The organism is Actinoplanes awajinensis subsp. mycoplanecinus, assembly GCF_001509495.1.
GTDB classification, from domain to species: Bacteria; Actinomycetota; Actinomycetes; order Mycobacteriales; family Micromonosporaceae; genus Actinoplanes; species Actinoplanes palleronii.
In genome coordinates this window covers 1-55,895 of the sequence record NZ_LLZH01000302.1, presented here as the reverse complement: position 1 = coordinate 55,895, position 55,895 = coordinate 1, and the positions used below count along the sequence as shown (strand labels likewise).

The following is a 55,895-nucleotide window of genomic DNA, read 5'->3' as shown; positions in this document are numbered from 1 at the left end:
GACCGCGCGGCACGCTCCGGTGGCCCGCGCGGCGTGCACCGGCGGGCCGTGCGGCGCGCACCGGACCGTGTGGCCCGGACCGGGCCGCGCGGGGCGGTCAGCCGGTGCTCAAGGCCTCGCTCGGGGGCAGGCGGCCTGCTCGCAGCGCCGGATACAGACCCGCCGCCGCTCCGATCGCGATCGATGAGCCCACGCCCGCCGCGATCCCCGTCGTGGGCAGGACCAGCGGCCAGCCCTGCGCGCCCGCATAGACCACCGTCGCCGCCACGCCCAGGGCCGCACCGGCCAGGCCGCCCAGAGCCGACAGCGCGACCGCCTCGGTCAGGAACTGCAGCAGGATCTGCCGGCGGCGAGCGCCCAGCGCGCGGCGCAGACCGATCTCCGCCCGGCGCTCCAGCACCGAGATGATCATCGTGTTGGCCACACCGACGCCGCCGACCAGCAGAGACACCGCGCCCAATCCGATCAGCAGGCTGCCGAAGGTGTTCTTCGCGGCCAGTTGTGCGGTGAGGGCGTCCGACGGGCGGCTGACGTTGACCGCCGACGGGTCCTGCGGATTGGCCGTCCGGGCGAGCACGTCGCGCACCGCGCCCACCGCCTCGGTGACCGCCCGCGTATAGATCTTGGTGGGGTGCCCGTCGAAACCGAGCCGGCTGGTGGCGACGTCCCAGCCGACGAGCGCCGCCGTATTGATCTCCGGGGTGAGGTCGAGCGGCGCCAGGATGCCGAGCACGGTGAACCACTGGCCGGCGATGAAGACCTGGCGGCCCGGCTCGTCGACGCCGAGCAACCGGGCCGCGGTCGCGCCCAGCACCACGGCCGGGTACCGCCCGGTCGCCGGGCTGAGCCAGGCGCCGGCCGACAGCTTGCCGCCGAGGGTCGGCAGCAGGTCGAGGCGGCCCGCGAGCACCTCGATGCCCTTGGTCTCCCGCGGATCGATCTTGTCGGTGCGCCGGACCGTCGCACCGGTCACGCTGCCGGTGGCGCTGGCCGACAGCACCGGCCCGATCCGCCCGACCATGTCGACGGCGGCGTCCGGCAGCGGAGTGTTCTTGCCGAACAGGTTCTGGCCCGGCGTGACGGTGAGCAGGTTCGTGCCCAGGCTGGCGATCTTGTCGAGCAGCCGGGCCTGGCTGGCGGCGCCGATACCGAGCACCGCGACCATGGCGGCGATGCCGATCGCGATGCCCAGCGCGGACAGCACGGCCCGCATCGGCCGGCCACGCAACCCGAGCAGTCCGACTCCGATCAGGTCAGCGGCACGCAGCCGGGCGGACCGCGGCAGCGGGGGAGTGCTCATGCCGAGCCCGCCGCAGAGATCTCGCCGTCCAGGATCTCCACCTGCCGGTCGAAGGAGCGGGCGATCCCCGCATCGTGGGTGATCACCGCGATCGTGGTGCCGTCCCGGTGCAGTTCGTGCAGCAGCTGCACGACGGTCTCGCCGGAGCGCGAGTCGAGCGCGCCGGTCGGCTCGTCGGCGAGCACGATCGCCGGCCGGGCCACCAGCGCCCGGGCGATCGCGACGCGCTGCCGCTCCCCGCCGGACAGCTCCGCCGGGCGGTGGTCACGGCGGTGTCCGAGACCGACCCGGTCCAGGGCGGCGGCCGCCTCGCGCAGCCGCGCCCGCCGGGGCAGGCCGTGATAGAACAGCCCGTTCGCGACGTTCTGCACGGCCGTCAGGTGCGCGGTGAGGTAGCACTGCTGGAACACGAAACCGATCCAGCTCGCCCGCACGGCGGACAGTTGCCGGTCGTCGAGGGCGGCGACGTCGTGGCCGAGGATCCGTACCGTGCCGCGGGTGGGCCGGTCCAGGGTGCCCATCAGCTGCAGCATCGTCGACTTGCCGGAGCCGGAGGGCCCGACGATCGCGGTGAGCTCGTCCGGGACGATCCGCAGCGAGACGTCACGCAGCGCGCAGACGCCACCCGGGTACTCCTTGGTGACCCGGTCCAGGTCGATCACCGGTGGGGAAGTGGTCATGCCGCGGGCACCGTCACCTTCGTACCGTCGGAAAGTCCTTCGCCCTTGATCTCGACCTGGCCGTTGGCGAACGCGCCGAGCGTGACCCCGACGATGCGCTGAGCGCCGCCGTCGGCGACGACCTGAACCCCGAAACCACCTTCAGCCAGGGCGAGCAGCGCACCGACCGGCACCGCGAGGACCTTTTTGTGTACGGCGCCGCGCAGACCCACGGTGACCGGAGCGCCGTCCAGCGCGCCGGTCGTCGCCGGGTCGTCGAGCGCGACGGTGACCGGCAGGGTCGGCGGATCGTCCGGGCTGTCCTCGTCCGGTGCCTGGGCCGTGGTGCCGACCGCGGTGATCCGCCCACGGGCGGTGCTCCCGTCCGGCAGGCCGACGGTGACCTTCGCGCCCTTGACGGCCAGCCCGGACTTGGTGGCCGGCAGGTCGACAGCCACCTGCTTGCGGGTGCCGGTCGCGGTGACCACGTCGCCGGTCGCCGGGGCGCCGAGCCGGGCCTTGACCTCGGCGACCCGGATCGCGCCGGGCAGCACCACGACGTCACCGGTCGGGACCCGGCCGGTGCGCGGCACGTGACGGGCCTTCTGCCACTTGCGGACGGCCGCGGCGGTCGCGTCGGTGAAGTCGTCGTCGACGGTCAGCCCGTCGCCGTAACCGAGTTTGTCGAGGTTCTGTTCGAGGATGCGCACGTCGGGCCCGTCCGGCACGCCGCGGTGCAGCTCGCGCCAGAACGGCAGCCGGCCGTAGAACAGCGGGACCGGCTGGTTCGCGGCGTCGTAGACGTGCTGGCCACGGGTGATCGTGTCGCCCGGCTGCGGCAGCCACGTGACGATCGCGTTTGTTGCCGAGCCGACCGTCGTGGTGCCGGCGTAGCCGAGCACGCCGTCGACCTGCTCGGTCTGCACCAGGTCGGTGCGGGTCACCGTGGCGGTCGGCGCCGGGGTGACCGCGCCGTCCGGGTCGTCGTGCGCCCGGCCGGTGACGAGCAGGATCCCGGCGGTGGAACCGGCCACCAGCGTCGCCGCGACCGCGATCCCGAGTGTGGTGCGGGCCTTCACCGGCTGCCGTCCATCGGGACCTTCTGCGTGCACTTCTGGAACGCGGCCATGAACTGTGGCGTCTGCTGCGGCAGTGACATCGGCTTGCCGGGCACCGGGTCGGGCCAGTCGACACCCTCGTCCCGCATGCACGCGGCGAACTTGCGCCGGTTCTCCTGCTGCGCCGGGTCGTCCGGGTCGGCCCCGGTGCTACCGCCCGCCCCGCTGCCGTACTGCTGGCACTTCTTCAGCGCCGCGTCCAGGGCCGCCCCGCCGTCCGGCAGGGTCACCTGGCCGGTGCCCGGCGCCGGGTCCTTGACGTCGACGCCGTTGTCCCGCAGGCACGCGGCGAACTTCGCAGGGTCGTCGGTGGCCGCCGCACTCGCCGTGGGTGTCGCGCCGGTGCCGCCGCCGGCGCTGGCCACGCCGTCGTCCGACCGTCCGCCGCACCCGGTCAGCATCCCGAGGCTCAACGCCAGCCCGAGCGTCGCCGTTCCGATCCATCTGCGCATGGTCACTCCCTGTGTCGCCGGCGACCGGCGAGCGCCGGTCATGACCGGAATTTCTACGCAGCGGGGCGTTTCACGGCCGTTTCATCGATACGGACGGTGCGTTGTTATGCCGGTGAAACACGGCCGGGGCTACCGTCGTCGCCATGCGCGTGCTGGTGGTGGAGGACGAACAGACCCTGGCCAGATACCTTGCCCAGGGTCTGCGGGAGCGGGCCATGTCGGTCGACGTGGCCCACGACGGCGACACCGCCCTGGACAAGCTGATCACCGACTGTTACGACGTGGTGGTGCTCGACCGGGACCTGCCCGGGGTGCACGGTGACGAGGTGTGCCGCCGGATCATCGCGGACGGCGGGCGCGCCCGGGTGCTGATGCTGACCGCGATGGCCGACGTCGGCGACCGGGTCACCGGGCTGCGGTTGGGCGCCGACGACTACCTCGGCAAGCCGTTCGACTTCGAGGAGCTCGTCGCGCGGCTGGAGGCGCTGGGCCGCCGCTCGCAGCCGGCCCGGCCGCCGGTGCTGCGCCACGACGACATCGCCCTGGACCCGGCGCAGCGTCAGGTCTCCCGGGCGGGCCGGCTCGTACCGTTGTCGAACAAGGAATTCGGGGTCCTGGCAGCGCTGTTGGCCGCAGGCGGCGCCGTGGTCAGCACCGAGGAGCTCTTGCGTACGGTCTGGGACGAGCACGCCGACCCGTTCACCAACGCGGTGCGGATGACGATGCACCGGCTGCGCGCCAAGCTCGGCGAGCCGTCCGTGATCGACACCCTGCCGGGGGTCGGCTACCGGCTGACGGCGCCGGCATGCTGACCCGGCTCACCCTGCGCTGGCGGCTCACGCTGCTGCACACCGGCGTGTTCCTGGTCGTCGGCGCGCTGGTCGTCACGATGGTCTACCTGCAGAACCGCATCGTGATCACCCGGGTCGGCGAGGTGCCGGCCACCGGCGTCGGTCCGGTGCAGGGCGGCCGGACCGAACCCGGCGCGGTCGACCTGCTCGACGCGATCTCGCTGCAGCGCGACGACGCGATCGGCACCATCCTGCTCCAGTGGATCAGTGCGCTGGTGATCATGACGGTGCTGGTCGGGCTGCTGGCCTGGTGGGTGACCGGCCGGGTGCTGAACCGGGTGCACGCGATCACCTCGCAGGCCCGCCGGATCTCCACCGACAACCTGCACGAGCGGATCGCGATGGCCGGACCTGACGACGAGCTCCGGGAACTCGCCGACACCCTCGACGACCTGCTCACCCGGCTGGACGGTGCGTTCAGCGCGCAGTCGAGGTTCATCGCCAACGCGTCGCACGAGCTGCGCACGCCCCTGGCGGTGGCCCGTACCACGCTGCAGGTCGGGCTGGCCAGCACGGATCCGGAGCGGGTCCAGGTCGTCCGGGAGGATCTGCTGCGCAACAACGAGCGCTGCATCGCGCTGATCAACGGCCTGCTCACTCTGGCCCGCGGCGAGCAGGGTGGTCACCGCCCCGCTCCGGTGGCCCTCGATGAGGTGGTGGACGAGGCGGTCGGTGAAGCGGTGGCCGGGGCGGCGCCGAAGGTGCTCGTCGACCGGCTCGAGCCCTGCGTGGTCGCCGGTGATCAGGTGCTGCTCGCCCAGCTGGTGCGCAACCTGCTGGACAACGCGGTCCGCTACAACGTGCCCGGCGGCGAGGTTCTCGTCCGGCTGACCGGAAACGGACATCTGACGATCACCAACACCGGCCCGGTGGTCGGCCCTGAGGACGCCGAGCGGCTGTTCGAGCCGTTCTACCGCGGCGCGGGCCGGACCGGGGAGGGCGCCGGGCTGGGCCTGTCGATCGTGCGGGCCATCGCCGCCTCGCACGGCGGCCGCGCGACCGCACGGCCCCTGACCGGCGGCGGGCTGGCCGTCGAGGTCCACCTGCCCGCGCGGGTCGCCGTGAGCTGAGGCGCCCCGGCACCTGGTCGCGTCGGGCCCGAGTTGAGGTGCGCCGGCATCTGGTCGCATCGGGCCGTGAGCGGCAGAGCCCGCGTCCGGTCAGAGGGCGAACAGCAGGGCCGCGCTGATCAGCACGGCCACCGCGGTGGCGAAGTGGATGCCGAACGCGACCGCCTTCGTACCGCCGTTGCGCAGCACGATCACCGTGTCACCGAGCGGGGCGAGCGTCACCACGAGCATGAACCAGGCCGACGCCGTGGCGCCCCCGAAGGCGAGCAGGGCCAGGCCGACCAGGCCGTAGGTGAGGTCGCGGACGCCCTTGACGCTCAGGTACGCGCCGGCCGGGGCGGGCACGCCGTAGCCGGCCGCGGCGGGTTCCGGCTGCAGCAGGAATCGGACGCCGATGACGATGATGAACAGGTCGAGGACGATGGCCAGGCCGTACGCGAAAGGGGTCATGATGGTGTCTTCCTTCGTGAAAATCTAGCGTTGCTAGCTATGCTGCCGACGCTAACATAGCAATGGCAGGGATGCTAGCGGTGCTAGGATCGGGGCATGAGCGGGCAGGAACGCAGGGAGCGCGAACGCGCGATCCGGGAGCAGTTGATCGTCACCGTGGCCAGGGAGCTGGCCGAGGCGGAGGGCTGGGAGGCGGTGACCACCCGGCGGCTGGCCGAGCGGGTGGAGTACAGCCAGCCGGTGCTCTACAGCCACTTCAAGAACAAGGACGCGATCATGGCGGCGGTCGCCGTCGAGGGGTTCGCCGAGCTGGCCGCGCAGATGCGCACCGCCCGGGCCGCCGCTGCGGATCCGCGGCAGGCGATCGCGGAGGCCTATCTGGCGTTCGCGGCCGCCCGGCCCGCCCTCTACGACGCGATGTTCAGCCAGGCGGTGAGCCTGCCGTTCGCCACACCGGAGGCACCGCTCGCGCTGCACGCCGGCTTCGACGAGTTGCGCGTCGTGGTGCGGCCGGTGCCGGCCGGGGTGGACGAGGGCCTGCTGACCGAGGTGCTCTGGGCCGGCCTGCACGGCCTGGTGACGCTGACCCGCGGCGGACGGCTACCGGCCGGGGAGCAGGAGCGCCGTCTGGCGCTGCTGCTGAGCCTGCTGCCCTGACGGCCGGGAGCGGGGCGCCGGGCCTGCTGCCGTGATGGCCGGCCGTCGGGTGCTGGGTTTGCTGTCTAAAGGCCGGCGAGGCGCTGGGCCTGACCGGCGTGCACGTCGCTGACCCACTCCCAGCCGGGCTTCGCGGCCGGGCCGATCCGCGGGTCGTCGGGGGTCTGCCCGGCCTGCAGTGCGAGCACGTATGCCCGGTCCAGTGCGATCCGGGCCCGCACCTGACCGGCACCGCCGACCGAGCCGTGCCCCGGGACGACCACCATGGCGTCGCCGGCCACCGCCTCCAGCAGGCGCAGCGCGGCCAGGTAGTCCTCGACCGGGTCGGCACCGTCGAAGTCGAGCATCGGGACCAGCACGTCGGAGAGCATGTCACCGGCGACCAGGACTCCGCGGTCCTCGAGGAGCAGCGCGGCATGCCCGGGCGCGTGCCCCTGGTGCTCCACGATCCGGACCGGCGGGCCGTCCCACGGCACCCGCTCAGCGTCGGCCGGCAGCGCGGTGATCAGGCCGTATTCGTCCAGCGACATGTGCTCGGCGATGCCGGTCTCGGCCAGGTGCTCGATGATCTTGGTTTTGATGTCCGGGTCGGACAGCTGCTCCTGCACGGCCACGGCGCAGCGGGCTGTGCCGTAGCGCGGGGCCGGTCCGAGCCGGGCGTGCCAGAGCAGGTGATCCCAGTCCGGGTGCGTCGAGAAACCGGCCACCACGGCCTGATCGGATGCGGACAGGTCGTCGGCGAGGCAGGCCAGCTCGTGGTCCTGCAACCCGGCGTCGATCAGCAGCACGCCGTCGGCACCGTGCACGACGACGGCGTTGCTCTGGAGGAACTCGCTCTGGTGGATCAGCACACCGTCGGCGACCTGCGTCAACACGGGCGGCCTCCCTTCGGCGACCACCATACCCAGACGGACGCTCCGGGGCGGCGGCACGACGGCCACCACCCCGGAGACGTCGATCAGAGGGAGAGCGTCCAGGTGTCGATGCGCCCGGTGTCGGCCGAGGCGGCGTCCTGGACCCGGAGCGTCCAGGTGCCCTGTGCGGTCTCGCCGGACAGGTTCACCGTGTACGTCTGGTTGATGTTGTCGGTGCTGCCCCCGGCCCGGTTGTGCAGGACGTAGGCGGTGCCGTCCGGTGCGACCAGGCTGACCACCAGGTCACCGATGTAGGTGTGCACGATGTGCACCTCGACCGTGCTGGTCGCCGACGGGGCGGTCAGGCAGTCGGGGAGTTCGAGCGTGCTCGTCACCGTGGTGTTGTCCGGGATGGCCACGTCGGTGCCGTTGCTCGCCGAGCAGCCGGCCGCGCTGTTGACGGTGACGGTGAGCGCCGCCGTCCGGGTGATCGACGCGGCGGTGGCGGTGATGGTGACCGGTGCGCTGCTGCGCCCCGCGGCGGCGGCCGCGGTGACCGTGACCGTGGTGGACTCACCGGCGGTGACGGTGGCCGGCTCGAACGCGACGGTGACGCCGGCCGGGGTGCTGCCGGCGCTGAACGTCACCTCCTCGGCCTCGCCGTTGATCAGCGCGGTGGACGCGGTCAGCGTGGCCGAGGTGCCCGGGTCGATCGCCGTGGTCGGCGCGGACAGGGTGACGGTGAAGTCGTTGCCGGTCGAGCAGTAGTCGTCGCCGGACACGTTCACCGCGGTCCACGCGGCCTGGACCGCCTTGTACTCGGTGCCGCAGAAGCCGTACAGGTCGGCGGTCGCCGACAGCGTGTAGCCGCGTGCCGCGGTGTAGGTGGTGCTGGAGACGAAGTAGCTGTCCAGGGCGCGGAACCAGATCGCCGACGCCTTGTCCCGGCCGATCCCGGCGACCGGGGAGGCCGACCCGCACAGCGGCGAGGTCCCGTACGCGGTGGCGCCACTGCCCTCGGCCAGGTCGAAGAAGAAGTGGTTGGCGACGCCGGACGAGTAGTGCACGTCGACGTTCTTGGTGGTGGTCGACCAGCAGCCGTGCGAGGAACCGTCCAGGGTGGGGTTGTACATGTACCGCAGCGGCGCCCCGGTGCCCCGGATATCGATCTTCTCGCCGATGTCGTAGTCACCCGGGTCGACGGTGGTGTTCGCGTAGAACTCCACCATGCTGCCGAAGATGTCGCTCGTCGCCTCGTTCAGGCCGCCCGACTCGCCGGAGTAGGTGAGCCCGCCCGGCACCACGTTCTCGGTGACGCCGTGCGACATCTCGTGCCCGGCCACGTCCAGTGCCACCAGCGGCTTCGCATTGCCGGATCCGTCACCGTACGTCATCTGGGCGCCGTCCCAGAACGCGTTCACGTAGGCGCTGCCGTAGTGCACCCGCGACGGCACACCGGTCCCGTTGCCGAAGATGCCGTTGCGGCCGTGCACGTTCTTGAAGTAGTCGAACGTGGTCGCCGCGCCGAAGTGCGCGTCGACACCGGCCGAGGCCCGGTCGGAGTTGAGACCGGTGCCCCAGACGTTGTCCGCGTCGGTGAAGGTGGCGCAGGTGCCCGAGGTCCGGTTGCCCATGTCGCAGGTGGTGCCGCCGCCGCGTACCGGGTCGGTGAGCAGGTAACCGGTGTCGGCTTGGGTGGACTCGATCGCCACCTCGCCGGTGTAGAGGCCGGTGCCGGTGCCCGCGACGCGCTCGATCTCGTCGTACGATCCGGTGACCTCGCCGGTCCGCGCGTCGGTGAGCACGTGCAGGCGCGACGGGGTCTGCCCGTCGGCGAGCCAGCCGCTCACCACGGTCTCCCAGGACAACACGCCGGTGCCCCGGCTCGCGTCGACGAACAGCTCCGGCGCGCCGGTGCCGGTGACCCTGCCGGTGAACGCCGCGGTGGCCGCCTTGCGGGCCTTGGCGGCGGTGACCTTCGGGGCGGTGCTGAGCGTCAGCGGGGTGGCCAGGCCGACCGAACTGCCGGTGTACGTGCCCTTGGCGTCGGTGCGGATGATCAGGTCACCGCCGTAGACGCGCAGCCCGTCATAGGTGCGGGTGTAGCGGACGGTGCCGCGCCCGGCGGCGTCGGTCTTGCTGCTGTAGACGTGGTAGGCGTCGTCGGACGAGGCCCGGATGGCGTTCGGATGCTGGGCGAGCGCCCGGTCGGCCGCTGCCACCAGCGACGCGCCGGGGGAGACGGGCGGTGCGGCCGACGCGGTCGTGGCGGTCGCCGCCAGCCCTCCGCCGGCCAGCGCGATGACGCCGGCCAGCGCAAATGCTTTTCTCACTAACTTCCTCCCGCGAACTGAGGGACAAACATCTACTGATGTCTATCCTTCTATATAAGGCGGGCCGGATAGCAAAATACATGTGTAAATTTCATGTTCCGAAACGGACAGCCGACCGCGGGGGTGATCCGGGACGCCACCGGGTGCATCCGGGGAGCGACGACGCCCCCGGCAACCGGCCGGCAACCCCGGCGGTTGCTTCCCGCTGCCGCCCCTCAGTGGAGCCCGGTTCGGCCCGATGTCCCGGGCGTGATCCTCTCTGCTCTGCGCACCGCGCTCGCTGTCGCCGGCATCGTCCTGGCCGGTGCCTCGCCGGTGTCCGCCCAGGACGTGCCGGCGCCGTCACCACTGCGGATCATGCCGCTGGGTGACTCGATCACGATGGGCATCGGGTCGGCGTCGTTGAGCTCGTACCGGGTCGACCTGCAGCGCCGGCTCACCGCCGCGGGCCTGGACGTCGACTTCGTCGGCTCGCAGCACGACGGCGTCCCCGCGACCGCTGACCTCGACCACGAGGGCCACTCCGGCTGGACGATCGCGAAGATCGCCGCGCAGGTCGACGGCTGGCTGGCCACCTCCCGGCCGGACGCGGTGCTCCTGCAGATCGGCACCAACGACCTGCGTACCGAGGCCGGCGCGGCGGGCGCGACCTACCGGCTCTCCGCCCTGATCGACCGGATCACCGCGGCGGCGCCGGAGGCCGAGGTCTTCGTCGCGAAGATCACCGGCACCAGGTCCGCCGCGGCCGCCGCCCAGCAGAAGCGCACCGACACCTTCAACGCCCAGGTGCCCGGCATCGTGGCCGCCAAGAGCGCCCGGGTGCACCTGGTCGACCAGAGCACCGTCACCGGCATCGACATCCGCGACGGCCTGCACCCCAACGACGCGGGCTTCGCCAAGATGTCCTGGAACTGGTTCCGCGCGATGGTCCCGGTCCTCGGCCTCAAGACCGACAACACCACCACCCTTTCACCGTACGCGGTGAGCCACGCCAGGTTCTGCCACCTGGTCGACGGCACCCCGGGCCCGGGGTGGAGCGCGTACTACGACTGCCGCTGGTACTGGAAGCACCTCGCCGCCCCCGGCCGGGCAGCCAAGGCCTGGACCTGGCAGACCAGGCGCGGCGTGACCGAGACCCGCCGCGTCCGCGTCCACGGCCGCTGGGTGACCCGCACCGCCAGCGTCAGCAAGTGGGTGTCCTTCGACCCGAACCGCCACGATCGCTGACCGCACCGGCCCTCTATCATCGTTGATCATGATTGCCTCCGTGTGGCGCCTGCTCACCCGTCAGATCCTCACCAACCCGGCGCAGGACGACACGGCGCTGCGGGAGGCGTGCGAGCAGGCCCGGTACGGCTCGGACACCGAACCGGCCCGTCGCGCGCTGGCCGGCACCCGGGGTGATCACGCCCGCCGGGCCCGCTACGTCCGGGTGCTCGCCGCGTCGACCGCCGGAGGGCTGGGCTCCCGCGCCGACAAGACGACCGGCCCGGTCGACACCGAGGCCGCCTGGGCCGACACGTGGGCGGCCCGGAACCCCGCCGACCCGGAGGCACAGCTGGTCCGCGCCCGGTCCCTGCTGGAGCGGGCCTGGGAGGTGCGCGGCGGCGGCTGGGCCTCGACCGTGCGACGGGACCAGTGGGCCGAGTTCGCCCGGCTCGCCGACCTGGCGGACCAGGCCAACGACCGCGCCATGGCGCTCGCGCCGGACGACCCCACGCCCTGGGTGACCCGGCTGCGGACGCAGATCGCACGCAGCGCGCCACGGGAGAGCGTCGACGAGACCTGGCGCGAGCTGACCCGCCGTGACCCGTGGCACTGGGAGGGCCACCAGCTGCGGCTGACCCACAGCTGCCGCAAGTGGAGCGGCTCGCACGAGCAGATGTACGGCTTCGCCCGCTCCGTCACCGCCACCGCGCCGACCGGCTCGCCGCTGCACGTGCTGCCGATCCGCGCCGCCGCTGAGTGGGCGCTGTGGGAGGAGGACCGTGCCGCACCGCGCCGTACCGCCGCCGAGGTCGAGGAGCAGTGGCGGCAGGACCCGGTGATGCAGTCCGACCTGGACACCGCGCTGTCCCGCTGGTTCCACCAGCCGGGCGCCCGGCACCCCGACTGGTACGACGACCTGAACCACCTGGCGTACGGGCTGGCCCGCTCCGGCCGGGACGCCGACGCCGCACCGGTCTTCGCGGCGATCGGCAAGTTCATGACCACCACACCCTGGGGCTGGTGGGGCGCAGGCCCCAACGACGTGGCGTTCGTCCGGGCCCGGGCCCGCGCCCGCCGCGCCGGCTGAGAAGCGGCCGGGTCAGTCGGCCTGGACGCGGTTGCGGCCGGCCCGCTTCGCCTCGTAGAGGCGCTGGTCGGCGACGTTCAGGCCGGCCGTGATGTCCGCCGGGCCGGCGATCTCGGCGACGCCGAAGCTGATCGTCACCCGCAGCCCGTCGGCGATCTGCTCCCACGGATACCCGGCCACCCGTGCCCGCAGCAGGTCGCACGCGGCGCGCGCCTCGGCCACGTCCGTGCCGGCCAGCGCGACCAGGAACTCCTCGCCGCCGAACCGGGCGACCAGGTCGGTCTCCCGGACCCCGTCCAGGAACACCCCGGCGATCCGGCGCAGCACCTCGTCGCCGACCAGGTGCCCGTACCTGTCGTTGACCTGCTTGAACAGGTCCACGTCGGCGACCGCCACGCACAGCCGGCCGGGGGCGGCCGCGAGCACCGGCAACCGCTGGTCGACGGTCCGGCGGTTGGGCAGCCCGGTCAGCGCGTCCTCGGTGGCCTGCCGCCGCCAGACCAGGTTCGCCGCGGCCAGCTCCACGCTGTGGGTGCGCTGCAGCTCCGCCTCCAGGCGCGCGTTTTCGGCCTCCAGCCGGGCGTTGTCCAGCTCGAAGTGGTGCGCGGCCATCCGGGCCCGGGCGGCCGCCACCTGGTTGTGGATGCCCCGCTCCAGGTCGTGGAAGTCGCGATAGCTGTGCAACGCCGCCTGGAAGTCGCCGACCTGCTCGTACGCGTCGGACAGCTCCCGCAGGATCTCCATGGCCATCGGCTTCTCACCGTCGTGGCGGGCCCGTTCCAGCGCGACCAGCAGCCCCTCGACGGCGGTGGCCGGTTCGCCGTTCATCAGCCGCACCCGGGCCTGGTGCTGCAGCGCCGCCGACTCCAGCGAGCGGTACCCGGCCCGCACCGCGATCAGCCGGGACTGCTCGATGTGCTCGGCGGCCCCGGCGACGTCACCGGCCAGGGCGAGCAGCACCCCGTAGTTGTCCAGGCTCAGCGACTCGCGGAACGGGTGCCGCGCGGCGCGGGCCAGCCGCAGCGCCTCGCCCACCCAGCCGAGCGCGTCGGTCAGCATCTGCTGGGCGCGCTCGTGCTCGCCGTCGCGGCGCAACCGGGGCACCTCGTACGTCGCGTTGTCGCCGATGTTGTTGAGGATGCAGAAGCGCGCCTCGTCGTCCATGCCGGCGGCCATGGTCAGCGCCTGCGACAGGTACGTGTTGCTCAGCTCGTGGTCGCCCATGCTGCCGTGCACCACGCCGGTGCGGTTGTGCACCCAGTAGAGCAGGTCCCGGTCGCCGAGCGCCTGGGCGATCTCCCGGGCCCGGGCCAGCGCCTCGAGGGCCTCCTCGTGCATGCCCAGGTCGCGCAGGGGCATCGCCTCGAGGGTGAGGATCTCGCAGATGGTGGCGTCGGCGCCGATCGTCTCCAGCGCGGCGACCGCGGTCCGGCAGGCGGTGATCGCCTCCTCCTGGCGGCCGATCCGCAGCAGCTGATTGGCCAGCGAGCGCAGCGCGTCGGCCTGCCGCGGGACGTCGCCGATCGACGCGGCCAGCTCGGCGGCCTGCTGCGCCGACTCGCAGCCGGCCCGGTAGTCACCGGCGAGGCGCATCTGCTCGGCGCGGGCGATCAGCCGCCCGATCGTCTCCACGGCAGCCGCCTGCGACGCGGGCCGGTCCACTAGCTGGCTGACGGACACACCGTTCCCCCTCCTGCCGCCGGCGGGGTCACCAGCTGCCGGTCGAACTGGGAGGTTCATCGGTGGGCGCCCTTCGGTCCTGAGGGAAACCGGAGGCTCACGGTAGATCACTGCCCGGTCCGGAGTGAAGCGGCCTGCTCGCGGACCGCGGTCAGGAACGCGGTGAGCGCCGGCACCTGCCGCCCGGCCCGGGTGACGACGACCAGCCGCCGCCCGACCCGGGTCTCGGCCACGTCGCGCACTGCCAGGGCCGGATCGTCAGGTGGCAGGGTCAGGCTCGGCAGCAGCGCCACCGCCCCGGTGCTGCGGACCAGCTCCAGCTGTACCTCCGCGTCGTAGGCCAGGTGCCGCAGGTCCGGCTCGTACCCGCCGAGTGCCCGGCAGGTGCCGATCAGCGCCTGGTAGTGGCCGGTGCCCTTGCTGGAGGTGGCCCACACGGCGTCGCGCAGCGCGGCGATCGGAACCGGTCCGCCCGGCGCGGCCAGGGGATGCGCGGCCGGCAGGACCAGGCGCAGCGGTTCCTCGTACACCGCCTCGAACCGCAGCCCGCCCGGACGGGGTCGCGGGTGACCGTCGTACTCGTCGCCGACGACCAGATCGGCCGCGCCGAGCCGCAGCTCCGGCAGCGCCTGCTCGAGTTCGAGCTCGAGCACCTCCACGCGGACCCGCGGATGGGCGGCCATCGTCCGGGCCACCGCCGGGACCAGCAGCCGCCGCGCCGCCGACTGCAGGCCACCGGCCCGCACCGTGCCGCGCACCTCGTCGTGCAGCGCGGCCAGATCCGCGCTCGCCGCCTCGGCGGTCGCCAGCAGCACCCGCGCGTGCCGGGCCAGCACCCGCCCGGCGTCGGTCAGCCGCACCCCGCGCCCGGACTTCTCCAGCAGCGTCGCGCCGGCCTCCCGCTCGAGCACGGCCAGCTGCTGCGAGACCGCGGACGGGCTGTACCCGAGCGCGGCCGCGACCGCACCGAGCGTGCCCCGCTCCTCGAACTCCCGCAGGAACCGCAACCGCCGCAGATCGAACTCGACCATGCACAAATCCTAACCAGTCAGGTCCACGAATCATCACTGGACCTGAACAGTCGGCGGCCTGATGCTCGAGTCATGGGTCCTCTGCTCCTGGTGCTCTCCGCGGCGTGCTTCGGCGCGATGGCGATCTTCGGCAAGCTCGCGTTCGCGGCCGGCGTCACCCCGGGCACGCTGTTGCTGGTGCGGTTCGCGCTGGCCGCGGCGATCCTCACCGCGATCGTCCTGCTCCGCAGGCCGGCCATGCCGGTCCGGATGTCCGCGCGCACCGTGCTGACCGCCTTCGGTCTGGGAGCTTTCGGGTACGCGCTGCAGGCCGGCCTGTACTTCGCGGCGTTGCAACGGATGGACGCCACCCTGCTGGCGCTGATCTTCTACGTCTATCCGCTGCTGGTGACGGTCGGCGCGGTGCTGCTCGGCCGGGACCTGCTGACACCGCGCCGGGTGGCCGCGCTGCTGGTCGCCTCGGCCGGCACGCTGCTGGTGCTGCTCGGGGCCGGCGCGGTGAGCTTCGACGTGCTCGGTGCGGTGCTGGCCTTCGGCTGCGCGCTCACCTACACCGCGTACATCCTGGTCTCCGACACGGTGGTGCGCCGGTTGCCGGCCTCGGTGCTGTCCGCGCTGGTGATGACCGGCGCGACGCTCGGCCAGGCGGTCTACGCCCCGCTCGCCGGTGGGGTCGACCTCGGGTTCGGCGCGGCCGGTTGGTTCTGGCTGGTCTGCGTCGCGCTGGTCTCGACCGTGCTGGCGATGGTCGCGTTCCTGGCCGGGCTGCGCCGCACCGGCCCGTCGACGGCGGCGATCCTGTCCACCTTCGAGCCGGTGGTCACGGCCGCGCTGGCCGGGTTGGTGCTGCACGAGACGCTGACCCCGGTGCAGTACGGCGGCGGGCTGCTGGTGCTCACCGCCGCGGTGGTCCTGCAGCTGCGCCCGGTCACGGCCCGCCGCGCTCTTGTTCGTACCAAAGTGGTGGTCTGAAACGGACCACCTTCCTGGCCCGGGCGGATCAACCGGGACGGCGCGCCAACAGTGGCCCGATGACCGTGGTGCCGGGACCGAGCCGGCCGCCCGGACCGGGCCGCTGCGTGGTGTTGTCGACGGTCAGCGGCTGGTGGCAGTGTGCGCAAACGGTCACCGCGGTGGTGTCGTGGCCGCAGTCGAGGTGCCGGATCCGGACCGGCGGGCCGTCGTGGCCATACCAGCGGTCGCCCCAGTTCATCAGCGCCATCAGCACCGGGAACAGCTCCTTGCCCTTCGCGGTCGGCACGTAGTGCTCGCGCGGCGGGTGCTCCTGGTAGCGCTCGCGGGCCAGCACGTCCTCCTCGACCAGGCGGGACAGCCGGGCGGTCAGCACCTTGCGGGAGATCGGCAGGTCAGCGGCGAGATCGTCGAACCGGGTGATGCCGACCAGCACGTCCCGCATGATCAGCGCCGTCCAGGCGTCGGCGAACAGGTCGGTGGCCCGCGCGATCGAGCAGGCGACGTCGGTGAGCCGGACACGGGTCATGGGCCGAGCCTAGTGCGAGTAGGGTTCCCTTAGGGAACTCAACGGGGGGGGCGCGCCATGGTTGGTCCACGGATCGAGCTCGACACTCGCTCCACCGACGCCATCGACGGGCGGCACCTGCGCGCCGTCGCGTTCCAGCAGGTCCGGCTGCGCTATGTGGAGAAGATCCCGGGCCTGGTCCGGCCGGGCGCCCGCACCCTGGTGATCGGCGGCGGCCGCGGCGTCCTGCCGGCCGGTCTCGCCGCGCGCGGCCTCGACGTCACCAGCGCCGACCCGTCCCCGGTGGCGACCGAGCTGGCCACCGCGGCCGTTCCCGGCGTCACGTTCGTGACCGCGCCGGCGGTGCAGCTGCCGTTTCCGGACACGGCGTTCGACGTCGTCTACTGCGCGGACACCTTCGAGATCGCGACGGATCTGGATGCGGTGGTCCGGGAGGCGGCCCGGGTGCTGCGCCCGGGCGGTTTCCTGGTGTACGACACGGTCAACCGCACCGTGCCCGGCCGGGCGGTCTACCTCGGAGCGTTCCAGGGCATCGGGTTCACCCGGATCATGCCGCCCGGCCGGTATGCGGCGGCCCGCCTGCGCCCACCGGCCGAGGTCGGCGCGGCACTGGCCGCGCACGGGCTGCGGAGCGAGGACGTGTGCGGCTTCAAACCGGCGAGCATCGGCCGCCTGGTGAGCGCGGTCCTGCGGCGCCGGCGCGGGCAGCTGACCGACGAGGAGGTCGGCCCGCTGACCGGTTTCGTCCTGGACCCGGACGGTCCGCCGCTGGTGACGTACCTCGGCTGGGCGTCGCGGCCCGCAGCGACCTGACGCCGCCCGAGGTCACCGGGGCAGGATGCGGTTCAGGTGGTGGTCCAGGACTCGGAGCACGTCGGCGCGGGTGCGGCGGCGGTGCAGCAGGTCGAGACCGAGGCCGCTGATGCCGCCGACGAGCAGGTCCGCCTCGGCGGCCGGGTCGATCGCGGGTGGTGCGCCGGCCGCCGTGATCAGGGTGGCGACCAGGTCCTCCAGGGGTTGTCCCGCGTGCAGGAAGACCGCGGCCAGCGCCGGGTCGGTGAGACTCCACGCGTAGTAGGCGGCCATCACGCGCAGGGTGGTGCGGCGCCGGTCGTCGAGCGGAAGCAGCTCCTCGAGGACGGCGCGGAGCAGCACGCGCGGGTCGGACGCGTCGCGCAGGGCCGCGAACCGGTCGCGGGCCCGCTGGTCGTTGTCGCGGTGCAGCGTCTGCAGCGCGGTGACCAGCAGCTGGTGCTTGCCGGGGAAGTGGTACTGCACCACCCGCGGGGTCACGCCCGCCTCGGCGGCGATCTCCCGGACGGTGGCCATCCGCAGGCCGCGCTCGGCGGCGATCCGCCAGACCGCCTCGACGATCTGGCGTCGGCGACCGGCCGGTTCGGGCGCGGTGGGCGCGGGGAGCGGCGGGTTCTTGCGGGACCGGTAGGCCCGGGCCTGACAGGCGCGGGAGCAGTAGAGCGGCCGGCGGCCGCGCTCGGGTGGCCGCAGCGGTCCACGGCAGACCCGGCACTTCATTTCGTCACGCATGATCTCCGACCGTCCGCGCGATGGGTGTGACGTTACGTCGTGTGATGCCTTGTAAGCCTCGAATCTACCTGCTTCCGTGGATACGTTCGTATCGCAAAGGAGGCAAGAGTGAACGAAGCCTGGTACCGGCTCGCCATGATGCTCACGCTGTTCGTGGGCCTCTGGGAGGGCCCGCTGGCGATCATCTTCCGGGTGTTCACCGACAAGGCGCCGCACGTGCTGGTGGCGGCGAACTATCTGCCCGCTCCGTGGTGCTACGTCGTGGCGGTCGCGGCGGCGGGTGCCGCGTTCGCGCTGATCGCCGTCCTCCAGATCCGGCGCGAGAAGCTGATGTCCGCGGCCTGACCGATCACGGACGCTCGCCGACGGTCCAGCCGAGGGATGTCAGCTCCCGCAGGATCATCGAGCGCCGGAACGTCCAGAACACGGTGGCCTCGTGGTTGTCGCTGACCTCGAACCGCAGGCCCGGCTGAGCGCGGGCGCCCAGTCGACCGGGGTGATCGACAGGACGGTGGTGCGGGTGACCACGAACGGGTCGATCAGCAGCCCGGAGAGCGTCAGTTGTTCGGTGGTCGCCCGCAGCCCGGCGCCCGGCCACCTCTCGCCCAGGAAGCCGGGACGGATCCGGACCAGGGCGCCTCCACCCGGCGATCGAAGATCCACAAGCCACCGCGGGTGCTGAATCCGTCGCCGTCCACCACCTGAACATGTCCACCGTGGGCAAGGGCGGTTTCCCGGTGTTCTGTCGGAGGGTCCCGCCCAGGGTGACCGGCGAGGTCGTTGGAGGACCGGGCGCGGACGAGGAGGACGAGGATCGGGTGCGCTGGGTGCTGATCCGCTGGTGGGGTGGGGCCGCTCCGGTCCGGCATGAGCCCGCCGCAGGTGGCGGCCGCACTGGACGGCGAAGAGCCGGCCGTCCGCCGCGGACGGTTCCCGCTGCCGCTCCACGGCGAGGCCGCCCGGGCAGGCGACGTCGTGATCAGCGGGGCTCGGTTCGGTGCGGAGGACTGGGACGAGTGCCGCTGACCGCCGGTGACGGTGGTGCGAGCCTGACGTAGCGGCCCGGGGTGGTGCCGAGGGCGGCGGTGAAAGCGGTGATGAAACCGCTCGGGTTGGCCCAGCCGCAGGCGTGCGCGACCCGGGTCGTGTCGTGGCCCTCGGCGAGCAGGACGAGGGCGTGACAGATGCGCAGCTGGGTGCGCCATTCGTAGAAGGTCATGCCGAACTCGTCGTGGAACAGGCGGCTGAGCGTGCGGGCGCCCGCGCCGACCCGCCGGCCGAGTGCGGTCAGGGTGCTGGTGTCGGCGGGGTCGTCGTCCAGGATGCCGGCGACGGCGCGCAGCCGGTCGTCGAGCGGTTCGGGCAGGTGCAGCGGCTGCTCGGGGGCCTGGCGGAGTTCGTCGACCAGCACCCGGTGCAGGCGGGCTCGCGCGCCGCGGTCGAAGCGCCGGGTGCTGGTCAGCGCGAGGATGACTTCGCGGGCCAGGCCCGCTGTGCAGAAAACCACGGGGTACGAGGGCAGCGGCCGGGTCAGTGACGCCGGCAGGAAGACGATGCGCATGTCGGTGGTGCCGTGCGCGCGGTGATGATGGGTGGACCCGTCCGGGATCCAGGCGGCCCGGTTGCCCGGCACGATCCAGGTGCCCCGCTCGGTGTGCACGGACAGGACGCCGCTGACCGCGTACACCAGGTGCCCGCGCGGGTGGGAGTGTGCCGTGCTGGTGGCGCCGGCGGGCCAGAGGTGCACGCCGCCGGACGGCCAGATCCGGGATTGGCGGGCTACGGGCATGACTCGGCATTCTATCGGTGGGCGGCCGTGCCGCGAGGTGCCGACGATTCAGGGCATGAGAGCGACGATGCGAGCAGCTGTCTGTGTGCGGGCCGGTGGACCCGACGTCCTGGAGATCCGGGAGGTGCCGCTTCCGGTCGTACGAAAAGGATGGTCTTTGATCCGGGTGATGGCGGCGGGCCTGAACCGGTCGGAGCTGCGGACCCGGCAAGGGCACTCGCCGGGGGTGCGGTTCCCACGGGTGCTGGGGATCGAATGTGTGGGCGTGGTCGCGGGCTCGACCGATCCGGCCCTGCCGGAGGGCACGACCGTCGCGGCGGTGATGGGCGAGATGGGCCGTGCGTTCGACGGCGGTTATGCCGAGTACACGCTGCTGCCCGACGCGCTGCTCATGCCGGTGCGCACCACGCTGCCCTGGCCTACCCTCGCGGCGCTGCCGGAGACGTACCTGACCGCGCAGGGTGCCGTCGATGCGCTGCGGATCGGCCCGGGTGCCCGGCTGGTGATCCGCGGCGGCACCTCGTCGGTCGGTATGGCCGCCGCGTCGATCGCGCGCGCTCACGGCGTCGAGGTCGCGGCGACGACGCGCCGGCCCGAGAAGGCCGCGGGGCTGCGGTCGGCCGGTGTCGGCCACGTCGTGCTCGACGACGGTGGCCCGCTGCGTCTTCCGTGGCCGGAGCGGCCGAGCCACGTGCTGGACCTGGTCGGGGCGGACACCGTCGTCGACTCGCTGCGGCTGGCCGGCCGGGGCGGGACCGTGTGCGTGGCGGGTTCGCTCAGCGGATGGCTGATCCGGGACTTCGAGCCGATCGCGATGATCCCGTCCGGGGCGCGGCTCACGGCGTTCCACAGTGACGACGCCAAGGGCAGCGCGGGCGCGGCCGTGCTGCAGCGGGTCGTCGGGGAGGTCGAGGCGGGCGTCCACCAGCCCCACGTGGACCGGGTCTTCGCTCTCGACGACGTTGTTGCGGCCCACGAGTACATGGAGGGCAACCGGGCCGCCGGCAAGGTCGTCCTGCAGCCCCGGCTCGCCGCCTGAGTGTCACGGCGCCGGATGACGCGATCTACCTAGTTGCGGTCGTTGCCGGTCGTCAGGAAAGTGGTGAGGCGGCTGGCCTCGTCGGTGACCTCGGACTGTTCGGGGCGGGTGAGGGGGCGCAGCGGCGTCACCACGACCGGGCCGGTGCTGGTGGACCAGGTGGCGGCGACGCGGCCGTCGATCAGGACGACGCGGATGCCGGCGACGGACAGGTTGCGGTGCTCGTCGTCGATGATGCGGGTGCGGTCGTGGTAACCGAGGATCGCGTTGTCGAACGCCGGGAGGAAGCGGACCGGGGCGGGGGTCTCCGGGTCGGGCCGGGGCGCGTCGGGAAGGTCCAGCAGCAGGCGGCCGCGGTCGTCGCGGAACGTGACCAGCTCGTCCTGCAGGGCCGCGACGGCTTTCGGGAGGCCGGCCAGGCCGCACCAGGCGCGCAGGTCAGCGCTGGCCGCCGGGCCGAACGCACGCAGGTACCGCCGGACCAGCTCGACGTCGCCAGCATCGAGCTGATCCGCCCCGGTCGAGGGCGCGGCGGCCTGGTCTGCCTTCGGTGGCGGGGCAGGGTGGTTGAGCCAGGTGGACAGGGGCAGGTAGCGGGCGCCCGCAGAGCTGCGCCAGGTGCCGCGCGGGGGGAGCTGCACCGACGGTACGAGCGCGGCGACGGCGACCTCGCCCAGCACCCGCGGCCTGGTCGAGGGCCAGTGCTCGGCCAGCGCGCGGCCGACCTCGCCGAGTGAGCGCGGCTGCCCGTCGGCCATCAGGTCCTGCGCCCGGGCGGTGAGCTCATCCAGGTCGACGGCGGCGAGGTCGGCGCGGTACACGCCGAGGGCCTTCTGCCGCAGCAGGGACTGGTGCCGGGGCCGCCAGGCGACCGCGTCGTCCGCGGTGACCAGGTGCACGGTGCGGCGCATCAGGTGCATCCGGACCACCGCGCGGTCCTCGAGCAGCCGGGACAGCTCGGCGGGCGCGAAACCCCCGACCCGGGACCAGAGGCCGATGAACGGCTCGCCCGGCTCCTGCGCCTGCAACCCGCCCAGGTGGGCGACGGTGTCGAGCACCGCAGTGCCGGTGCGATGGAGCAGGAGCTGGCGCGCGAGGGTGGCCCGGTTGAGTGCTCGCCGGTCGAGGATGGCTGTCGTCACCCGACCAGGTTCGCAGCGATTGCGGCCAGCATCTGTCACCTATCGCGAGCGACCCGTGAAAAGGATCTGTCAACTCCAGTTGACGCTCGAAGGCGCTGTCAACTACGGTTGACGGCATGACGACGTTGACAGCGGTGGCTGCGGCCACCCCGGCCCGGCCACCCTCTCGCCCCAGCCGGCTGCTGGTCGCCGGCCTTCTCGTCGGACCGCTCTTCACCGCGGCATACCTGGTGGAGGGGGCGTTCCGCGGTCACGGTTATGACCCGCTGCGCCACCCGGTCAGCTCCCTCGCACTGGGACCGCACGGCTGGGAGCAGATCGTCACCTTCGTGGTCTGTGGACTGCTGACCGTGCTGTTCGCGGTCGGTCTGCGCCGGTCGTTGCGGGGCGGGGCGGGTGCTCTGGTCGTACCGTTGCTGGTCGGGGTCTGGGGTGTGGCTCTTGTCGGCGCCGGGGTCTTCGTGACCGATCCGATCGGTGGTTATCCGACGGCCGCGAGCCCGGTGACCTGGCACGGGCGGCTGCACGACGTGGCCTTCTCGCTGCCCGGATTCCTGGCGCTGACCCTGGTCATGCTGATCGCGGGCGTGGTTTTCGCGCGGCGCCGCTCCGGCTGGTTCGCGGTGTATTCGGTGCTGAGCGGGCTCACGTTCGCCGCGTTCTTCGTCTTCGCGACGATGGGCTTCAGCGGCGCGGATCCGTGGGTGTCCGTCGGCGGTCTGTGGCAGCGGCTGTGCGTGTCCGTGGGCTGGCTGTGGCTCTTCGCCCTGGCCGCGAAACGCCGCGCCACCACCGACTGACGCAATGTCGCGCCGCAGCGGGTAATGCTGCGTGCGTCGCCACCGGCTCGGCCGCATGGGCGGTTTTCGGCTGGTCCTCAGGGGTGCCTCAGGGCCGCCGAGGCACCCCTGAGGACCAGCCGGGGCGCTGCTGGAAGGGGGTTTCGAAGAGGGCGGCGAAGAGGCGGGCCGCGGGTAGGCAGAGGGGGATCACCAGCAGCACGGTGAGACCGAAGGTGGTCAGTCCCGTTTCGGTCCGGGGTGCGACGAGCTGGGTGCTGATCAGGGCGACGATCGGCATGTGGATCAGGTAGAGGCTGTAGGAGAAGCCGCCGAGGGCGCGCAACGGGCGGGAGTCCAGCAGCCCGACGAGGCGGCGGGGCCGGCGGGTGGCGACCGCGGCCAGGGCCATGGCGATCGCGGGTCCGACGGCGAGATCCACCCAGTAGTAGTGCGTGACCGTCCACGCCGAACCGCGCAGAGTGATCAGTGTCAGGATCGGCAGCGCGGCCAGGGTTGCCAGGCCCAGCCAGGGCAGGCGCCGGATCCGAACACCGGCCGCGACGATCCCGGCGGCCAGCAGACCGATGGTGAACAGTGGGGCCAGCTCCAGGGTGTACCCGAGTGCCCGCGCGCCGGTGGCCAGGCCCGGGGTGAGCAGGCCGGCCAGCACGACCGGCACGGTGACGACGGCGAGCGTCACGGTCGCGCCGGCCCGGCGGCGGAGCAGGAGCAGCAGGGGGAACGCCAAATACAGCCCGGCCTCCACGGCGATGGACCAGAATGCGCCGTTCGGCGCCGGCGCGGCGACGGCATCCTGCAGGAGAAGACCGAAAACAACCATTGATCGTACGGTGGGTGGCGCGCTCAGCGGCAGCTCCGGCACGACAGCCGCGATCACCGCGCTGGCGGCGAGGGCGGCCCAGTACGCGGGCAGGATGCGCCGGGCGCGCCGCCGGGCGAAGCGCCACGTGCCGCCGAGCTGCCAGGCGTTCCGGGCCGGCGCGATGGCCAGCGAGAACCCGGACAGGGTGATGAACACGACCACCGCGAGCCGGCCGTGGATCAGCCAGCCCAGCCAGGACGGTCCGTGGTTGGCCGGGTAGCCGGGGAACGACAGCAGCCAGCAGTGGTGCACGACGACGTAGAGCGCGGCGAGCCCGCGGATGCCGTCGAGCCCGGAGATACGGGTGCCGGGAGCGGTCCGGGTCGGCGCGGGCGTGTCGATAACGGTCAAGGGGGTGACTCCCGTCGATGCGTTGCGGGCACGCGCCAGCCACCGGGACTGGCGGCGACCAGGCGCGTTGAGGCACGCGCCAGCAACCGGGCGCGGCCGGTGACCAGGCGCGTTTTCGGGCGCACGCCGGTCACCGGCGCTGGCCGGCGGCCAGTCCGTTACCGGGTGTGAAGGTGAGCTAGGGGAGGGGGACCTGTCGCCAGGTGCGGCCGTCCTCGGAGAGGTAGGGGCCGTTCTCCGCAGCCGCCAGATACCGGTGTGGGGAGATCAGCTGGGCCTGCTGGGTGGGTGTCTCGGGATACCCGGAGACCGCCACCGGTGTGTACCGGCCGGTGCTGTCACCGGCGAGGAAGCCGGTATCGGTCCGGACGATGGGCCTGCCGTCGGCGGCGACGAACGCGCCATGCGTCCGGGCGTCGTGAATCGTGTCCCCGGCGTGCCAGGTCAGCCCGCCGTCAGCGGTGTAGTGCGTGTCCTGCTCGGTCTGGTTGCGAGAGGTCCGGACGTAGGCCGTTCCGCCAGACCCGGCAGCCACCTGCGGCAGCAGCGGCCAGGCGACCGCCTGTTGCTCTTTGCCGAACGAGATGGTCGCCGCGTCGGTGAAGACCTGCGTGCGCCAGGTCCGGCCCCGGTCGGGACTGGTCGCCACCGCCGGCTTGTGTGTGGTCGGATCCATCCCGGACACCCACAGCGGTCCGTCCTGCGGCGTGTTGATCGTGAATGCCGAAGCGTCCGGGACCTTGATGCCGACGGGTTGCCGGGCCAGCGGAGCGAACCGTCCGGTGACGGGGTCCACCGCGGCGTAGACACACGTCTTGATCTCCAGGAACTCACAGGTGACCGGTTGCGTGCCGGTCGTGACCGCTGCGACCGGGGACGTGTCGACGGCGGATCGGCGCCAGCTCCGCCCGCCGTCGGTCGTGATCGACAGGTGACCGAAAAGGGTCGAGCCGACCATCTCGGCGCCTGTGACCGTGCGAGCGTCGCGCCAGACGACGACGCCCGGCGCGAGCGAGGTGACCGTGCCCGGCCCGGAGCTGTTCTTCGCCGCGGCCGGTTCGGTGCGGCGTTGCCAGGACGCGCCGGCGTCGGTCGAGGCGTACAGCTGCGCACGGCAGTTCTCGCAGCTCTCCATCAGGGTGTACAGCTCGTCGCCGATACCGGTCACCGCACTCATCCGCGGCCAGCCGTCGGTGGGGGAGACCGCGGAACCGACCGGTCCACCGTCGGCCGGCCCGCTGCGCACCGCGTACCCGAAGCTCGTCGCGGCCAGCACGGTTGCCAGGAACACCGCGCCGGAGGTGACGGCTCGACGGCGGCGCACCTGCCGTGCTCGCCGTCGTACGGTGAAAAAATCAGGCTGCCGGACCGCGTCGCCGACCTCGCGCCGCAGCCTCTCGAAGTCCGGCTCACGCATGCTTCAACCCTTCGGCCAGCGGGACGGTCTCGTCGTCGGTCAGGAAGCGGGCGAGCGCGGCGCGGCCCCGGGCGAGCCTGGCCTTGACCGTGCCGGTCGGAACGCCGAGCGATCTCCACGCGGCCCGAGCGGACCAGCCGGTCGAAGAGCCAGCGCCGCCGGTACCGGGTCCGGGCGACGTTGAGCGCCGCGACCCGCAACCAGCGCTCGGCGTCGTCGGCGTGCAGGAACGACCGCGGCGACGCCAGCACCCGGGCGAACGCCTCGTGCACGGCGTCCTCCGCCTCGGCGAGGTCACCTACGAGCCCGGACACCTGGGTCACCAGCCGCCGGTAGTAGGCCTCGTACGCCTGCCGTACCGCGTCCTCGGCGTCCACTCATTCCCCCGTCGTCGACGTCTGTCGAGAGGAAGGACAAGCGGCTCGACCGTACGGTTGCACTCCGGGGCCCAGGTTTTTTCCGTGGGTCAGATGTTGGCGATCATTCGGCGCATGACCTTGAGGGCCACGACGTATTCCTTGTCCGGGATGCCGTCGTGGATCTGCGCTCGCAGCTCGGTGACCAGTTGTGTGATCCGGCTCTGTGCCGCCCGGCCGTCGTCGGTCAGGTGCAGTCGTCCGGTCTCGTCCGCGACGATCCAGCCGCGGTGCAGGAGCTGGTCGACGGCGCGCGGGACCTCGTGCGGACCGTCGGCGACGCTCGCCAGCTGCGCCGCCACGGTCTCGCGGGTGAGCCCGTCACCGGCGTCGACCCGGGTGAGCGTCCACCACTGCGGCTGGGTGACGTCGATGGTGGCCATCGCGTCGCGCAGCCGGGTGACGACGGCCTGGTGCAGGGCGCCGCTCCAGTAGCCGACGGGCTGCGCGGCGAGGTCTTCGTCAGCGGCGTAGGGGTTGGCGGTGGCGGGGTTCATCGGGCCATCGTAGTGACGCCGCGGTCTGCTCGCCGTGGCCGGCTCGGCGCCGGTGGGCAGCCGGCCGATCGACGACCCGACCCTGCGTGCGACCGACCGTCCTCATCGGAATCCGGGTCGGTGCGCCGCACGCCGATCCGGTAACGTCCCTCCCTCGCTGAAGATCGACGGGGGAGAATGAGAATGGCAGTCCGACATAGGCGTGGCGCGATGGTGCTGGCGGCAGCGCTGGTCCTGACCGGAGCCGGGGTCGCCGTCGTGCGAGACGGGCCTGCGGTCGCGGAACCGCAAGTGCAGGAACCCGCCCCTGAAGCGACAGTGACCGCGACCGCGAAGCCCCGGACGAAGACGACGAAGGCGACGGCTGCCGCCGACGCCCGCACCCAGATCCGCGCCAACGGCGCCGCTCTGCGCTCCGCCCCGGGCGAGGAATACCACCCCACCGGCACCGTGACCGACGACGACGGCGCCCAGCACGTCCGGTTCCAGCGCACCCACCAGAGCCGTCCCGTTCTCGGCGGCGACGTCGTGGTGCACTCCGGCGCGACCGGCAGCTTCGCCGGCGCCACCGTCGCCCAGCAGCAGGCCATCGACGTCCCGGCGACCGCGAAGGTCAGCCGTGCGCGAGCGCTGAAGGCGGCCGGCCAGCCCCGCGGCAGCGCCCGCCAGGTGGTCGACGCCATCGACGGCGAGCCGGCTCTGGCCTGGGAGGTCACCGGCGGCGGCAAGGTCACTGTCGTCGACGCGGGCACCGGCGCGATCCGGCGCGGCTGGGACCTGCTGGAGACCGCCGAGTCCGGAACCGGCCACGGCCTGCAGGTCGGTGACGTCGCGCTGAGCACCACGCGGCGCGCCGACGGGACGTACACGCTCGTCGACCCGGATCGCGGTGGCAACACCGTCCGTGACGCGCTGAACCAGCGTTACACCTCGAAGCCGGGCACGTTCGCCGAGTTCACCGACGAGGACAACGCCTGGGGTGACGGCAGCGCCGCCGATCGCGCGACCGGCGCCGTCGACGTGTACTACGGCATGGCCCGCACCGCGGACTATCTGCGGGAGACGTTCGGCCGCGACGGCCTGTACGCCGACGGCAAGGGCGTCACCGCGTACGTCCACCACGAGGTCGACGAGGCCAACGCCGCGTGGAACTCCAACTGCAAGTGCATGATGTTCGGTGACGGCGCCCCGCCCGGCAAGCCGTTCACCTCGCTCGACGTGGTCGCCCACGAGATAGCGCACGGTCTCAACCGCGCCACCGCCGACCTGGTCTACTCCGGCGAGTCCGGTGGCCTCAGCGAGTCCAGCAGCGACATCTTCGGCACGCTCGTCGAGTTCGCGGTGAACAGCCCGGCCGATCCGCCGGACTACCTGATCGGCGAGAAGACCGAGACCCGGTCCCCGGCACTGCGGCTGATGGACGAGCCGAGCCGGGACGGCGAGTCGGCGTCCTGCTGGTCGCCGACCGTCAAGGACCTCGACGTGCACAACTCGTCGGGGATCGGCAACAAGTTCTTCTACACCCTGGCCGTCGGCAGTGGCGTCTCGTCGTGGGGCGACAGCCCGCCGTGCGGGGACGCCGCGCCGGTCACCGGCCTCGGCAACGACCGTGCCGCGCAGATCTGGTACCGGGCGCTGACCGTCTACATGGTGTCGAACACCAACTATGCCGGTGCCCGGGAGGCGACCCTGCTCGCGGCCGCCGATCTCTACGGCCCGGACAGCATCGAGCGCCGCACCGTCGACGCGGCGTGGGCGGCCGCCGGGGTGGACGGCTCCGGGGCGGTTTCCGGAAGCGCGCCGCAGATCGCGCCGTTCGCCGACTCCATGCCCGGCCCGCGCGTCGGCCACGCCGTGCAGCTGCGGGCCAGCGCCCGCGAGCCGCAGGGCCAGCCGGTCACCTTCAGCGCCGACGTCCTGCCGCCCGGACTGACCATCTCCCCGGACGGCCTGATCAGCGGCACACCGACCACCCGTGGCGAGTACATCGGCTACGTCATCGCCACCGACCCGGACGGCAACACCGACCGGGAGTTGCTGTTCTGGGTGGTCAAGGGCCCGCCGGTGCTCAAGCAGCGGACCGGATCGAGCACCCTGCAACCGGGCGTCAAGGGCTTCTACGGCGTGATCTTCGAGGAGGTCCCCGACTACCGGAAGGATCCCGAGAAGTCGGTGACGGTGACCGCCGAAGGGCTGCCGGACGGGCTCAGCCTGGTGGTGTACCCGGGAAACTGGGGCTCGACGAGCGCCGTCGTCACGGGCGTCCCCACCACCGCCGGGTCGGGGACCACGGTGCTGACCGCCACCGACATCGACGGCGACCGGACGACAGCATCGGTCCCGTGGACGGTAGCGCCTGCACCGGTGCCGGCCGTCCCGGCCGCGGTGCGTGTCACCCCGGGCAGCGGCACCGCGCTCGTCGCGTGGGACAAACCGTCGTCCGGCGCGCTGCCGACCGGCTACGTCGTCCGGGTCTCGCCGGGCGCCACCACCACGCTGGACGCCAGCGCCCGTTCACTGCGGGTGACCGGTCTCGACGTGTTCAGGTCGTACACGATAGGGATCCGCGCGACCAGCGCGGCCGGTGACGGGATCGAGCACGTCTCCACGCTGACGCCCACCGGCGTACCCCTGACCGTCTCACCGACCACGGTCAGTCACGGGAAGGCGGCCGTGCTCACCGGCAAGGTCCTGCGGTCCGGCACCGCCGCGACCGCCGGCGCGACGCTGACCCTGGAGCAGCGCCCGGCCGGCCGGACCACGTGGAGCCTGGCCGCAACGGTCAAGACCGACGCGAAGGGCGTCTGGCGTTCCACGGTGAAACCGGCCACGACGACCGCCTACCGGGTCCGGTTCACCGGCCTCACCGGCATGTGGCCAGCCATCTCGGCCACTCTGACGGTCACCGTCCGTCACGCCTTCACGATCAAGGCGAGCACAACCAAACCCAAGGCCAACAAGAAAATCAAGATCTACGGTACGGCGAAGCCGGCCCGTGCCGGAGTGAAGATCACGCTGCAGCGCAAATCGGTCTCACGTTGGGTGACGGTCACCAGCGTGAAAACGGCGGCCAGTGGGGCGTACGCGTTCTCCCGCGCGTTCAAGCGCGGCACGTGGACGCTGCGCGTGGTGGCCGCCGGGAGCGCCTACAACGCGACCGCGACCAGCTCCGCGATCACCCTGAAGGTCAAGTAGCCCCGGGAGCGTGCGGGCCGGCTCTCGGGAGCGCCGGTCCGCACGCTCCCGCTTTTGCTGTTTGTGACAAAAGTTGATGCCGATCAATGCAAAAGATGGACACGGACATTCAAAACTTTTAATGTCCCGGTAACAAGCGGCCAGCTTCTCGCAGGGTCTGGCCGCCCGTCATCCCGTTGGGGCCTCGGGCTCTTCAACGCTGTCGCATGCCCGAAATGTCCCGATAAGAAGGGACCATTCATGCCGGCTGTCCCTCCAGACCTTCCGTCGTACCGAAGAAAAGCCCTAGCCTGCGCGGCGCTCCTGGCCGCGGCGCTGATCGTGGCGCCTGCCCCGGCGAGCGCCCACGACATCGACCCGAACAGCTTCCAGCAGGTCACGCTCGCCAAGGGCGAGCCCGAAGTGGGCGAGCCGATGAGCCTCGCCGTGCTGCCGGACCGCTCCGTGCTGCACACCGCGCGCAACGGCACGCTGCGGCGCACCGACGCGGCCGGCGCCACCGCCGTGGTCGGTACCGTCCCGGTCTACTCGCACGACGAGGAGGGCCTGCAGGGTGTCGGCGTCGACCCCGGTTTCGCCACCAATCGGTTCGTCTACCTCTACTACGCGCCGCCGCAGAGCACCCCGGCCGGCGACTCGCCGGACACCGGCACCGACTTCTCCGCGTGGCAGGGCGTCAACCGGCTGTCCCGGTTCACCCTGACCGCGGACTGGAAGCTCAGCGCCGAGAAGGCCGTCCTCGACGTGCCGGCGTCGCGCGGGATCTGCTGCCACGTGGGCGGGGACATCGACTTCGACGCGGCCGGCAACCTCTACCTGTCCACCGGCGACGACAGCAACCCGTTCCAGTCCGACGGCTATTCACCGCTCGACGAGCGCGCCAACCGCAACCCGGCCTTCGACGCCCAGCGGTCCGCGGGTAACACCAACGACCTGCGCGGCAAGATCCTCAGAATCAAGATCAACTCCGATGGTACGTACAGCAGCCCGTCCGGCAACCTGTTCGCGGCGGGAACGGCCGGGACGCGTCCGGAGATCTACGCGATGGGCTTCCGCAACCCGTTCCGGCTCAGCGTCGACAAGCCCACCGGTGTCGTCTACGTCGGCGACTACGGCCCGGACGCCGGCGCCACGTCCACCCGCGGCCCGGGTGGCCAGGTCGAGTTCAACCGGATCACCGGCCCGGGCAACTTCGGCTGGCCGTACTGCACCGGCACGAACACCGCGACCGAGACGTACGCCGACTACGACTTCGCGGCCGGCACGTCCGGTGCCAAGTACGACTGCGCCGGCGGCGCCACCAACAACTCGCCGCGCAACACCGGCCTGAGCAAGCTGCCACCCGCGAAGCCGGCCTGGATCCGGTACGGCGGTGACGCCGGCACCCCGCCGGAGTTCGGCACCGGCTCGGAGTCACCGATGGCCGGACCGGTCTACCGCTACAACGCCGCCAACCCGTCGGCCACCAAGTTCCCGGCCGACCTGGACGGACACTTCTTCGCCGGCGAGTTCGGCCGGGGCTTCATCAAGCCGATCCACCTGAACGCCGACGGGACGATCAACGAGATCGCGACCTTCCCGTGGAACGGCAAGCAGGTGATGGACATGGCGTTCGGCCCGGACGGCGCCCTGTACGTGCTCGACTACGGCACCGGCTACTTCAACGGCGACGCGAACTCGGCGCTCTACCGCTACGACTACGTGGGCGGCGGCAACAAGGCGCCGACCGCGGTCGCCACCGCGGACAAGACCTCCGGCCAGGCGCCGCTGACCGTGGCCTTCTCCTCGGCGGGCTCCTCCGATCCGGAGGGTGGCGCGCTCACCTACGCGTGGAGTTTCGGTGACGGCGGCACGTCGGCCGCGGCGAACCCGTCGCACACGTACACCACGAACGGCACGTACAACGTCACGCTGACCGTGACCGACCCGCAGGGCGCGAGCGGCACCGGTGGCGTGCAGGTCGGGGTCGGCAACACCGCGCCTGCCGTCACGATCACCACGCCGGCCAACGGGCAGCTGGTCAGCTTCGGCGACACCGTGCCGTACAGCATGACCGTGACCGACCCCGAGGACGGCACGGTCACCTGCGCCCGGGCCAAGATGACCTATGTGCTCGGCCATGACCAGCACGGCCACCAGATCACCTCGTCGACCGGCTGCACCGGCAGCATCACCATCCCGGTCGACGGCGAGCACGACTCGGCCGCGAACATCTTCCCGATCTTCGACGCCGAGTACGCCGACAACGGTGGCCTGATCACCCACAAGCAGCACGTCCTGCAGCCGCGGCACCGGCAGGCCGAGCACTTCAAGACCTCGGCCGGGGTGAACGTCTTCGACAAGCCGGAGGCCGAGGGCGGCAAGACGGTCGGCAACATCGAGAACGGCGACTGGATCGCGTTCGACACGTACAGCCTGGCCAACGCGAGGACGCTCAGCGCCCGGGTGTCGTCGGGCGGAGCCGGTGGCACGCTGCAGGTGCGGGCCGGGTCGGCGACCGGGACGGTGCTGGGCTCGGCGACCGTACCGGTGACCGGCGGGTGGAACGTCTTCACCGACGTCAGCACGGCGATCACGAATCCGCCGGCCGGCACCACCACGCTGTACCTGACGTTCGCCGGTGGCGCCGGGGCGCTGTTCGACGTGGACGCGTTCACGTTCACCACCGGTGGGACCGGCCCGGTGCCGGGCTTCGCCGGCAAGTGCCTCGACGTCAACGGGGGCGCTTCCGCCGACGGCACGAAGATCCAGCTCTGGACGTGCAATAGCTCGCCCGCACAGCAGTGGGCCGTGAACGGGCAGGTGTGGCGCAACCCGGCCTCCGGCAAGTGCCTGGACGTGGCCGGGGGAGCGACCGTCAACGGGACGAAGGTCCAGCTCTGGACGTGCAACGGCTCCGCCGCGCAGAACTGGGTCGCCTATCCTGACAAGACCGTACGAAATCCGCAGTCCGGCCGTTGTCTTGATGTTTCTGAAGTCAAGTCGACCGACGGTCAGCAGATCCACATCTGGGACTGCCTGGCCGCCGCCAACCAGCTCTGGAGCGTGCCGTGATCCGCTTTCTCGTCGCTGCTCTGATGGCGAGCACCGTCGCCGTCGCCCCCGCAGCGGACAACCCTTACGACGTCCTGGTCTTCTCCAAGACCGCCGGATTCCGGCACGACTCGATCGCCGCCGGCACCCAGGCCATCCGTGACCTCGGCGCGGCGAACAACTTCACCGTCACCGCCACCGAGGACGCCACCGCGTTCACCACGGCGAACCTCGCCAAGTACGAAGCGGTCGTCTTCCTGAACACCACCGGCGACGTGCTCGACGCGACCCAGCAGACCGCGTTCGAGTCCTACATCCGCGCCGGCGGCGGGTACGCCGGGGTGCACGCGGCCGCCGACACCGAGTACGACTGGCCGTTCTACGGTGACCTGGTCGGTGCGTGGTTCGCCTCCCATCCGGCGATCCAGCAGGCCAACGTCAAGGTCGAGGACCGCGCGCAGGCGGCCACCGCGCACCTGCCGCAGACCTGGACGCGCACCGACGAGTGGTACAACTACCGCACCAATCCGCGCTCCACCGCGCACGTGCTCGCCACCCTCGACGAGAGCTCGTACTCCGGTGGCGGGATGGGCGCCGACCACCCGCACGCCTGGTGCAAAACGGTCAGCTCCGGCCGGTCGTTCTACACCGGCGGCGGGCACCTGATCGAGTCGTACGCCGACCCGGCCTTCCGCGCCCACCTGCTCGGCGGCATCCGCTACGCGGCCGGTCGCTCCGATGCCGACTGCCGCCCGGAGACCGGGTACACCGCGCTCTACAACGGCTCGACCACCGGCTGGTCGCAGGCCGGGCCGGGCGGGTTCACCAACGCCGACGCCACCCTGTCGTCGACCGGCGGGATGGGCCTGTACTGGTACTCGGCGAAACAGTTCACCAACTACTCGCTGAAACTCGACTGGCGGCTGACCGGCGACGACAACTCCGGTGTCTTCATCGGCTTCCCGGCGTCGACCGACCCGTGGTCCGCGGTCAACAACGGCTACGAGATCCAGATCGACGCCACCGACACTGCCGACCGCACCACCGGCAGCGTCTACACGTTCCAGTCCGCCGACCTCACGGCCCGCGACGCCGCCCTCAACCCGCCGGGCGAGTGGAACACCTACGAGATCCGGGTGGAGGCCGAGCATCTCCAGGTCTTCCTCAACGGAGTCAAGATCAACGACTTCAACAACCCCGATTCCGTACGATCATTGGCCGGCTACATCGGCCTGCAGAATCACGGCGACGCGGATCACGCGTCCTTCCGCAACGTCCGCATCAAGGAACTGGGCGGGTCGACCGGCACCGGCCCGGTCCGTGGTTTTGCGAACAAGTGCCTTGACGTCAACGGCGGATCCTCTCTTGACGGCGCCAAGATCCAGTTGTGGACCTGCAACGGATCGGGCGCTCAGAACTGGTCGGTCAGCGGCCAGGTCTGGCGCAACCCGTCGTCGAACAAGTGCCTGGACGTGGCCGGCGGCGCGACGGCCAACGGCACGAAGGTCCAGCTGTGGACGTGCAACGGGTCGGCGGCGCAGAACTGGGTCGCCTACCCGGACAAGACGGTGCGGAATCCGCAGTCGGGCCGTTGCCTCGACGTGTCGGAGGTGAAGTCGACGGACGGCCAGCAGATCCACCTCTGGGACTGCCTGGCCGCCGCCAACCAGCTCTGGACCCTGCCCTGACCTGCCTGACCTGGTGAAATAGCCGGCCCATCCGCGATGTCGCGGGTGGGTCGGCCTTGTCCGCGCGGGGAATCCAGTTACGCTGCGTGGATCATTTCGCGACTATCGTTTCCGTGACCATCGTTCCGTGACCGAGAGACAGGGCCCCAGCATGCGGCTTCCGAACGTGCGGCGCGTGACCGGCGTGCTGGCAGTGACCGGTGTTCTCCTCGCCACCACAGCGGGCCCCGCCCTGGCCGGGGGAGTCCACGAGGGCAACCCGGTCTCGGTCGCCTTCCCCGACCTCGACGTGCCGGTCGGCGGCTCCGGCGTCGATCCGCTCGGCCCGAACATCTGGTCCACGATCGGCCCGACGACGCTGACCGAAGCAAAGGTCACCTACCACCTGACCGGTCTCAAGGGCGTCCACCTCACCCCGAGCAAGGACGGCGGCGGCGACTGCCTCCAGCCGTCACCGACCCAGGTCACCTGCTCCGACCCGAGAGACCTCTCGTTCGAGGGCGAGACGATCGAGCTCTACCTGCCCGTCGTGGTGACCGCCGCGAAGTCCGCCAAGCCCGGCGACACCGGCCAGGTGACCATCACGTTCTCCGCCAAGGGCGTCCCACCGATCACCGGCACCAGCAAGATCCGCGTCACCGGCGACCGCACCAGCCTGCCGGTCACCGGGTCGATCACCGGTTGGATCGGCGGCCTCGGTGTGCTGCTGCTCGTTGCCGGGGCACTGGGCGTGCGCGTTGCCCGCCGCCGCCAGGTTCGCTTCGTCAGTTAGGCCCCGCGTCGCGGCAGCCGGTGGAGGGTGACCTCGGTCAGCTGCCCCTCGGCCGCGACTGCGGTGAGATAGGTGCAGTCCGGCTGCCGCCGCCGATCGGTGGGCGACCCGGGGTTCAGCAGCCGCAGTCCACCCGCCGCACTGGTGTCCCACGGGATATGCGAGTGTCCGAAAACGAGCACGTCCGTGTCGGGAAACGCGGCCGCACACCGTTCCTCGCGGCCGGCCGCCGCCCCGGTCTCGTGCACCACGGCCACCCGCAGCCCACCAAGCTCAACCCGCGTCACCTCCGGCAGCCGCTCCCGCAGCGCCGCCCCGTCGTTGTTCCCATAACAGCCGATCAGCCGGGCGGCGCGCCCTTCGAGCGCATCCAACAGCCCAACGTCCACCCAGTCACCCGCATGCACCACAACATCAGCGGCGTCAACAGCCGCCCACAGCTGCTCCGGAAGGTCCCGAGCCCGCTTCGGCACATGCGTATCCGCCATCACCAGAATCCGCACCCACCCGATCCTGCCTCCTGTCGGTTGGGAAGAAAAGGTCGCCACCAGGGCCCGGCGGAGCAGATGGTGGGTCGCGGGCCGCCGCCCGCCCGCGGGGTGGTTGTGCCGGCCGACCGCGGGCGCTCGCTGGTCCGGCGTGGCGGGCCTTCATGGTGGTTATGGAGGCTGTGAGGCGACGGTGGGTGCTCGGTGGTTCTGGGTGGCGAGCGCTCATGGTGGTTATGGCGGCCGCGAGACCACGATGGCTGCTTGCCGGGTCGGGCCGGCGAGCGCTTGTGGTCGTTTACGCACGTGAGGGGACCGTCAGGACCGGCCCGCCCAGCCTGGGCCAGACGTATAACGGCTGCCAGAGCCAGCGGAGGATCCGGCAATGCCACTCAGCATAAGTTGATCTTGATGGGGTGTTGGGAGGCCGGACCCGTCTGGCCCGCGCGGACATTCCGGTCCACGGCTGTGAAAGGCAGCAGACGGCAGGACCCTCCACGATCAAACCTGGCGCAGGCGTATCGGCTCGCGCTTGCCGGCTCAGTGCCGGGGTGCAGTCGTCACCACCCCAGGCGTGAACGACGACGGTCGCGGCGTGCTCCCCGGCCCGACGCGCGTTCCGGTTCTGGCTGGTGCTCAGGGGTGTCTCCCGGCCCTCGAGGCACCCCTGAGCACCAGCTGTGCCGCGCGAGCTGGTGCTCAGGGGTGCCTCAAGCCCATCGAGACACCCCTGAGCACCAGCCGACCGCGGGCCACCACCGCCCTCGAACCGCGCACCCGGCGGCAGTCACCGTGACGTTCCGAACTTGAGGTCGCCAACGGGGTCGCGCGCGGCGAGTCCGGGCCGGGGCATCCTGCTCAGAGGGGCAGGCCGACCCGGCGGCCGGTGCCCATCTCGGGGGCTTCGGTGTCGGTGACCAGGGCGAACGACCCGGCTGGCACACCCTTGAGCGCCGCCACCCGGGAGCTTGCGGCTAACAACCCGGCCTCGGTCGCCCCGACCAGGAAGAACACGAAGTAGTCCCCGAACGTGGTCCCCTCGTCACACGACTCGGCCGCGCCCTCCTCCTCCAGGTCGACCAGGAAATCCTCCACCTGTTCGATCCAGGGAAACGGATACTCCCCGGGCGGCAGGCCCGGTGTAGGGGTCAGCGGAACGTGAACCTCCACCAGCAGTGCCATCTACGCCGTCAGCAAACGTGTGATGCGGGCGTACTCGGCGGCCATCTCCGGCTCGGCGAGGAAGTCGCCGAGGTCGGCCGACACCTGGAAGTCGACCTGCTCGATGGAGCGGATCGCCAGCTCGTAGAGCTCCCCGCGCAAACCGGTCTCCAGGTACGTCGTCCAGTGCTCGAGCGCGGTGATGACGCTCAAGAGTTCCGGGTCCATGTCGCCGTCGGCCAGGATGCCGTCGTCGATGCGGGTCAGCTGCGCGCGCAGCTCGGCCGGGCCGGCGGTCAGCACGTTCTCGCAGGCGGCACCGAGCGCGGCGGCCGCGTCCGGGTCGAGCTGATCCTGGTCGGCGGGGTCGAGCGCCGCTTCGTCGCGCACCAGCCGGACGACGGTCTCGGCGCCGAAGGTCCGGAGGTTGTCCTCGCCGGCATCCCGAACCAGCCGGACGATTGCCGCTTCGAGTTCGTCGTATCGCACCACCGCATCCTAGGGAGCCGTCTGGTGCGCGATGGCGAGCCTCGTCCGGAACTGCTTGGTGATCACTCCGCCGTAGACGTCGTCGATCAGGTGGCTGAGGCACGCGAACAGGTCACTGCGGGCCTGGGGTGCCATGGCCCGATGACCGGAATAGGTCATGAGCAGGTTCCGGTACTCGGGGGCCGTGTAGGCCTGCTGCCACTCGTACCGTCGGAATGTGATCGGCCCGAAGCGCGCGGACCGCTCGAATTCCGCGGCCTCTTCCGCGGTCTCGTCATCGGTGGTCAGGCGCATGCCGGGCGGTGTTGCGGGGTCGAAGCGCTCGTAGCAGCGTTGCGCGTCGGCGAAGAACGCGTCCGTCCCGCCGGCGATGTGATGGGTCGAGACGATGCCGAGGGTTCCACCGGGCCGCAACAGGTCAGCCGCCTTGATCATCCGAATGCCGGGGTCGAGCCAGTGGAACGCGGTCGCGGAGAGCACCGCGTCGAACGTTCCGTCCGGGGACTGCCAGTCCTCGAACGCGGCGGCGACGACGGTGACCTTCGGGAACGGTGCGAGGTTGCGCCCGGCGACGGCGGCCATCTCGGGGCTGAGGTCCATCGCGACGACGCTGCATCCGAGTTGTGCCACGGGCAGGGTCGCCTGCCCGGTGCCGCACCCGATCTCCAGCACCTGAGTGTCCGGGCCGAGGCCGGCGAGCGTCGCGAGGTCGGCGAACAGCTGGGGCGGATAGCCGGGACGGCAACGATCGTAGAGTTCGGCGTCCTGGCCGAACGTGGTGCGCAGCATCTCTCGGCCGGCGTCGGTCACGGTGGCTGTTTATACCGTTCAGCGGTAGTAGTCGTCGAGGGTTTCAGGCTTTTGCGTGCCGGTGGGCGGCGCGTCCGGGGGATAGGGCAGGCCCAGCTCGCGGAAGTAGACAGCGGCCAGCAGCTCGGTGTGGTGGTGGAAGATGACCGCCGAGCGGGCCGAGGCGGCGGCCTCCGGGTCGGTGAGGTTCTCGACCGCCCGGGTCAGGTAGCCGCGCAGCCGGGTGTGCTGACCGGGGTACAGCTCGCGGGAGCGGGCCCGGTCGACGCCGGTGGAGGTGAACGCGTCGGTCACCCGCTGCCGGACCTCCTGCACGTAGGTGGCGACCTCGTCCGGCGGCAGGTCGGGAGCCGGGGGTGACGGCACGGCCGGGTTCTCCGGCAGGCGCATGATCTGCCCGCCCGCGCCGCCGGCCAGCACCTCGACCTCGGGCGCGTCCAGGCTGTCCAGGAAGACCTTGAAGTAGAAGTGGCGGCCGTCGACCGCATAGTGCGCGTTCGTCCAGCCGGTCACCTCCCAGGGCGCGTCCGCGCCACTGGTGTAGCCCAGCGAGGTCGGCGCGCCCGGGAGAACCGCGATGCCTCCGGTGTTCCGGTCGACCAAGAACCAAGCCCTCAGCGTACGAACGGCCAGGTCCAACGGCCGGTCACGGCGGGACACACCGGTCAGCGGCTCGAGGGTGCGCTGCGAGACCGTGTCCGCGATCAGCTCCACGTGGTCGCCCGGGAGCAGCTGCGCCAGGATGCCCGCGCCCACGGCCGGGTGGATCGGGCCCGGCTCGCGGCCGGCCAGGTACCGCCGGTACGCCCAGGCCGACCGGGCGTCGTCGTGCAGTGGGTTGATCACGGTTCCCGTCCCCCGGTGGAAAACTCCTGAATACACCACTGACGCAGCGACAGTGGACGGAGGTCCCCGGCTGTTCGACCGGGCGAATCAACCGTCCGGGGGACCATGGGCAATCCTGACGATCAATTAGTCTGCTTCTTCACCCGAAAAGATTCGTCTGGAGTGCCACCGTGTCACACCCTGCCGACCAGCCGTCCTTCGGTGGCTACTCGCCGCACAACGAATACCCGCCGGCCTATCAGCAGGCCCCCGGGTACCCGGCCGCCTACCCGCCGGCGCCGCCCGGCCAGCCCGGGTATCCGCCGGTAGCCGGCCAGCCCGGTTACCCGCCGGCCTACCCGGCCGCGCCCGGCTACCAGACGGAGCAGTACCCGCCCCAGTACAGCGCCCCGCCGGCCCCTGCCTACCCGCCGGGCCAGCCGTACCCGCAGAACCAGGCGTATCCGCCGGGTCAGCACTACCCCCAGGGCCAGCCCTACCCGCAGGGCCCGGGATACCCGCCGGCCTACCCGCCCCAGATCGTGATCCAGAACAACGTGCACGCGGCGGCCTTCGCCGGCGGCTACAGCCTGCGCAAACACAACTCGGTCGGCCTGCACATCCTGCTGTTCGTGCTCACCTACGGCATCGGCAACCTGATCTACGCCTGGTACGTCTACGACTGGAACCAGAAGCGCGGCCTCTGAGCGCTGCGGTCGGCCAGGGAGACCGCGGCCGCGATCGTGGTGGCGGTGACCGCGAGGAGCAGGGGCAGGTGGGCGCCGGCGCCGATCAGCGTGCCGGCCAGGGCGGTGCCGGCCGAGCCGGCCGAGATCTTCAGTGCGCCGATCCAGACGAACACCTGACCGCGGGCGGTGGCGGGGGCGTATTCGCTGCGGGCCGCGAGGGTCGCGGCGAAAAAATAACTGTTGAGTACGCCGGTGACGGCATAAGCGGCCACCGCCGCGCCGAACGTCGTGGTGACCGCGACCAGGGTGAGGGCCGCTGCCACGGTGACCGCGAGGATCGTCATGGCCCGGTCCGCGTCGCCGGGCAGCGGACGGAGCATGATCAGCATGGAGGCGGCGAGGCCGCCCACGCCGTACGCCGCGGTCAGAACGCCGGCGGCAGCGGCACCCACGCCGAGCGTGCCGGTGGAGGCGACCGCGACCACCGGCAGCACCTGGACCGACAGCGCGACGCTCATCGTGAGATACAGGGTGCGGCGCAGCGGTCCGGTGGACAGCATCAGCCCGAGCGTGCGAGCCGGGTGCGGTGCCTGCGCCCGGGTCGCGGCCGGCGGCGCGTAGGGCAGCAGCCGGATCAGGCCCGCGGCGGCGATCACCGCGACGGCCAGGACCAGCGCCGCGACGGTGGGGGAGGCCCACGCCGCGACGGCGGCGACCACGGACGGCCCGACCGTGCCCGCGATGCCGTAGGTGGCGACGTCCCAGCCCTGCGCGCGGCGCTGACTGCGCCGGTCCGGTCCGGCGATGCCCGGCAGCCGGCTGCTGATCCCGCCGGTCAGCAGCGGCCCGACCAGCCCGGACGCGGCCAGCAGGACCGCCGTGACCAGCGGCCAGGCGTACGGGTAGAGCAGCACCGCCGCGGCCAGGGTCACGCCGTGCACCAGGCAGGCGACCGCGATCACGGTGCGCCCGTCGCGGGCGGTGTCGAGGGGCCGGGCGATGAACGGGCCGGCCAGGTGCGGTGCCGTGATGGCGGCGCCGAGCAGCCCGGCCAGCCAGCCTGGGCCGCCGCTGGTGGTGACCAACAGGACGATCGCCACCACCGCACCACCGTCCGCGGCGCGGGCGAGCGTGGCCGCGGCCAGGTAGCGGGCGAGCCCACCCGCACCCGCGCCGCCCGGACGAGCCGTGCCGCCGGAGGAAGCGACGCCTGGGGAAGCGACGCTGAGGGCAGCGCCGCCAGGAGAAGCCGCTGGGCCCGCGACGCCCGCTCCACGCCGGACTGAACTCATTCGGTCAAGCCCAGCCGCGTGACGATCGCGATCACCTCGGCCCGGTCGGCGCCGGACAGGCCGCGGATCGGGCGCGGCAGCGACGGCGCGCTCACCAGCCCCAGATGCTCCGCGATCGTCCCGATCACCCGCAGGGCTCCGCGGTGCTTGCCGAACAGGTCCCACAACGGCTGCAACCGCGCCGACTCGGCCGCCGCCCCGGCGAGGTCACCCGACTGCACCGCCCGGGTGATCGCCACCACCGGTCCCGGCAGCGTGCCGCCGATCGAGCTGTACCAGGCGTCGCACCCGGCGCTCAGCCCGGCAGCACCGAATCCGTCCCCGGACACCCCGAGCGAGAGGTGCCCCGGCAGCATCTTGCGCAGCTCCTCGACACGCGCCGACGTGAGACCCGACGACCCAGGGATCTTGATCGAAGCGACCTGCGGCAGCGCCGCGACGGCCTGGTAGAGCTCGTCGGTGAACGTGAACCGCGTCGTGCCCGGGTTGTCATAAACGGCCAGCGGCACCGACAACTCCCGGGTGACGTCCTCGTAGAGCCCGAGCACGTCGTCCTCGGTCAGCGGCTGATAGGACACCGGGGCGAGCAGGACCGCTGACACGCCCGCGGCCTGCGCGTCCTCGGCGACGGCGAGGACCTCCCGGGTACGGGTGGCGCCGATGCCCACCATGACCGGGACGCCGGCGGCGTGCTCGACGGCCAGCCGGGCCACCCGGGCGCGCTCCTCCCGGCTCAGGTAGGCGTAGGACCCGGTGGAGCCGAGCGGTGAGATCGAGTCGACACCCGCTGCCACCAGGCGCTGGACCAGCGTGATGAACGCTTTCTCGTCGACGGAGCCGTCCGCGGCGAGCGGGGTGAGCGGGAAGGCGCTGAGACCGGTGAAAATGATCATTTCCCTTTCAGGAGGGGGTGGAGGGCGGTGGCTAGCCCAGCAGCCTGCCCGGCGGTGAGCGTCGCGGTGGTGACCCGGATCGCCGGGGGACGTGACGGCGCGCCGCCGTATGCGGAGCCGGCCCGGACCGCCCAGCCCGCCTGGGCCAGACCGGTCACGACCCGGTGTTCGTCGTGCGGGAGCGGGATCCACACGTTGAAGCCGTCGGCAGCCGGGAACACCGCGATGCCCTGCGCGGCGAGCGCGTCGACGAGCAGCGCCCGCCGGCTCGGGTAGACGGCCGCCGCCTCGGCCAGCCGCTCCTGGGCCGCCGGGGACGTGAGAAGTTCCGCGCCGATGTGCTGCAGCAGGTGGCTGACCCACGACGGCCGGCCGAGCCGGGTCGCCAGGCGGGCGGTGGTGCCGGCGTCCGCGCGAAGCACCGCGAGGCGCAGGTCAGGACCGAGAAACTTCGACATCGATCGTACGATCGCCCAGCGTGCCGTGCCCGCCGGAATGACCGTGCGGTACGGGGTCACCGCGATCGCGGAGAAGTGGTCGTCCTCGACGACGAGCACGTCCGGGTGCTCGGCGAGCAGGGCGCGCAGGTGCTCGGCGCGCTCGGCGCTCAGGCTCGCGCCGGTCGGGTTCTGCGCGCGCATCGTGCAGACCACCGCGCGGACCCCGGCGGCGAGCGCGTCCCGCAGCGAGTCGACGGTGACACCCTGCGGGTCGACCTCCAGGCTCACCGCGCGGTAGCCGCCGACGCGCAGCGTGCCGACCGAGAGGAAGAACCCGGGATCCTCCAGGGCGACCGCGTCGCCGCGCATCAGGTGCGCGGCGAGGAGCCGTTCGAGCGCGTCCACCGCCCCGCTGGTCACGGTCACCTGTCCCGGGGTCGGCCCGGGCGGGAGGGTGCGCTCCGCCCAGTCGTGCAGGCGCGGGTGGAGGGGCTGCTCACCGTACAAAATGTGGGTGTATCCGGCGAACGACCTGGACCAATCCGGCAACAGTGCGGGGTCGGGGTTGCCGGAGGCCAGATTCACCGTGAGCGGCGCGCTTTCGGCCTCGCCGCGGTCCGGCGCCCCCTCGCCCTCGCCGCCGACCTGGGGAAGGCCGAGGATCGTGGTGCCGGCCCGGCCGCGGGCGTCGACGATGCCGGCCGCGGCGAGCAGCGCATACGCGGCAGCGACGGTGTTGCGGTTGACGCCCAGCTGCGCGGCGAGCACCCGCATCGGCGGCAGCGACGCGCCGACGGCCAGCTCACCGCGCTGCACCAGGCCCCGCACGGAGTCGGCGATGTCCGCGGCGGTCTCCCCTTGGATGAGCACGCGCCCACCCTACAGTTATGTCCTAGGACAAAAGAACCGGGCGTGGGAATTCCTTCGGACCCGTGGAGCCGGGCGAGTTATTCGATGTCAGGGGTGGAGGCGAGAAGCCAGGTGAGTGGTTGAGGCCCAGCGGGGTCCGGCTGGTACTCCGCGGCTTCGTTCAGGCGGTGCCGGTGCACGGTCGCTCCGCCGTCGCGTTCAACGATCCAATACTGCGGGATGCCGGCCTTCGCATATTCGGCCTTCTTCGTGATCCGGTCAGTGATCTCGAACCCGCTGGAGACCACTTCGACAGCGAGGAGGAGACCGGACGTGCCTGCGTAACTGGAGCGGGCAGGGCGCGGCGGCAGGCCTTTCGCCCACACTGTCAGGTCCGGGACCCGGCCGCCGCCGATGTCGATGCCGCAGTCGGCGGCGATCTGTTCGGCTGCGAAGCCGTGGCCGGCGAGCCAGAAAATCATGCGCATCACCAGCAGTGCGTGTTCCGGGTCAGCGGGGGGCATGACCGACAGCACTCCCTCCGGACTCAACTCGTACCGGTGGTTCTCGTCGGCCGCAGCCATGATCGCGACGTCGTTCAAGGTCACGTGTGTCGGCATCCTCGCGCCAAAGGCTTGAGCGCTCACCCGTGCCCCCTCTGCGATCCGAAGCCATGCGCGGCCCGTCTGTCGTGTCCAAAATACCTGCGCGCCGGACCTCCAGGCGAGACCAGCGCCTTGTTTCATGCGGCGTTTCAGTGCCTCGGCTGGCCGCTCACCTGGCACCCGGGTGAGGGCGCCGATTTCCGGCACACCGGACACCTTGACGGAGCTTTGGTGGCCGCGCTCTCATGAGAGCCCCGAACAGTTAACAATGTTTCAAGTTGTTTCATCCGGTCGGCTCCCTCCCCCCGCAAGGAGCTCCATGAACACGTTTCCCCCACTGCGCCGGCGGCTGCTCGCCGTCGCCGCCCTGGTCGTCGCCGCCATCGGGATCGGCACCGCCGCGGTGGCCGCCACCGACGGGCCGATTACCGGGATCGGTGGCAAGTGTCTCGACGTCACCGACGGCCGGAGCGCCAACGGTGTCCGGATCCAGCTCTGGACCTGCACCGGCGGCGCCGCCCAGCGCTGGACCGCCGGTGACGACGGCACGGTCGGCGCGCTCGGCCGGTGTCTCGACGTGGCCGCCGCCTCGACCGCCGACGGCGCGGCCGTGCAGCTCTACGACTGCAACGGCTCAGCGGCGCAGCGCTGGACCGCCTCGGCCGGCCGTCTGGTCAACGCGGGGTCCGGCAAGTGCCTGGACGCGGCCGGACGCAGCAGCGCGAACGGCACGGTACTGCAGATCTGGACGTGCGGCACCGGCGCGAACCAGCTGTGGACCCTGCCGGCCGGGCCGAGCAACCCGCCGACCGGCGGCCAGTGCCCGGCCGGCACACCCACCGGGAGCCCGCTGCCGGCCACCACCGTGGCGGCCACGAAGATCCGGGACGGGTTCAACTTCCTGGAAGGGCCGGCCTGGGACGCCGCCACGCTGACCCTCAAGCTGACCGACATGCACGACGGCAGCGGCCCGGAGAACGTGCAGTCCTCGGACATCCTGACCTACACCCCGGCGACCGGCGCGTTCAGCACGTTCCTGACCGGTGCTGGCAGCAACGGCCTGGCGATCAGCCGCGACGGCACCCAGCTCGTCGCGGCCACCCACGATCAGCGCAGCGTGTCCACGTTCGATCTGCGCACCGGCGCGCGCGGGGTGCTCGCCGCGAACTACCAGGGCCGGCGCTTCAACTCGCCGAATGATCTCACGATCGGGCCGGACGACACCGTCTACTTCACCGACCCGGACTTCCAGCGGGCGAACCGGGCCGACGAGATGGCCGGCAAGACCAGCGTCTTCCGGGTGAAGAACGGCGTGGTCACGCTGATCGACGACACGATCCGCGAGCCGAACGGCATCGAGCTGTCACCGGACGCGAAGTGGCTCTACGTCGGCGGCAACGCCACCGGCAAGGTCTACCGCTATCCGGTCGCGGCCGACGGCAGCACCGGTGTTCGCGCCGACTTCGTGTCCCTGGCCGGCACCGACGGCGGCACGATCGACTGCGCGGGCAACGTCTACCAGGTGACCTTCAGCGACGGCAAGGTCCACGTGTACGCGCCGGGCGGGCAGTCGCTGGGCACGATCACGGCCGGTCGCAACGCCACCAACGCGGCGTTCGGCGGCCCGGACGGCAGGACGCTGTTCATCACGTCCGGTTCCCCGTCGTCGGGTGGCGACACCGGCAACTACGGCCTCTACAGCGTGCGGCTGAACATCCCCGGCTCGCCGTACTGAAAATTCTCGTCCTCCGAGGAGAGCCATGAGACACCGGGAGTCATGGACCGCCGCAGTGATCGCCAACCAGAACTGGACCCACTCCTAGGCACCGCGGACGCGGGGCGCGGCCGGTCCCGGGCCGCGCCCCGCGCACGTGGCACTTACTGCCAGATGCGGTTGGTGCCGGAGCCGCCGTCGAGGATGTCCGTGCCGGGGCCGCCGGAGAGCTGGTCGTTGCCGTCATCGCCGGGGGCGATCCCGGCTGGCTGTCCGGGGTGCCTCCGGCGCCCGGAGGCACCCCGGGAAGCCAGCTGAGATCCGCGTCGCATCGGTTGCTAAAGGGCCAGTGGCCTCTTAATGTCGAATCATAAGAGGCCGCTGGCCCCTTATTTATCGAGGGAGACGTCATGCAGCAGGTTTGGCTGATCACCGGCAGTTCGCGTGGTCTCGGGCGGCAGCTCGCCGAGTCGGTCCTGACCGCCGGTCACCGCCTGGTGGCCACCGCCCGCCGGCCCGAACAGCTCGACGGCCTGGTCGGGAAGTACGGCGACCAGGTCCGCGCGGTCGCGCTCGACGTGACCGACCCGGCCGCCGGGCGGGCCGCGGTGGCCGTCGCGCTGGAGGCCTTCGGGCGCCTCGACGTGCTGGTCAACAACGCCGGGTATGCCGACGTCGCCTCGATCGAGGACGTGCCCGAGGAGGAGTTCCGTGCGCAGATCGACGTCAACTTCTTCGGCGTCGTGCACGTGACCCGGGCCGCGCTGCCGGTCATACGCGCGCAGGGCGGCGGGCGGATCATCCAGATCTCCTCGGTCGGCGGCCGGGTCGGCATGCCGGGGCTCGGGGCGTACCAGGCGGCCAAGTGGGCGGTCGGCGGGTTCTCCGAGGTGCTCGCGAAGGAGGTGGCGCCGTTCGGGATCCGGGTGACCGTCGCCGAGCCCGGCGGGATGCGCACCGACTGGGCCGGCGCGTCGATGGCCACCCACCCGGTCAGCGACGCCTACCGGCCGGTGATCGAGCCGGTGGTGGCCCGGATGGCCGCGGCCGACGGCACGCAGTCCGGTGACCCGGCCCGGGTGGCCCGGGTGCTGATCGACCTGGCCGCCGACCCCGAGCCGCCGGTGCACCTGCTGCTCGGCACCGACGCGGTCGCGGTCGCCGCTGCCCAAGCTGCCGGTCTCGCAGCGTCCGACGAGCGGTGGCGCGCGGTGAGCGAATCCATTTCGTACGCGGGGTAGCCTGACGCTCGATGAGCTCTGACCTGGACTTCCAGCGTGCCCGCAGTCCCGAGCAGCGGGAGGCCCGCCGGCGCGCGATCCTGGCCGTGGCGGCCGAGCTGCTCGCCGAGATGCCGCTCAGCGAGATCAGCCTGCGGGAGCTGGCCCGCCGGGTGGGGCTGTCGAAGACCAACGTGGTGCGGTACTACGAGACCCGGGAGGCGGTCTTCTTCGCGCTGCTCAACCAGGCGATCGACGACTGGCTGGGCGAGCTGCCGGGGGAGTTGCCACAGGCGGAGCCGTCGGTGGTGGTGGACGCGCTGGCGGTGTCGCTCGGGCGGCGGCCGCTGGTCTGTGAACTGTGGAGCTCGCTCGGCAGTGAACTCGAGCGCAACATCTCCGCCGCGGCCGTGCTGGAGTTCAAGCTGACGCACGGTGCGTTGCAGGGCCGGCTGGCCGGGGTGCTGGCCGAGCGGATCCCGGGCCTCGGCGAGGCCGACGCGCGGGAGTTCGTGGCGATGACGATCCTGCTCACGGCGGGGCTCTGGCCGTACGCCAATCCCTCGCCCTCGGTCGTCGAGGCGCTCCGCGACCCTCGCCTGCAGCGGTCCCGCGTGGATTTCCCGGCCCGGCTGGGCCGGGCGCTACGGATCACCCTGAGCGGTCTGCTGCACGGAGCGAACGGTGCGACGCCGGAGACGTGACCTCCGGCGCCGCACCTGCTGTCAGCCGCCGATCCTGGAGAGGACGAACTTCGAGGCGACGGCGTTGTACTTGCGGGTGTAGCCGAGGTGGACCGCGATGCTCGCCCCGCTGGCGCAGAACGTGTCACCGGTGTCGCAGAACGACTGGGTGCGTGCCGCGAACGCGTCCAGCGACGCGTCCTCGCCCCGGGCGAACCGGCCCTTGGTCCGGGAGGTGCCGGCGTTGAACGACTTGCCCGGCACGAAGCGCGGGTCGCCCATCAGGACCACCGCCGCCACGTGATCGGAGATCGCCGTCGACACCGCGGCGAACCGGGTGAACCCGGCCGCACGCCCGGTGCCGGCCAGCACGTCGCCGATCACGTGCGCGCCCTGCGAGTAGCCCATCATCACGATCTTCGTGCCCGGGCAGGCCGCGACCTCGTCGGTCAGCTGCTCGGTGAGCGCCCGGGTGCCGGCCGCCACCGACGGCTGGTACGGGTTGAGCAGCGCCGGGTAATCGGTCGCCTCGACCGCGATCTTCTGGGTGCTGCCCCGGGTGACCGCCGTCGCGAGCGAGCCGATGATGCCGGTGCCGGGCGCCTCGGTGGACGCGCGGGTGACGAAGATCTGCACGGCCGGGCAGCTGGCGGCCGTGGCCTTGGCCCGGGACGGGATGGTGGCCGCGAAGCTGTTCTGCACGACGAGCAGCGCGCCGACCGTCACGGCGGCGACCGCTCCGCCCAGCGCGAGCCGCTTGCGCACCGACGTCCGGCCGGCACGACGTGTGATGTACCCCCTCGGAGACATAGACACCCCTCTCCATCTATTCGCACTCAATGTGCAAATACGTTGCCCTGAGTTACGCGACCGGGGTCGGAAGGGTTGAATCCCGAACGGGTTTTTCTTTTCCGCCGGGATTTTTGCCGTGGCTCACACAATCCGTGATCGCGCCGATCAGGGGAGTGAGGGGGCGTCATGCATCGGATGACCATTCGTACGAAGCTCGTGCTCAGCGTCGCCACGCTTCTTGTCATCTCGGTGGCGGTGCTGGTCAGCGTGCTGGTTGTCGGCGCGTCCAGCCGGCTCAAGGAGGCGGCCTTCTCGGACGCCGGCCACGAGGCGGAGGCGAACGCGGCACAGGTCGCGCGGCGGTTCGACACCGCGTTCACCAGCACCCGCGACCTCGCCACCACCCTGGCGGCGATCGCTCAGCGTGACCCGTCGCGCCCGCTGGCGAACCAGGTGCTGAGCGACGTGCTGACCGCGCACCCCGAGTACATGGCCGCCTGGGCGGTCTGGGAGCCGAACCTCTTCGACGGGCGGGACGCGCGCACCCGGGCGACGACCACCTCCGACAAGACCGGGCGGTACATCCCCTACTGGCATCGGACCGGGGCGGGCGGCGTCGCGGTGGAACCGATCGTCGGGCTGGACGACCCGGCGAACAGCGCCTGGTACGAGGACCCGAAGAAGACCGGCCAGGAGACGGTTCTCGAACCCTACTCGTACGAGGTCGACGGCAAGCAGACGCTGATGACCTCGGCGGAGACCCCGATCGTGCGCGGCGGCGGGTTCGCCGGACTGGCCGGGGTCGACGTCACCCTCGACTCGCTGAGCACCCTGGTCAGCGCGATGAAGCCGTTCGGCACCGGCTCGGCGACCCTGGTCAGCGCGGCCGGGAACGTGGTCGCCGGCGGACCTGCCGACAAGCTCACCAAACCCCTCGGCGGCGCGCTCGGCGCCCTCGCCCAGCAGGCGGTCAAGGGCGGCACGACCACCCGTACGGTCGGCTCGTCCCAGCTGCGGCTGGCCACGCCGGTGGCGATCGGCGCGAAGACCACCTGGGCGCTGGTCGTGACGATCCCGGAGAGTACCGTGCTCGCCCCGGCGCACCGGCTGCGCAACCTGGCCCTGGTGCTGGCCCTGATCGCGCTCGCCGTCAGCATGCTGGCCGCGCTGCTGCTGGCCCGGGCGATCGTCGCGCCGATCAACGGGCTGCGCGACCGGATGGCCGGCATCGCCGACGGCGACGGCGACCTGACCCAGCGGGTCGACGAGTCGCCGCACCACGAGATCGGGCAGCTCGGCATGGCGTTCAACCGGTTCGTGCTCAAGGTGGCCGGCACCGTCCGGGGCATCGCCGGCGCGGCCGACGACCTCAGCGTGGTCAGCCGCGGCATCACCGACGTGTCCGGCCGGCTGGCCGGCAGCGCCCGCAGCTCGGCCGAGCAGGCCTCGCTGGTCACCGACTCGGCCGGCCGGGTGACCACCAACGTCGAAGCGGTCGCGGCCGGCGCCGGCGAGATGGGCGCCTCGATCCGGGAGATCGCCGAGAACGCCGCCGAGGCGGCCCGGGTCACCGCGACCGCCGTGGAGACCGCGCACCGCACCGGCGAGACGATGGCCCGGCTCGGCGAGTCCAGCGAACAGATCGGCGCGGTCCTCAAAGCGATCACGTCGATCGCCGAGCAGACGAACCTGCTGGCCCTGAACGCCACCATCGAGGCGGCCCGGGCCGGCGAGTCGGGCAAGGGCTTCGCGGTGGTGGCCAGCGAGGTCAAGGAGCTGGCCCAGGAGACCGCCCGGGCCACCGAGGACATCAGCGGCCGGATCGGCACGATCAAGACGGCCACCGCCGAGGCGGTCGCCGCGATCGCCGCGATCACCGGCGTGATCAGCCAGATCAGCGGCTACTCGACGACGATCGCCAGCGCGGTCGAGGAGCAGACCGCGACCACCAACGAGATGAGCCGCTCGGTCGGCGACGTGGCACAGGGCTCCCGCGAGATCGCCGACGTGATCGCCGGGGTGGCCGACGCTGCCACGCACACCACGAGCAGCGCCGCCGAGACCCAGCAGGCCGCCGCCCAGCTGGCCGACCTCTCCGACCGGCTGCGCACCCTGGTGGGGTCCTTCCGGTACTGACGTAGAGTGCCGGTGGTGCGGGCAGTGGTCACCGGGGCGGCGGGGTTCATCGGCAGCCATCTCGTGCAGGCGCTCGTCGCCGGCGGGCACGACGTGCTGGCCGTGGACGCGGTGGAGCGGGCCGGCTCCCGCGAGGCGGCACTGGCCAACCGCGCCGAGCTCGCCCAGGCCGGTATCGCGGTGACCGAGATCGATCTCGCCGCCGACGATCTTTCCCGGCTGGGCGGCGCGGACGTGGTGCTGCACCTGGCCGGGCGGCCCGGGGTGCGCAGCTCGTTCGGGCCCGGCGCGGCCGACACCCACCGGGACAACGTGATCGCGACGGAACGGCTGCTCGCCGCGTGCCGCGGGGCGCGGTTCGTGCTGGCGTCCAGCTCGTCGGTCTACGGCAGCGCCGAGCGTCCGTGCGCCGAGGAGGACCGGATCGATCCGCTCAGTCCGTACGCTGCATCAAAAGCCCTGGCCGAACAGCTCGCGCAAGCAAACGGCGCTGCGGTGATCCTGCGGTATTTCTCGGTCTACGGTCCGCGGCAGCGGCCGGACATGGCGTTCCACCGGTTCATCGAGGCGGCCCTGGACGGCTCGCCCGCACCGCTCTACGGCGACGGCCGGCAGAGCCGATCGTTCACCTACGTCGGCGACGTGGTGGCCGCGACCATCCGCGCGGCGCAGGTCCCGCTGCCGGCCGGGACCGTCCTCAACATCGGGAACCCGCACACCGTCGGCGTCCGCGACGCCCTGGACCGGATCGGCACGCTGCTCGGCACGAGGCCGCCGACCGTCGCCAAGGACGCCGCGCCCGGCGACGTGACCCGCACCTGGGCCGGCACCGACCGCGCCGCCGCGCTGCTCGGCTGGACCGCCCGGACGAGCCTCGACGAGGGCCTGGCCCACCAGATCAGCTGGCACCGGGCACGACGGAAGGTCGCACATGGCTGACGGACACCGCGCCGCCTACGTCGCGTTCGACAGGTTCCCCTCCACCAAGGGCTCCGCGGTGCACATCCGGCACATGGCCGCCGAGCTGTTCGACCGGTACGGCGGCGGCCTGCTCTGCGTGCTCGGCGGCGGTGGCCTGCCCACCTACCAGCGCGAGGGCGACGTCGAGATCGTCCGGTTCGACGCCGTGGTGCCGAACTGGCTGGACCGGGCCGAGGCGTTCTCCGCCTGGGTCGCCGACCGGCTCGCCGCGCACCGCGACACCCTCGAGGTGTGCCACGTGCGGGACCCGTGGGGCGCGCTGCCGGCCCTGTCGCTCGGCAGCCGGCTGGTCTACGAGGCGAACGGGCTGCCGTCGATCGAGCTGCCGTACACCTGGCCCCTGGCCGCACCCAGCACCCTCGCCAAGATCGCCGACCTGGAGCGCGAGTGCCTGCTCAAGGCGGACGCGGTCGTGGTCCCGTCGCAGGTCATCGCGCGGGCCGTCACCGCGCGCGGCGTCGCGGCCGAGCGCGTACACCTGGTCCCGAACGGCGCGGACCCGGTGCCGGCCGACGTGCCGCGCCCGCCGGACGCCCCGGGCCGGTACCTGATCTACGTCGGCGCCCTGCAACCGTGGCAGGGCATCGACGTGCTGCTGCGCGCGTTCGCCCGGCTCGCCGACCTGTCCGACCTGTCGCTGGTGATCTGCTCGTCGGTGGTGCCGTCCCGGTCCCGGGCGCTGCGCCGGCTCGCCGAGCGGCTCGGGCTCGCCGGCCGGGTGCTCTGGCAGCACACCCTGCCGCACGCCGAGGTGGCCGCGTGGCTCGCGCACGCCGAGCTGTCGGTCGCGCCGCTGACCGCGTCGCCGCGCAACCTGGACCAGGGCTGCAGCCCGATCAAGGTGTGGGAGTCGATGGCGGCCGGCACCGCGGTGGTCGCCTCCGACCTGCCGGTGATCCGCGAGGTGCTCGGCGAGCACGGCCGGCTCGTCCCGCCGGACCGCCCGGCCGAGCTGGCCCGCGCCGTCCGGGTGCTGCTGGAATACCCGGATCTCTGCGCCGATCTGGGGAGGCAAGCCCGCGAACACGTCGAGAACGGGTACACCTGGACGCACGCCCGAACCCGCTTGGCTGCCGTCTATCACGGCCTCGACCTCCGCTGATACGGTCCGATCATGTTCTGGCGCCGGCAGAAGGCCGCAATCGCGGGGTTCCACCCGTCACACCAGGCGCTCATCCACGAGCGCGTCTTCACGGCGACCCTGCCGGCGGCCGGCTGGACCGCGCTGACCAGCAGTTTGTTCCGCCACGCCGAGCTGGTCCAGCGGTCCAAGTGGGCGCTGCCGCCGCGCACCCTCGACGTGCTCGTGCCGCTGATCGTCGAGGTCGGCGCGGACCTCGACCCGAAGGGCACGCTCACGATCACCGCGGACCTGCGCGGCCGCGACGCCCCCGGCAAGACCGGCAAGCCCCGCGACCTGCCGGTGCGCAAACCGATCCGGTCGGCCACCGAGACCTGGTCGATCGATCCGTGGTTGCGGCTGCGCGCCGAACTGCGCGACGGCAGCATCCTGGAACTGCTCGTCGTCGACCGCGAGCGCACCCGCCGGATCTCCAAGCGCAACCCGCGCGGCAAGATCAAGACCAAGCGGAAGAGCAAGGTCGTCCAGATCATCAAGGTCCGCCGGCGGCTGCCGAAAGAGGAGGCCGGTTCGGTTCCGGTCTCCCGGCCCCCGGGTTGGATCGGCACTTTCGTACGGGAGGGGCAGCGCCGCAGCGTGCTCGCCGCGGCCAAGCTCACCCGGATGCCGCAGTCGGGGCAGGAACAGCTCGACCGGATCCTGAGCGTGGCCACCGAACCGTTCCGCTGGACGCCGCGGACCAGCACCGGACAACGAGGAAACGCATGACGCCCTGTGCGGTGACCACCGGCTTCTTCACGCTCGGCAAGTGCGGCCAGATGGCGATCGCCGGCTGCCCGTCGTGCGGCCGGGCGCTCTGCGCCGACCACGTGACCGAGGGCGGGCTGTGCCCGGAGTGCGCGGCCGCCCGCAACCAGGTGGGGCACCCGGCCGCGGCGGCCGCACACCGGCGCCGGGCCTACCGGCACCGCAGCGCCACCGAGTACAGCGACTACGGCTGGTACACCAGCTTCGACGCGTACGACCGGGCCGCGTTCGACCCGGACGCCGCCGGGAACCAGGACTTCCGGGACGACGGTGACGACGCGCTGGTGGACAGCTGATGCGTCTGCTCTGGGTGACCGAGAACTACCCACCCAGCCCGGGCGGCATGGCGAACTCCTGCGACCGGATCGTGCGCGGGTTGCAGCAGGCCGGCGTCACGGTGGACGTGGTGCACCTGACCCGCCGGGACCTCGCGCCGCGCGGCGCCGGGGTGCGCACCGTGCCGCTCGGCGACGATCCGGAGCACGCGCTGCGGCAGTTCTGGACCACCCTGGCGCCGGTCGCCGACCGGTACACCCACGTGGTCGCGTTCGGCGGGACGTACCCGCTGCTGTCCGCGCCGGTCTACGCCGCGTGGGCCGGGCTGCCGCTGATCACCCTGCTGCGCGGCAACGACTTCGACACCGGGATGTTCTCGCTGCGCCGCCAGCCGGTGGTGCTCGAGGCGCTGCGGGCGTCCGCGGCCGTCTGCGTGGTCGCCGCCTCGACGGCGCCGCTGGTCGCCGCGCTCGCCCCGTCCACCCCGGTCACCTGGGTGGCGAACGGCATCGACATGACCGAGTGGCAGGTGCTGCCGTCCGAGCGGCAGAAGGCGGCGGCGTGGCGCGCTGAACACGTCGCGCCGGGCCGCCGCACGCTCGGCATGATCGGTCAGCTGAAGAACAAGAAGGGCGTCCGGCTGCTCCTCGAGGCGGTCGTCGCCGGTGGGCACGCTTCGCGGTTCCACATCGTGCTGGCCGGGGAGCTGGAACCCGGGCTGGACGAGTGGCTTGCCGGGCACCCGTCGCTCGTGTACACCGGGTTGCCGTTCCAGGACCGCTATCAGCTGCTCGGCGTCTACGCGGCGTGTGACCTGGTGGCGCTGCCGTCGTTCTACGACGGGCTGCCCAACGTCGCGCTCGAGGCGGCCGCGCTGGGCATCCCGATCCTGGCCTCGGACGCCGGTGGGCTCGCCGACCTGGTCGACGACGATATCGGCTTCCGCTTCCCGGCCGGGGACCCGCACGCCTGCCGGGCGGCCGTGCACCGGGCCGCGCTGGCCGAAGATGATCAGCTTGCGGCGCTCGGTGCGGCCGCTGCCACCCGGGTCCGGGAGCGCTTCGGCGTGGCGTCCGAGACCGACGGGTACCTGACGGTGCTGGCCGCCACCCGGTGATCGTCTGCTACGCGCAGGGCGGCGGGCTCGGGCACCTGACCAGGATCCGGGCGTACCTGCACACCGTCCACGCCGACGAGCCGGCGACGGTGCTGAGCGGTTCGCCGTTCACCGCGGACCCGCGGGTGCTGGGCCCGCACCGGCTGCTGCAGGCACCCGGGTCGCCGGCCGAGGTGCTGGCCGAGCTGCGGCCGGAGGTGCTGGTGGTGGACGCGTTCCCGGCGGGGATCAACGGGGAGCTGGACGCGGGGTGCGTGCCACCCGGCACCCGGACCGTGCACCTGGCGCGGCTGCTGCGCTGGGACGCGTACCGGCAGGTGCTCCCGCCGTCGCCGATCCTCTTCGACCAGACATGGACGGTGGAGGAGCCGACCGCCGCGCACAGCGCGCATCTGTCGCGGGTCTCGACCGCGGTCCAGCCGCTGGACCTGGCCGATCCGGCTGCGGAGGCACGCCCGGACGCTGCCGGGTCCTGGCTGATTCTGCACTCCGGGCCCGCGGCGGAGATTCACGAGCTTATTTCGTACGCGGGGGAGTGCGCCGCCGCGGAAGGTCGCCGGCCGCGGCTGGTCCTCGCTGCCCCGCACCGTCCGGTCGGGCTACCGGACGGTGTCGCGCACATCGACCCGTTCCCGGCGTGGCCGCTGTTCGAGCGGGCCGAGCGGGTGATCACGGCGGCCGGGTTCAACGCGGTGCGCCAGATGCGGCCGTGGCGCGCCAAGCACCGGATGCTGCCGTTCCCGCGCCGCTGGGACGACCAGTTCACCCGAGCCGCCCGCGCCCGCGCCGTGTCACCTCAGCCGTAGCGGTTCTGCAGATACACGAACCCGCCGAAAACCGCGATCAGGGTCGCCGCGACCACCGCTCCGGCCACCGCGGCGAGGGTCCCGGCCAGGAACCCCGACGGGATCCGGCGCGACAGCGGCCACGCCACCAGCAGCGTGAGCAGCGCAGATCCGCCCAGGAACACGCCGACCAGGATGAGCAGAAGCTGGGCGCCGTCCCGCGCGGTGAAACAAAAACTCGCCGCGTCCGCACACGACGTGTCCTCGAGCGGCCGCCACGTGTTGATCAAAAACGGCGCCACCACCGCCCCGTGCCACCCGAGCCCGACCAGCACCACCCGCCGATAACGCCCGTCCCCCGAAGCATCCACAAAGATCATTTCTAACAACCCCCAGCAACCCCCTTTCAGTACGCCGCAGAGCACCGCGGCTGGCACTGGCGGCTGTCTCGAGAGCCCGGAGGCAGCCCCCAGCACCAGCCGCCCCAGCTCGGCTGGCGCTCAGGGGTGCCTCGAGAGCCGGAGGCACCTCTGAGCGCCAGCCCGGGGCCGTGGGCTGGTCGTGGGGGGTGTCTGGAGGGCCCGGAGGTACCTCTGAGCGCCAGCCCGGGGCCGTGGGCTGGTCGTGGGGGGTGTCTGGAGGGCCCGGAGGTACCTCTGAGCGCCAGCCCGCTCGGCTTGGCTGGTCGTGGGGGGTGTCTCGAGGGCCCGGAGGCACCCCTGAGCGCCAGCCGGGGACCGTGCAATGCCGATCAGCCTATTTTGATCTCGGTGGGGCTCTGCGGCCTTTGGGTGGTTCCCGATGTTCGGGTGCGGGTGGGTAGGGGTGTTGTTGCGGGCCGGGATGTCCGGTCGCTCGGTGTTGTTGTAACGGTCGGCGTGGGTGATCGATGCCGGTGGGGCGGTGGCAGTCCGCGTTCGGCGTTTGGTGGGGCGGCAGGGGTCCGCGCTTGGCGTTGGAG

At 72.0% G+C, this 55,895-nt stretch carries 54 protein-coding genes and 1 pseudogene; 25 read left to right on the top strand and 30 right to left on the bottom strand.

The window, feature by feature from the left end:
- Positions 1–97: 97 nt before the first annotated feature.
- The 4 genes from ADL15_RS36700 to ADL15_RS54655 are packed head-to-tail and all read right to left on the bottom strand — an operon-like array spanning position 98 to position 3,529.
- Positions 98–1,300, bottom strand: a complete 1,203-nt coding sequence (locus tag ADL15_RS36700; RefSeq protein ID WP_067701210.1) for an ABC transporter permease — start codon at positions 1,298–1,300, stop codon at positions 98–100.
- Entirely contained in the window at positions 1,297–1,980 is a 684-nt protein-coding gene (locus tag ADL15_RS36695) for an ABC transporter ATP-binding protein (RefSeq protein WP_067701207.1), read from the bottom strand. The genes ADL15_RS36700 and ADL15_RS36695 overlap by 4 nt, the downstream gene beginning before the upstream one ends.
- Positions 1,977–3,038 carry a peptidoglycan-binding protein gene (locus ADL15_RS36690; protein WP_198171165.1) on the bottom strand — a complete coding sequence of 354 codons (1,062 nt, stop codon included), beginning with the start codon at positions 3,036–3,038 and terminating at the stop codon, positions 1,977–1,979. The genes ADL15_RS36695 and ADL15_RS36690 overlap by 4 nt, the downstream gene beginning before the upstream one ends.
- Complete coding sequence (locus ADL15_RS54655; protein WP_067701256.1) at positions 3,035–3,529, bottom strand: hypothetical protein; 495 nt, start codon at positions 3,527–3,529, stop codon at positions 3,035–3,037. Before ADL15_RS54655 ends, ADL15_RS36690 begins: the two co-directional genes overlap by 4 nt.
- A 143-nt stretch (positions 3,530–3,672) precedes the next feature.
- On the opposite strand from ADL15_RS54655, the gene ADL15_RS36680 reads away from it, so the two are divergent.
- Together ADL15_RS36680 and ADL15_RS36675 are read left to right on the top strand one after the other, a co-directional pair.
- Complete coding sequence (locus tag ADL15_RS36680; protein ID WP_067701201.1) at positions 3,673–4,341, top strand: response regulator transcription factor; 669 nt, start codon at positions 3,673–3,675, stop codon at positions 4,339–4,341.
- On the top strand, positions 4,335–5,450 hold the full coding sequence (locus ADL15_RS36675; RefSeq protein WP_067701198.1) for a sensor histidine kinase: 1,116 nt from the start codon (positions 4,335–4,337) through the stop codon (positions 5,448–5,450). Before ADL15_RS36680 ends, ADL15_RS36675 begins: the two co-directional genes overlap by 7 nt.
- Positions 5,451–5,540: 90 nt before the next feature.
- Here ADL15_RS36675 and ADL15_RS36670 read toward each other — a convergent pair whose 3' ends face one another.
- Positions 5,541–5,900 (bottom strand): DUF4267 domain-containing protein, encoded by a 360-nt coding sequence (locus ADL15_RS36670; RefSeq protein WP_232344767.1) that lies wholly within the window; start codon positions 5,898–5,900, stop codon positions 5,541–5,543.
- Positions 5,901–5,996: 96 nt separating this feature from the next.
- Here ADL15_RS36670 and ADL15_RS36665 point away from each other — a divergent pair, with 96 nt between their 5' ends.
- Entirely contained in the window at positions 5,997–6,557 is a 561-nt protein-coding gene (locus tag ADL15_RS36665) for a TetR/AcrR family transcriptional regulator (RefSeq protein WP_067701192.1), read from the top strand.
- 65 nt (positions 6,558–6,622) lie between these two features.
- On the opposite strand, the gene ADL15_RS36660 is transcribed toward ADL15_RS36665, so the two are convergent.
- Both ADL15_RS36660 and ADL15_RS36655 read right to left on the bottom strand, forming a co-directional pair.
- Positions 6,623–7,432 carry an MBL fold metallo-hydrolase gene (locus ADL15_RS36660; RefSeq protein WP_067701189.1) on the bottom strand — a complete coding sequence of 270 codons (810 nt, stop codon included), beginning with the start codon at positions 7,430–7,432 and terminating at the stop codon, positions 6,623–6,625.
- A gap of 83 nt (positions 7,433–7,515) precedes the next feature.
- Positions 7,516–9,744: a M4 family metallopeptidase gene (locus ADL15_RS36655; RefSeq protein WP_067701186.1), complete on the bottom strand. Its 2,229-nt coding sequence runs from the start codon at positions 9,742–9,744 to the stop codon at positions 7,516–7,518.
- Between the two features lie 249 nt (positions 9,745–9,993).
- Here ADL15_RS36655 and ADL15_RS36650 point away from each other — a divergent pair, with 249 nt between their 5' ends.
- Together ADL15_RS36650 and ADL15_RS36645 are read left to right on the top strand one after the other, a co-directional pair.
- On the top strand, positions 9,994–10,971 hold the full coding sequence (locus ADL15_RS36650; protein WP_067701183.1) for an SGNH/GDSL hydrolase family protein: 978 nt from the start codon (positions 9,994–9,996) through the stop codon (positions 10,969–10,971).
- A 28-nt stretch (positions 10,972–10,999) separates the two neighbouring features.
- Entirely contained in the window at positions 11,000–12,040 is a 1,041-nt protein-coding gene (locus ADL15_RS36645; protein ID WP_067701180.1) for a DUF4034 domain-containing protein, read from the top strand.
- A 12-nt stretch (positions 12,041–12,052) separates the two neighbouring features.
- On the opposite strand, the gene ADL15_RS36640 is transcribed toward ADL15_RS36645, so the two are convergent.
- The gene (locus ADL15_RS36640) at positions 12,053–13,720 is read right to left on the bottom strand and encodes a GGDEF domain-containing protein (RefSeq protein ID WP_157441823.1); all 1,668 of its coding nucleotides are present in this window, start codon (positions 13,718–13,720) and stop codon (positions 12,053–12,055) included.
- Positions 13,721–13,827: 107 nt separating this feature from the next.
- The gene (locus ADL15_RS36635; protein WP_067701173.1) at positions 13,828–14,751 is read right to left on the bottom strand and encodes a LysR family transcriptional regulator; all 924 of its coding nucleotides are present in this window, start codon (positions 14,749–14,751) and stop codon (positions 13,828–13,830) included.
- 72 nt (positions 14,752–14,823) lie between these two features.
- Here ADL15_RS36635 and ADL15_RS36630 point away from each other — a divergent pair, with 72 nt between their 5' ends.
- Positions 14,824–15,723: a DMT family transporter gene (locus ADL15_RS36630; RefSeq protein WP_067701170.1), complete on the top strand. Its 900-nt coding sequence runs from the start codon at positions 14,824–14,826 to the stop codon at positions 15,721–15,723.
- 28 nt (positions 15,724–15,751) lie between these two features.
- Here the strand turns inward: ADL15_RS36630 and ADL15_RS36625 are convergent, their stop codons facing one another.
- Positions 15,752–16,252, bottom strand: a complete 501-nt coding sequence (locus ADL15_RS36625; protein WP_067701168.1) for a winged helix-turn-helix transcriptional regulator — start codon at positions 16,250–16,252, stop codon at positions 15,752–15,754.
- 57 nt (positions 16,253–16,309) lie between these two features.
- Between ADL15_RS36625 and ADL15_RS36620 the strand changes: the two genes are divergently transcribed.
- Positions 16,310–17,065 (top strand): class I SAM-dependent methyltransferase, encoded by a 756-nt coding sequence (locus tag ADL15_RS36620; protein ID WP_067701165.1) that lies wholly within the window; start codon positions 16,310–16,312, stop codon positions 17,063–17,065.
- A gap of 12 nt (positions 17,066–17,077) precedes the next feature.
- Here the strand turns inward: ADL15_RS36620 and ADL15_RS36615 are convergent, their stop codons facing one another.
- Positions 17,078–17,797, bottom strand: coding sequence for a TetR/AcrR family transcriptional regulator (locus ADL15_RS36615; RefSeq protein WP_198171164.1), 720 nt, complete (start codon positions 17,795–17,797; stop codon positions 17,078–17,080).
- A gap of 108 nt (positions 17,798–17,905) precedes the next feature.
- Here ADL15_RS36615 and ADL15_RS36610 point away from each other — a divergent pair, with 108 nt between their 5' ends.
- Positions 17,906–18,142: a hypothetical protein gene (locus ADL15_RS36610; RefSeq protein ID WP_067701162.1), complete on the top strand. Its 237-nt coding sequence runs from the start codon at positions 17,906–17,908 to the stop codon at positions 18,140–18,142.
- A 54-nt stretch (positions 18,143–18,196) separates the two neighbouring features.
- Here ADL15_RS36610 and ADL15_RS53470 read toward each other — a convergent pair whose 3' ends face one another.
- Entirely contained in the window at positions 18,197–18,460 is a 264-nt protein-coding gene (locus ADL15_RS53470) for a hypothetical protein (RefSeq protein WP_157441822.1), read from the bottom strand.
- Positions 18,461–18,776: 316 nt separating this feature from the next.
- The gene (locus ADL15_RS36600; RefSeq protein WP_067701154.1) at positions 18,777–19,586 is read right to left on the bottom strand and encodes an AraC family transcriptional regulator; all 810 of its coding nucleotides are present in this window, start codon (positions 19,584–19,586) and stop codon (positions 18,777–18,779) included.
- Positions 19,587–19,641: 55 nt separating this feature from the next.
- Here ADL15_RS36600 and ADL15_RS36595 point away from each other — a divergent pair, with 55 nt between their 5' ends.
- Positions 19,642–20,625, top strand: a complete 984-nt coding sequence (locus ADL15_RS36595) for a zinc-binding dehydrogenase (RefSeq protein ID WP_067701151.1) — start codon at positions 19,642–19,644, stop codon at positions 20,623–20,625.
- Between the two features lie 29 nt (positions 20,626–20,654).
- Here the strand turns inward: ADL15_RS36595 and ADL15_RS36590 are convergent, their stop codons facing one another.
- Complete coding sequence (locus ADL15_RS36590) at positions 20,655–21,767, bottom strand: winged helix DNA-binding domain-containing protein (RefSeq protein WP_067701148.1); 1,113 nt, start codon at positions 21,765–21,767, stop codon at positions 20,655–20,657.
- Positions 21,768–21,883: 116 nt separating this feature from the next.
- Between ADL15_RS36590 and ADL15_RS36585 the strand changes: the two genes are divergently transcribed.
- On the top strand, positions 21,884–22,567 hold the full coding sequence (locus ADL15_RS36585) for a DUF998 domain-containing protein (protein ID WP_083972230.1): 684 nt from the start codon (positions 21,884–21,886) through the stop codon (positions 22,565–22,567).
- Positions 22,568–22,655: 88 nt separating this feature from the next.
- Here the strand turns inward: ADL15_RS36585 and ADL15_RS36580 are convergent, their stop codons facing one another.
- The 4 genes and pseudogenes from ADL15_RS36580 to ADL15_RS36570 form a co-directional block, all read right to left on the bottom strand.
- Positions 22,656–23,783 carry an acyltransferase family protein gene (locus tag ADL15_RS36580; RefSeq protein ID WP_083972229.1) on the bottom strand — a complete coding sequence of 376 codons (1,128 nt, stop codon included), beginning with the start codon at positions 23,781–23,783 and terminating at the stop codon, positions 22,656–22,658.
- Positions 23,784–23,961: 178 nt separating this feature from the next.
- Positions 23,962–25,200 (bottom strand): hypothetical protein, encoded by a 1,239-nt coding sequence (locus tag ADL15_RS36575; RefSeq protein ID WP_067701145.1) that lies wholly within the window; start codon positions 25,198–25,200, stop codon positions 23,962–23,964.
- A gap of 209 nt (positions 25,201–25,409) precedes the next feature.
- A pseudogene (locus ADL15_RS57205) lies at positions 25,410–25,514 on the bottom strand (hypothetical protein); the annotation flags it as partial.
- A 152-nt stretch (positions 25,515–25,666) separates the two neighbouring features.
- On the bottom strand, positions 25,667–26,113 hold the full coding sequence (locus tag ADL15_RS36570; RefSeq protein WP_067701142.1) for a MarR family winged helix-turn-helix transcriptional regulator: 447 nt from the start codon (positions 26,111–26,113) through the stop codon (positions 25,667–25,669).
- Between the two features lie 183 nt (positions 26,114–26,296).
- Here ADL15_RS36570 and ADL15_RS36565 point away from each other — a divergent pair, with 183 nt between their 5' ends.
- From ADL15_RS36565 to ADL15_RS36550, 4 genes are all read left to right on the top strand, one after another.
- The gene (locus ADL15_RS36565) at positions 26,297–29,308 is read left to right on the top strand and encodes a M4 family metallopeptidase (RefSeq protein WP_198171162.1); all 3,012 of its coding nucleotides are present in this window, start codon (positions 26,297–26,299) and stop codon (positions 29,306–29,308) included.
- A gap of 240 nt (positions 29,309–29,548) precedes the next feature.
- Positions 29,549–32,362 (top strand): PQQ-dependent sugar dehydrogenase, encoded by a 2,814-nt coding sequence (locus tag ADL15_RS36560; RefSeq protein WP_067701136.1) that lies wholly within the window; start codon positions 29,549–29,551, stop codon positions 32,360–32,362.
- A gap of 23 nt (positions 32,363–32,385) precedes the next feature.
- The gene (locus ADL15_RS36555) at positions 32,386–34,029 is read left to right on the top strand and encodes a ThuA domain-containing protein (RefSeq protein WP_067701133.1); all 1,644 of its coding nucleotides are present in this window, start codon (positions 32,386–32,388) and stop codon (positions 34,027–34,029) included.
- Positions 34,030–34,156: 127 nt separating this feature from the next.
- Positions 34,157–34,801 carry a hypothetical protein gene (locus ADL15_RS36550; RefSeq protein WP_157441821.1) on the top strand — a complete coding sequence of 215 codons (645 nt, stop codon included), beginning with the start codon at positions 34,157–34,159 and terminating at the stop codon, positions 34,799–34,801.
- Here the strand turns inward: ADL15_RS36550 and ADL15_RS36545 are convergent.
- The 5 genes from ADL15_RS36545 to ADL15_RS36525 form a co-directional block, all read right to left on the bottom strand.
- Complete coding sequence (locus ADL15_RS36545; protein WP_394326970.1) at positions 34,798–35,289, bottom strand: metallophosphoesterase family protein; 492 nt, start codon at positions 35,287–35,289, stop codon at positions 34,798–34,800. The two genes, ADL15_RS36550 and ADL15_RS36545, sit on opposite strands and share 4 nt — an antisense overlap.
- Positions 35,290–36,147: 858 nt before the next feature.
- Positions 36,148–36,384, bottom strand: a complete 237-nt coding sequence (locus ADL15_RS36540; RefSeq protein ID WP_232344766.1) for a hypothetical protein — start codon at positions 36,382–36,384, stop codon at positions 36,148–36,150.
- Between the two features lie 87 nt (positions 36,385–36,471).
- Positions 36,472–36,939: a hypothetical protein gene (locus ADL15_RS36535; RefSeq protein ID WP_067701245.1), complete on the bottom strand. Its 468-nt coding sequence runs from the start codon at positions 36,937–36,939 to the stop codon at positions 36,472–36,474.
- A gap of 9 nt (positions 36,940–36,948) precedes the next feature.
- The gene (locus ADL15_RS36530) at positions 36,949–37,749 is read right to left on the bottom strand and encodes a class I SAM-dependent methyltransferase (RefSeq protein ID WP_067701121.1); all 801 of its coding nucleotides are present in this window, start codon (positions 37,747–37,749) and stop codon (positions 36,949–36,951) included.
- Positions 37,750–37,767: 18 nt separating this feature from the next.
- Positions 37,768–38,595 carry a hypothetical protein gene (locus ADL15_RS36525; protein ID WP_067701118.1) on the bottom strand — a complete coding sequence of 276 codons (828 nt, stop codon included), beginning with the start codon at positions 38,593–38,595 and terminating at the stop codon, positions 37,768–37,770.
- Between the two features lie 170 nt (positions 38,596–38,765).
- Here ADL15_RS36525 and ADL15_RS36520 point away from each other — a divergent pair, with 170 nt between their 5' ends.
- Positions 38,766–39,281: a hypothetical protein gene (locus ADL15_RS36520; protein WP_067701115.1), complete on the top strand. Its 516-nt coding sequence runs from the start codon at positions 38,766–38,768 to the stop codon at positions 39,279–39,281.
- Here ADL15_RS36520 and ADL15_RS36515 read toward each other — a convergent pair.
- From ADL15_RS36515 to ADL15_RS36500, 4 genes are all read right to left on the bottom strand, one after another.
- Complete coding sequence (locus ADL15_RS36515) at positions 39,251–40,555, bottom strand: MFS transporter (protein ID WP_198171161.1); 1,305 nt, start codon at positions 40,553–40,555, stop codon at positions 39,251–39,253. The two genes, ADL15_RS36520 and ADL15_RS36515, sit on opposite strands and share 31 nt — an antisense overlap.
- Positions 40,552–41,448, bottom strand: coding sequence for a dihydrodipicolinate synthase family protein (locus ADL15_RS36510; RefSeq protein WP_232344765.1), 897 nt, complete (start codon positions 41,446–41,448; stop codon positions 40,552–40,554). The genes ADL15_RS36515 and ADL15_RS36510 overlap by 4 nt, the downstream gene beginning before the upstream one ends.
- Positions 41,445–42,758 (bottom strand): aminotransferase class I/II-fold pyridoxal phosphate-dependent enzyme, encoded by a 1,314-nt coding sequence (locus ADL15_RS36505; protein ID WP_067701109.1) that lies wholly within the window; start codon positions 42,756–42,758, stop codon positions 41,445–41,447. The genes ADL15_RS36510 and ADL15_RS36505 overlap by 4 nt, the downstream gene beginning before the upstream one ends.
- Before the next feature lie 77 nt (positions 42,759–42,835).
- The gene (locus ADL15_RS36500; RefSeq protein ID WP_198171160.1) at positions 42,836–43,345 is read right to left on the bottom strand and encodes a Uma2 family endonuclease; all 510 of its coding nucleotides are present in this window, start codon (positions 43,343–43,345) and stop codon (positions 42,836–42,838) included.
- Between the two features lie 316 nt (positions 43,346–43,661).
- Here ADL15_RS36500 and ADL15_RS36495 point away from each other — a divergent pair, with 316 nt between their 5' ends.
- Entirely contained in the window at positions 43,662–45,077 is a 1,416-nt protein-coding gene (locus tag ADL15_RS36495; RefSeq protein WP_067701103.1) for an SMP-30/gluconolactonase/LRE family protein, read from the top strand.
- Positions 45,078–45,220: 143 nt separating this feature from the next.
- On the opposite strand, the gene ADL15_RS57200 is transcribed toward ADL15_RS36495, so the two are convergent.
- Positions 45,221–45,388: a hypothetical protein gene (locus ADL15_RS57200; RefSeq protein ID WP_198171159.1), complete on the bottom strand. Its 168-nt coding sequence runs from the start codon at positions 45,386–45,388 to the stop codon at positions 45,221–45,223.
- Between the two features lie 78 nt (positions 45,389–45,466).
- On the opposite strand from ADL15_RS57200, the gene ADL15_RS36490 reads away from it, so the two are divergent.
- Positions 45,467–46,297: an oxidoreductase gene (locus ADL15_RS36490; RefSeq protein WP_067701100.1), complete on the top strand. Its 831-nt coding sequence runs from the start codon at positions 45,467–45,469 to the stop codon at positions 46,295–46,297.
- Between the two features lie 11 nt (positions 46,298–46,308).
- A complete protein-coding gene (locus tag ADL15_RS36485) occupies positions 46,309–46,980 on the top strand; it encodes a TetR/AcrR family transcriptional regulator (RefSeq protein ID WP_067701097.1) in 672 nt (223 codons plus the stop codon).
- A 21-nt stretch (positions 46,981–47,001) separates the two neighbouring features.
- Here the strand turns inward: ADL15_RS36485 and ADL15_RS36480 are convergent, their stop codons facing one another.
- Positions 47,002–47,769, bottom strand: a complete 768-nt coding sequence (locus ADL15_RS36480) for a cutinase family protein (protein WP_083972224.1) — start codon at positions 47,767–47,769, stop codon at positions 47,002–47,004.
- A 177-nt stretch (positions 47,770–47,946) separates the two neighbouring features.
- On the opposite strand from ADL15_RS36480, the gene ADL15_RS36475 reads away from it, so the two are divergent.
- The 7 genes from ADL15_RS36475 to ADL15_RS36445 are packed head-to-tail and all read left to right on the top strand — an operon-like array spanning position 47,947 to position 54,955.
- Entirely contained in the window at positions 47,947–49,887 is a 1,941-nt protein-coding gene (locus tag ADL15_RS36475) for a methyl-accepting chemotaxis protein (RefSeq protein ID WP_067701091.1), read from the top strand.
- 15 nt (positions 49,888–49,902) lie between these two features.
- Positions 49,903–50,826, top strand: a complete 924-nt coding sequence (locus tag ADL15_RS36470) for an NAD-dependent epimerase/dehydratase family protein (RefSeq protein ID WP_067701239.1) — start codon at positions 49,903–49,905, stop codon at positions 50,824–50,826.
- A complete protein-coding gene (locus ADL15_RS36465) occupies positions 50,819–51,970 on the top strand; it encodes a glycosyltransferase (RefSeq protein ID WP_067701088.1) in 1,152 nt (383 codons plus the stop codon). Before ADL15_RS36470 ends, ADL15_RS36465 begins: the two co-directional genes overlap by 8 nt.
- Positions 51,971–51,982: 12 nt before the next feature.
- Positions 51,983–52,717 (top strand): hypothetical protein, encoded by a 735-nt coding sequence (locus tag ADL15_RS36460; protein ID WP_067701085.1) that lies wholly within the window; start codon positions 51,983–51,985, stop codon positions 52,715–52,717.
- Positions 52,714–53,052 (top strand): hypothetical protein, encoded by a 339-nt coding sequence (locus ADL15_RS36455; RefSeq protein WP_067701082.1) that lies wholly within the window; start codon positions 52,714–52,716, stop codon positions 53,050–53,052. Before ADL15_RS36460 ends, ADL15_RS36455 begins: the two co-directional genes overlap by 4 nt.
- Positions 53,052–54,149 carry a glycosyltransferase family 4 protein gene (locus tag ADL15_RS36450; RefSeq protein WP_067701078.1) on the top strand — a complete coding sequence of 366 codons (1,098 nt, stop codon included), beginning with the start codon at positions 53,052–53,054 and terminating at the stop codon, positions 54,147–54,149. Before ADL15_RS36455 ends, ADL15_RS36450 begins: the two co-directional genes overlap by 1 nt.
- Entirely contained in the window at positions 54,146–54,955 is an 810-nt protein-coding gene (locus ADL15_RS36445; protein ID WP_067701076.1) for a hypothetical protein, read from the top strand. Before ADL15_RS36450 ends, ADL15_RS36445 begins: the two co-directional genes overlap by 4 nt.
- Here the strand turns inward: ADL15_RS36445 and ADL15_RS36440 are convergent.
- Entirely contained in the window at positions 54,946–55,314 is a 369-nt protein-coding gene (locus ADL15_RS36440) for a hypothetical protein (RefSeq protein WP_157441819.1), read from the bottom strand. The two genes, ADL15_RS36445 and ADL15_RS36440, sit on opposite strands and share 10 nt — an antisense overlap.
- Positions 55,315–55,895: the final 581 nt, after the last annotated feature.

Bases quoted from the DNA above. Each gene is read 5' to 3' on its own strand.
- ADL15_RS36480 (WP_083972224.1), bottom strand. From the start codon at position 47,769: ATGTCTCCGAGGGGGTACATCACACGTCGTGCCGGCCGGACGTCGGTG.
- ADL15_RS36455 (WP_067701082.1), top strand. From the start codon at position 52,714: ATGACGCCCTGTGCGGTGACCACCGGCTTCTTCACGCTCGGCAAGTGC.
- ADL15_RS36560 (WP_067701136.1), top strand. From the start codon at position 29,549: ATGCCGGCTGTCCCTCCAGACCTTCCGTCGTACCGAAGAAAAGCCCTA.
- ADL15_RS54655 (WP_067701256.1), bottom strand. From the start codon at position 3,529: ATGCGCAGATGGATCGGAACGGCGACGCTCGGGCTGGCGTTGAGCCTC.
- ADL15_RS36570 (WP_067701142.1), bottom strand. From the start codon at position 26,113: ATGAACCCCGCCACCGCCAACCCCTACGCCGCTGACGAAGACCTCGCC.
- ADL15_RS36465 (WP_067701088.1), top strand. From the start codon at position 50,819: ATGGCTGACGGACACCGCGCCGCCTACGTCGCGTTCGACAGGTTCCCC.
- ADL15_RS36635 (WP_067701173.1), bottom strand. From the start codon at position 14,751: ATGGTCGAGTTCGATCTGCGGCGGTTGCGGTTCCTGCGGGAGTTCGAG.
- ADL15_RS36485 (WP_067701097.1), top strand. From the start codon at position 46,309: ATGAGCTCTGACCTGGACTTCCAGCGTGCCCGCAGTCCCGAGCAGCGG.
- ADL15_RS36440 (WP_157441819.1), bottom strand. From the start codon at position 55,314: ATGATCTTTGTGGATGCTTCGGGGGACGGGCGTTATCGGCGGGTGGTG.
- ADL15_RS36670 (WP_232344767.1), bottom strand. From the start codon at position 5,900: ATGACCCCTTTCGCGTACGGCCTGGCCATCGTCCTCGACCTGTTCATC.
- ADL15_RS36545 (WP_394326970.1), bottom strand. From the start codon at position 35,289: ATGGCGGATACGCATGTGCCGAAGCGGGCTCGGGACCTTCCGGAGCAG.
- ADL15_RS36625 (WP_067701168.1), bottom strand. From the start codon at position 16,252: ATGACCCGTGTCCGGCTCACCGACGTCGCCTGCTCGATCGCGCGGGCC.
- ADL15_RS36460 (WP_067701085.1), top strand. From the start codon at position 51,983: ATGTTCTGGCGCCGGCAGAAGGCCGCAATCGCGGGGTTCCACCCGTCA.
- ADL15_RS36565 (WP_198171162.1), top strand. From the start codon at position 26,297: ATGGCAGTCCGACATAGGCGTGGCGCGATGGTGCTGGCGGCAGCGCTG.
- ADL15_RS36490 (WP_067701100.1), top strand. From the start codon at position 45,467: ATGCAGCAGGTTTGGCTGATCACCGGCAGTTCGCGTGGTCTCGGGCGG.
- ADL15_RS57200 (WP_198171159.1), bottom strand. From the start codon at position 45,388: ATGCGACGCGGATCTCAGCTGGCTTCCCGGGGTGCCTCCGGGCGCCGG.
- ADL15_RS36700 (WP_067701210.1), bottom strand. From the start codon at position 1,300: ATGAGCACTCCCCCGCTGCCGCGGTCCGCCCGGCTGCGTGCCGCTGAC.
- ADL15_RS36595 (WP_067701151.1), top strand. From the start codon at position 19,642: ATGAGAGCGACGATGCGAGCAGCTGTCTGTGTGCGGGCCGGTGGACCC.
- ADL15_RS36475 (WP_067701091.1), top strand. From the start codon at position 47,947: ATGACCATTCGTACGAAGCTCGTGCTCAGCGTCGCCACGCTTCTTGTC.
- ADL15_RS36665 (WP_067701192.1), top strand. From the start codon at position 5,997: ATGAGCGGGCAGGAACGCAGGGAGCGCGAACGCGCGATCCGGGAGCAG.
- ADL15_RS36645 (WP_067701180.1), top strand. From the start codon at position 11,000: ATGATTGCCTCCGTGTGGCGCCTGCTCACCCGTCAGATCCTCACCAAC.
- ADL15_RS36680 (WP_067701201.1), top strand. From the start codon at position 3,673: ATGCGCGTGCTGGTGGTGGAGGACGAACAGACCCTGGCCAGATACCTT.
- ADL15_RS36600 (WP_067701154.1), bottom strand. From the start codon at position 19,586: ATGCCCGTAGCCCGCCAATCCCGGATCTGGCCGTCCGGCGGCGTGCAC.
- ADL15_RS36495 (WP_067701103.1), top strand. From the start codon at position 43,662: ATGAACACGTTTCCCCCACTGCGCCGGCGGCTGCTCGCCGTCGCCGCC.
- ADL15_RS36630 (WP_067701170.1), top strand. From the start codon at position 14,824: ATGGGTCCTCTGCTCCTGGTGCTCTCCGCGGCGTGCTTCGGCGCGATG.
- ADL15_RS36450 (WP_067701078.1), top strand. From the start codon at position 53,052: ATGCGTCTGCTCTGGGTGACCGAGAACTACCCACCCAGCCCGGGCGGC.
- ADL15_RS36695 (WP_067701207.1), bottom strand. From the start codon at position 1,980: ATGACCACTTCCCCACCGGTGATCGACCTGGACCGGGTCACCAAGGAG.
- ADL15_RS36515 (WP_198171161.1), bottom strand. From the start codon at position 40,555: ATGAGTTCAGTCCGGCGTGGAGCGGGCGTCGCGGGCCCAGCGGCTTCT.
- ADL15_RS36615 (WP_198171164.1), bottom strand. From the start codon at position 17,797: ATGCGTGACGAAATGAAGTGCCGGGTCTGCCGTGGACCGCTGCGGCCA.
- ADL15_RS36575 (WP_067701145.1), bottom strand. From the start codon at position 25,200: ATGCGTGAGCCGGACTTCGAGAGGCTGCGGCGCGAGGTCGGCGACGCG.
- ADL15_RS36510 (WP_232344765.1), bottom strand. From the start codon at position 41,448: ATGATCATTTTCACCGGTCTCAGCGCCTTCCCGCTCACCCCGCTCGCC.
- ADL15_RS36675 (WP_067701198.1), top strand. From the start codon at position 4,335: ATGCTGACCCGGCTCACCCTGCGCTGGCGGCTCACGCTGCTGCACACC.
- ADL15_RS36585 (WP_083972230.1), top strand. From the start codon at position 21,884: ATGACGACGTTGACAGCGGTGGCTGCGGCCACCCCGGCCCGGCCACCC.
- ADL15_RS36555 (WP_067701133.1), top strand. From the start codon at position 32,386: ATGGCGAGCACCGTCGCCGTCGCCCCCGCAGCGGACAACCCTTACGAC.
- ADL15_RS36620 (WP_067701165.1), top strand. From the start codon at position 16,310: ATGGTTGGTCCACGGATCGAGCTCGACACTCGCTCCACCGACGCCATC.